This window comes from Anaerocaecibacter muris, assembly GCF_943192945.1.
Taxonomy (GTDB): Bacteria; Bacillota; Clostridia; order Christensenellales; family Pumilibacteraceae; genus Anaerocaecibacter; species Anaerocaecibacter muris.
In genome coordinates, this window is record NZ_CALPCE010000001.1 from 346,028 (window position 1) to 400,106 (window position 54,079).

The 54,079-nt window shown below is 51.0% G+C and carries 53 protein-coding genes (1 of these 53 only partly in view); all 53 read left to right on the forward strand.

Annotation, left to right across the window (positions count from 1 at the left end; all coding sequences use genetic code 11):
- A protein-coding gene (gene smc / locus NFR57_RS01300) for a chromosome segregation protein SMC (RefSeq protein WP_251182022.1) crosses the window boundary here: on the forward strand, positions 1-2,664 show its 3' portion. Its footprint begins 966 nt before the window's first position; the window shows 2,664 of its 3,630 coding nt (coding positions 967-3,630); its start codon lies off the left edge, out of view; it ends in the stop codon at positions 2,662-2,664.
- A gap of 15 nt (positions 2,665-2,679) precedes the next feature.
- Positions 2,680-3,585, forward strand: coding sequence for a signal recognition particle-docking protein FtsY (gene ftsY, locus NFR57_RS01305; protein WP_251182023.1), 906 nt, complete (start codon positions 2,680-2,682; stop codon positions 3,583-3,585).
- A gap of 108 nt (positions 3,586-3,693) precedes the next feature.
- Positions 3,694-4,023, forward strand: a complete 330-nt coding sequence (locus tag NFR57_RS01310) for a DNA-binding protein (protein WP_251182024.1) — start codon at positions 3,694-3,696, stop codon at positions 4,021-4,023.
- A 9-nt stretch (positions 4,024-4,032) separates the two neighbouring features.
- A complete protein-coding gene (gene ffh / locus NFR57_RS01315; protein WP_251182025.1) occupies positions 4,033-5,376 on the forward strand; it encodes a signal recognition particle protein in 1,344 nt (447 codons plus the stop codon).
- An 85-nt stretch (positions 5,377-5,461) separates the two neighbouring features.
- Positions 5,462-5,755, forward strand: coding sequence for a 30S ribosomal protein S16 (gene rpsP / locus NFR57_RS01320; protein ID WP_251182077.1), 294 nt, complete (start codon positions 5,462-5,464; stop codon positions 5,753-5,755).
- 6 nt (positions 5,756-5,761) lie between these two features.
- Positions 5,762-5,980, forward strand: a complete 219-nt coding sequence (locus NFR57_RS01325) for a KH domain-containing protein (RefSeq protein WP_251182026.1) — start codon at positions 5,762-5,764, stop codon at positions 5,978-5,980.
- Between the two features lie 4 nt (positions 5,981-5,984).
- The gene (gene rimM, locus NFR57_RS01330; protein WP_251182027.1) at positions 5,985-6,494 is read left to right on the forward strand and encodes a ribosome maturation factor RimM; all 510 of its coding nucleotides are present in this window, start codon (positions 5,985-5,987) and stop codon (positions 6,492-6,494) included.
- Positions 6,484-7,206: a tRNA (guanosine(37)-N1)-methyltransferase TrmD gene (gene trmD, locus NFR57_RS01335; RefSeq protein WP_251182028.1), complete on the forward strand. Its 723-nt coding sequence runs from the start codon at positions 6,484-6,486 to the stop codon at positions 7,204-7,206. The genes rimM and trmD overlap by 11 nt, the downstream gene beginning before the upstream one ends.
- Complete coding sequence (gene ylqF, locus NFR57_RS01340; protein WP_251182029.1) at positions 7,196-8,035, forward strand: ribosome biogenesis GTPase YlqF; 840 nt, start codon at positions 7,196-7,198, stop codon at positions 8,033-8,035. Before trmD ends, ylqF begins: the two co-directional genes overlap by 11 nt.
- Complete coding sequence (locus NFR57_RS01345) at positions 8,025-8,708, forward strand: ribonuclease HII (RefSeq protein ID WP_251182030.1); 684 nt, start codon at positions 8,025-8,027, stop codon at positions 8,706-8,708. Before ylqF ends, NFR57_RS01345 begins: the two co-directional genes overlap by 11 nt.
- Positions 8,698-9,081, forward strand: a complete 384-nt coding sequence (locus NFR57_RS01350; protein ID WP_251182031.1) for a YraN family protein — start codon at positions 8,698-8,700, stop codon at positions 9,079-9,081. The genes NFR57_RS01345 and NFR57_RS01350 overlap by 11 nt, the downstream gene beginning before the upstream one ends.
- Before the next feature lie 19 nt (positions 9,082-9,100).
- Positions 9,101-9,931: a GIY-YIG nuclease family protein gene (locus NFR57_RS01355; RefSeq protein ID WP_251182032.1), complete on the forward strand. Its 831-nt coding sequence runs from the start codon at positions 9,101-9,103 to the stop codon at positions 9,929-9,931.
- A gap of 111 nt (positions 9,932-10,042) precedes the next feature.
- Positions 10,043-10,711, forward strand: a complete 669-nt coding sequence (locus NFR57_RS01360; protein ID WP_251182033.1) for a F0F1 ATP synthase subunit A — start codon at positions 10,043-10,045, stop codon at positions 10,709-10,711.
- 41 nt (positions 10,712-10,752) lie between these two features.
- Positions 10,753-10,986 carry an ATP synthase F0 subunit C gene (gene atpE / locus NFR57_RS01365; protein WP_251182078.1) on the forward strand — a complete coding sequence of 78 codons (234 nt, stop codon included), beginning with the start codon at positions 10,753-10,755 and terminating at the stop codon, positions 10,984-10,986.
- A gap of 11 nt (positions 10,987-10,997) precedes the next feature.
- On the forward strand, positions 10,998-11,525 hold the full coding sequence (locus tag NFR57_RS01370; protein WP_251182034.1) for an ATP synthase F0 subunit B: 528 nt from the start codon (positions 10,998-11,000) through the stop codon (positions 11,523-11,525).
- Positions 11,525-13,381, forward strand: coding sequence for a F0F1 ATP synthase subunit alpha (gene atpA, locus NFR57_RS01375; RefSeq protein ID WP_251182035.1), 1,857 nt, complete (start codon positions 11,525-11,527; stop codon positions 13,379-13,381). The genes NFR57_RS01370 and atpA overlap by 1 nt, the downstream gene beginning before the upstream one ends.
- The gene (gene atpG / locus NFR57_RS01380; protein ID WP_251182036.1) at positions 13,374-14,240 is read left to right on the forward strand and encodes an ATP synthase F1 subunit gamma; all 867 of its coding nucleotides are present in this window, start codon (positions 13,374-13,376) and stop codon (positions 14,238-14,240) included. Before atpA ends, atpG begins: the two co-directional genes overlap by 8 nt.
- Complete coding sequence (atpD, locus tag NFR57_RS01385) at positions 14,224-15,654, forward strand: F0F1 ATP synthase subunit beta (protein ID WP_251182037.1); 1,431 nt, start codon at positions 14,224-14,226, stop codon at positions 15,652-15,654. The genes atpG and atpD overlap by 17 nt, the downstream gene beginning before the upstream one ends.
- On the forward strand, positions 15,651-16,049 hold the full coding sequence (locus NFR57_RS01390) for a hypothetical protein (RefSeq protein ID WP_251182038.1): 399 nt from the start codon (positions 15,651-15,653) through the stop codon (positions 16,047-16,049). Before atpD ends, NFR57_RS01390 begins: the two co-directional genes overlap by 4 nt.
- 41 nt (positions 16,050-16,090) lie before the next feature.
- Complete coding sequence (locus NFR57_RS01395; RefSeq protein ID WP_251182039.1) at positions 16,091-17,086, forward strand: alanine racemase; 996 nt, start codon at positions 16,091-16,093, stop codon at positions 17,084-17,086.
- Positions 17,064-17,654, forward strand: a complete 591-nt coding sequence (locus tag NFR57_RS01400; protein WP_251182040.1) for a 5-formyltetrahydrofolate cyclo-ligase — start codon at positions 17,064-17,066, stop codon at positions 17,652-17,654. Before NFR57_RS01395 ends, NFR57_RS01400 begins: the two co-directional genes overlap by 23 nt.
- Positions 17,635-18,192, forward strand: coding sequence for a 16S rRNA (guanine(966)-N(2))-methyltransferase RsmD (rsmD, locus tag NFR57_RS01405; RefSeq protein ID WP_251182041.1), 558 nt, complete (start codon positions 17,635-17,637; stop codon positions 18,190-18,192). Before NFR57_RS01400 ends, rsmD begins: the two co-directional genes overlap by 20 nt.
- A complete protein-coding gene (gene coaD / locus NFR57_RS01410; protein ID WP_251182042.1) occupies positions 18,164-18,634 on the forward strand; it encodes a pantetheine-phosphate adenylyltransferase in 471 nt (156 codons plus the stop codon). Before rsmD ends, coaD begins: the two co-directional genes overlap by 29 nt.
- A gap of 19 nt (positions 18,635-18,653) precedes the next feature.
- A complete protein-coding gene (locus NFR57_RS01415) occupies positions 18,654-19,118 on the forward strand; it encodes an ATP synthase subunit B family protein (RefSeq protein ID WP_251182043.1) in 465 nt (154 codons plus the stop codon).
- Between the two features lie 13 nt (positions 19,119-19,131).
- Positions 19,132-20,166 carry a 3-deoxy-7-phosphoheptulonate synthase gene (locus NFR57_RS01420; protein ID WP_251182044.1) on the forward strand — a complete coding sequence of 345 codons (1,035 nt, stop codon included), beginning with the start codon at positions 19,132-19,134 and terminating at the stop codon, positions 20,164-20,166.
- Between the two features lie 134 nt (positions 20,167-20,300).
- Positions 20,301-20,699: a hypothetical protein gene (locus NFR57_RS01425; RefSeq protein WP_251182045.1), complete on the forward strand. Its 399-nt coding sequence runs from the start codon at positions 20,301-20,303 to the stop codon at positions 20,697-20,699.
- A gap of 16 nt (positions 20,700-20,715) precedes the next feature.
- The gene (locus NFR57_RS01430) at positions 20,716-22,980 is read left to right on the forward strand and encodes an ATP-dependent helicase (RefSeq protein WP_251182046.1); all 2,265 of its coding nucleotides are present in this window, start codon (positions 20,716-20,718) and stop codon (positions 22,978-22,980) included.
- Positions 22,981-22,984: 4 nt separating this feature from the next.
- Positions 22,985-24,922: an NAD-dependent DNA ligase LigA gene (ligA, locus tag NFR57_RS01435; RefSeq protein WP_251182047.1), complete on the forward strand. Its 1,938-nt coding sequence runs from the start codon at positions 22,985-22,987 to the stop codon at positions 24,920-24,922.
- A 51-nt stretch (positions 24,923-24,973) separates the two neighbouring features.
- A complete protein-coding gene (locus NFR57_RS01440; RefSeq protein ID WP_251182048.1) occupies positions 24,974-25,849 on the forward strand; it encodes a YicC/YloC family endoribonuclease in 876 nt (291 codons plus the stop codon).
- Positions 25,849-26,454 carry a guanylate kinase gene (gene gmk / locus NFR57_RS01445; protein WP_251182049.1) on the forward strand — a complete coding sequence of 202 codons (606 nt, stop codon included), beginning with the start codon at positions 25,849-25,851 and terminating at the stop codon, positions 26,452-26,454. The genes NFR57_RS01440 and gmk overlap by 1 nt, the downstream gene beginning before the upstream one ends.
- A 46-nt stretch (positions 26,455-26,500) precedes the next feature.
- A complete protein-coding gene (rpoZ, locus tag NFR57_RS01450) occupies positions 26,501-26,698 on the forward strand; it encodes a DNA-directed RNA polymerase subunit omega (protein ID WP_251182050.1) in 198 nt (65 codons plus the stop codon).
- Between the two features lie 7 nt (positions 26,699-26,705).
- Positions 26,706-27,893: a bifunctional phosphopantothenoylcysteine decarboxylase/phosphopantothenate--cysteine ligase CoaBC gene (gene coaBC, locus NFR57_RS01455; protein WP_251182051.1), complete on the forward strand. Its 1,188-nt coding sequence runs from the start codon at positions 26,706-26,708 to the stop codon at positions 27,891-27,893.
- Positions 27,890-30,088 carry a replication restart helicase PriA gene (priA, locus tag NFR57_RS01460; protein ID WP_251182052.1) on the forward strand — a complete coding sequence of 733 codons (2,199 nt, stop codon included), beginning with the start codon at positions 27,890-27,892 and terminating at the stop codon, positions 30,086-30,088. Before coaBC ends, priA begins: the two co-directional genes overlap by 4 nt.
- A gap of 21 nt (positions 30,089-30,109) precedes the next feature.
- A complete protein-coding gene (gene def / locus NFR57_RS01465) occupies positions 30,110-30,559 on the forward strand; it encodes a peptide deformylase (protein WP_251182053.1) in 450 nt (149 codons plus the stop codon).
- A 16-nt stretch (positions 30,560-30,575) separates the two neighbouring features.
- Complete coding sequence (fmt, locus tag NFR57_RS01470; protein ID WP_251182054.1) at positions 30,576-31,487, forward strand: methionyl-tRNA formyltransferase; 912 nt, start codon at positions 30,576-30,578, stop codon at positions 31,485-31,487.
- Positions 31,474-32,745 (forward strand): transcription antitermination factor NusB, encoded by a 1,272-nt coding sequence (locus NFR57_RS01475; protein ID WP_251182055.1) that lies wholly within the window; start codon positions 31,474-31,476, stop codon positions 32,743-32,745. Before fmt ends, NFR57_RS01475 begins: the two co-directional genes overlap by 14 nt.
- Positions 32,742-33,788, forward strand: coding sequence for a dual-specificity RNA methyltransferase RlmN (gene rlmN, locus NFR57_RS01480; protein ID WP_251182056.1), 1,047 nt, complete (start codon positions 32,742-32,744; stop codon positions 33,786-33,788). Before NFR57_RS01475 ends, rlmN begins: the two co-directional genes overlap by 4 nt.
- A 145-nt stretch (positions 33,789-33,933) precedes the next feature.
- A complete protein-coding gene (rplS, locus tag NFR57_RS01485; RefSeq protein WP_251182057.1) occupies positions 33,934-34,275 on the forward strand; it encodes a 50S ribosomal protein L19 in 342 nt (113 codons plus the stop codon).
- 132 nt (positions 34,276-34,407) lie between these two features.
- Positions 34,408-38,184: a hypothetical protein gene (locus NFR57_RS01490; RefSeq protein ID WP_251182058.1), complete on the forward strand. Its 3,777-nt coding sequence runs from the start codon at positions 34,408-34,410 to the stop codon at positions 38,182-38,184.
- Positions 38,185-38,266: 82 nt separating this feature from the next.
- A complete protein-coding gene (locus NFR57_RS01495; RefSeq protein ID WP_251182059.1) occupies positions 38,267-39,571 on the forward strand; it encodes a replication-associated recombination protein A in 1,305 nt (434 codons plus the stop codon).
- 26 nt (positions 39,572-39,597) lie between these two features.
- Entirely contained in the window at positions 39,598-40,329 is a 732-nt protein-coding gene (locus tag NFR57_RS01500) for an ABC transporter ATP-binding protein (RefSeq protein ID WP_251182060.1), read from the forward strand.
- Positions 40,322-41,995: a putative ABC transporter permease subunit gene (locus tag NFR57_RS01505; RefSeq protein ID WP_251182061.1), complete on the forward strand. Its 1,674-nt coding sequence runs from the start codon at positions 40,322-40,324 to the stop codon at positions 41,993-41,995. Before NFR57_RS01500 ends, NFR57_RS01505 begins: the two co-directional genes overlap by 8 nt.
- Before the next feature lie 17 nt (positions 41,996-42,012).
- Entirely contained in the window at positions 42,013-44,718 is a 2,706-nt protein-coding gene (locus NFR57_RS01510) for a calcium-translocating P-type ATPase, PMCA-type (RefSeq protein ID WP_251182062.1), read from the forward strand.
- A 71-nt stretch (positions 44,719-44,789) separates the two neighbouring features.
- The gene (locus NFR57_RS01515) at positions 44,790-45,245 is read left to right on the forward strand and encodes a deoxycytidylate deaminase (protein WP_251182063.1); all 456 of its coding nucleotides are present in this window, start codon (positions 44,790-44,792) and stop codon (positions 45,243-45,245) included.
- Between the two features lie 44 nt (positions 45,246-45,289).
- Positions 45,290-45,880: a zinc ribbon domain-containing protein gene (locus NFR57_RS01520; RefSeq protein WP_251182064.1), complete on the forward strand. Its 591-nt coding sequence runs from the start codon at positions 45,290-45,292 to the stop codon at positions 45,878-45,880.
- A gap of 233 nt (positions 45,881-46,113) precedes the next feature.
- Entirely contained in the window at positions 46,114-46,575 is a 462-nt protein-coding gene (locus NFR57_RS01525) for a CtsR family transcriptional regulator (protein ID WP_251182065.1), read from the forward strand.
- A 34-nt stretch (positions 46,576-46,609) separates the two neighbouring features.
- Positions 46,610-47,125, forward strand: a complete 516-nt coding sequence (locus NFR57_RS01530; protein ID WP_251182066.1) for a hypothetical protein — start codon at positions 46,610-46,612, stop codon at positions 47,123-47,125.
- Positions 47,126-47,127: 2 nt separating this feature from the next.
- Positions 47,128-48,138: a protein arginine kinase gene (locus NFR57_RS01535; RefSeq protein WP_251182067.1), complete on the forward strand. Its 1,011-nt coding sequence runs from the start codon at positions 47,128-47,130 to the stop codon at positions 48,136-48,138.
- A 35-nt stretch (positions 48,139-48,173) separates the two neighbouring features.
- A complete protein-coding gene (locus tag NFR57_RS01540) occupies positions 48,174-50,657 on the forward strand; it encodes an ATP-dependent Clp protease ATP-binding subunit (RefSeq protein ID WP_251182068.1) in 2,484 nt (827 codons plus the stop codon).
- 84 nt (positions 50,658-50,741) lie between these two features.
- Positions 50,742-51,287 carry a ribosome hibernation-promoting factor, HPF/YfiA family gene (gene hpf, locus NFR57_RS01545; RefSeq protein ID WP_251182069.1) on the forward strand — a complete coding sequence of 182 codons (546 nt, stop codon included), beginning with the start codon at positions 50,742-50,744 and terminating at the stop codon, positions 51,285-51,287.
- Between the two features lie 128 nt (positions 51,288-51,415).
- The gene (locus NFR57_RS01550; RefSeq protein ID WP_251182070.1) at positions 51,416-52,810 is read left to right on the forward strand and encodes a glucose-6-phosphate isomerase; all 1,395 of its coding nucleotides are present in this window, start codon (positions 51,416-51,418) and stop codon (positions 52,808-52,810) included.
- Positions 52,811-52,924: 114 nt separating this feature from the next.
- A complete protein-coding gene (locus NFR57_RS01555) occupies positions 52,925-53,155 on the forward strand; it encodes an HPr family phosphocarrier protein (protein WP_251182071.1) in 231 nt (76 codons plus the stop codon).
- Between the two features lie 64 nt (positions 53,156-53,219).
- Positions 53,220-53,981: a hypothetical protein gene (locus NFR57_RS01560; protein ID WP_251182072.1), complete on the forward strand. Its 762-nt coding sequence runs from the start codon at positions 53,220-53,222 to the stop codon at positions 53,979-53,981.
- Positions 53,982-54,079 lie beyond the last annotated feature (98 nt).

The window sequence follows — 54,079 nt, forward strand, 5'->3', positions numbered from 1 at the left end:
CAACAGCTCGACAGCATAAGCAGTCAAAATATGGCGCTCATGGCATCCAATTCCGCGCTCAACGACAACTATAACAATCTTACTAACACGGCGGCGCAAAAGCAGGACGAGCACAACCGCAAGGCGGAGGAGTTAAAATCCTCGCGCGAACAGTACGAAAAACTCAACGCGGAATATACCGTGCTTGTCGATAAAGTTGCGGCGGAGGAAAACCGAATAAACGCCGCGCGCAAAGCGCTTATCGCGGCAATGGAACGCCGCGCCGACGTCAATCGTAGCGTGGGCGAGCTGTCTGCGGAGCGCGTCAGTCTTACCGATCAGATAGAAGAATTGAAAATGCGCATGGAAATAGCGGACGGCAAAATTTCCACCGCCGCAAATGCGCTTGAAAAAAAGACGGCGGAGCTTGAAAAATTACAGGCGGAGTGCGCGGAACTTTCCGAGCAAAAGCAAAACGCAGTTTCGGAAAACTCCGAGTGCGTCAAGCGTTTGAACGAACTGGGCGCAAAGCTCGGACAAGCCCGTCAGGACTATTCCGCATTGATTTCGCGCAAGCGAGTTTTAGAGGACGTGCAAAAGGACGCATACACTCACTCCGTGCGCAAACTGCTCGACGACGCGGAAAGCAATCCGCATATAAAACAGCTTATCGTGGGCGTTATCGGTCAAGCGATAACCGTCAAGGAAGGGTTTGAAGCGGCGGTCGATATGGCGCTCGGCTCGGCTGTCAATAACATTGTCACCAAAAACGAGGATGACGCCAAACAGCTTGTCGAACATTTAAAAGCAAATAAGTACGGCAGAGCGACGTTCCTGCCTATTACGAGTTTTAAACCGCGTTCGATCGACGGCAATCTCATCCCGCTTTTGCGGCGGCAGGGCTGTTTCGGCATAGCGACAAACGCTTTGACTTACGATCCCGTTTTCGATACGGTCATAAAAGGCTTGCTCGGCAGTACGGTAATCGTAGATAACATGGACACGGCAGTTCGGCTCGCGCGCGACAGCAAGTACGGATTTCGTATAGTAACGCTCGACGGCGATATTGTTACGCCGCAAGGCGCGATAACGGGCGGCAGTAAAAAGTCGGACGCGACCAACGTGTTTGCGCACGAGCGCACGCTCAAAGACATTACCGCACAGACGGAAAATTTAAAGTCGAGTATAGAGAGCGCGCAAACGGAGCGCGACGGTCTTGCTGTGCGCAACGAGGAACTTACCAAGCGCGTGCGCGAGTTCACGGAGGACATACACGAATACGAGCTTGCGGCGGCGGCGCTTGCGGCGGAGCAGACCGCTATTCGCGGCGAACTGAATACGCTTACGGAAGCGCGCTCGGCGGACGAGCAAAACGTTAACGCCATGAGCGAACGCTTGGAAATTATTACGGCAGACCTCGACGCCGCGGAAAGATCGCAAGACGAAATAGGTATGGACGAGCGCAACGAGGAAACGGCGCGTATCGGCAAGCAGTTTGACGAATTGCGGCAAAAACGCGACGTAATGCACAATTCGGTCGTCGAGCACAACTTGCGTATCGTCACGCTCGAAAAGGACGTGGAGGCGTTACAAAACGATATTGCTCGGTTAAAGAGCGAGGCAGTAGCCACCGCTCAACGCATAGAAAGCAACAACATGACTATCTTGGGCAACAACCGCACAATGCAAGAGTGCGACGACAAGATAAAACGTCTTACGGAAAGCAGTTCGGACGGCAACGACAAGCGCAGGGAACAAATAAAAGAAAAACTTGACGGACTGTCGCAGTATAAAAACGATCTCAATGTAAAAACTGTGGAAAGCGATAAAGCGCGTTTGGAATATAACGACGCGATCGCGGCGTTGACGGAACGCAAGCACGAGCAGGAAATTCTGCTCACGCAAGTGGACGTCAATATGGATTTGATGCAACAGCGCGTCAACGATGAATACGGGCTCGGTTACGAGGACTGCTTGCAGTTTAAGGACGAGAATTACGACGCGGAAAACGGCGAAGTGGAAATAGTCAAACTTAAACGCCGTATAGCGAGCCTCGGCAGTATTAACGAAAACGCTATCGAGGAAGCGCAGGAACTGTCGCAAAAATGCAATCAGTTGTCCATTCAGCGCGACGACATGATGAAAAGCCTTGCCGACGAGGAACGCATTATCAAAGAGATGTCGGCAAACATGATGCGCGACTTTGACGACTGCTTTGAAAAAATCCGCAAAAACTTCCGCGAGATCTTTTCCGAATTGTTTAACGGCGGCACTGCGGACTTGGAACTTACGGAGAACGAAGACCCGTTGCTCCGCGGTGTTGAAATAAAGGCGCAACCGCCCGCCAAGCATTTGCAGTCTATTACGCTTTTGTCGGGCGGAGAAAAAACGCTCACGGCGATAGCGATACTTTTTGCAATAATGAAACTTCGTCCCATGCCGTTCTGTTTGTTGGACGAAATAGAGGCGGCGTTGGACGACGCAAACGTCGGAAGAGTTGCCGCCGCGCTCAAAAAGTTTTCTACGCACACGCAGCTTATAGCCATTACGCACAGAAAACCCACGATGGAACAGGCGGACTGCTTATACGGCGTTACCATGGAAGAAAAGGGCGTGTCGTCAATAGTGTCCGTGCGCTTGTCCGACGCGTTAAAAAATGCCGAAACAGTTTCGGCTAAACAGTAGTAGTCAAGGTGAATTATGGGCATATTTTCCAAGATAAAGCAGGGGCTTAAACGCACAAAGGAAGCTATCGCTTACAAGCTGAACAAGCTGTTTACGGGCGGCGTGCTTACCGACGATTTTTACGACGAGCTCGAAGAAACGCTTTTGACGTCCGATATAGGCGCGGAAACGACCGAGAATATAATGGACAGGTTAAAAGACGAAATCGACAGACAGCACGTGCGCGACACCGCGACCGTGCGGGATATTTTAAAAAATATTCTTGTCGAGTTGTTGGAGGAAAACGAAAAGCCGGAGTACGGCTATCCTCTCGTAATAATGCTGTCGGGCGTGAACGGCGTGGGCAAAACCACGGCAATAGGCAAGCTCGCCAAAAAGTTCAAGTCGCAGGGTAAATCGGTCACTATAGCCGCCGCGGATACTTTCCGCGCCGCCGCCGCCGATCAGTTGACTGTGTGGGCGGAACGCGCGGGCGTGCGCATAATAAAGCACGCCGAAGGCGCGGACCCCGCCGCCGTTGTTTACGACGCGGCGCAAAGCGTTAAGAGCAAGAACGGTGACGTTTTGCTAATAGATACCGCGGGCAGACTGCACAACAAGAAAAACCTTATGGAGGAGCTGAAAAAGATTGCGCGCGTAGTCGGACGGGAATTGCCCAACGCTACGGTGCTCAATTACATAGTGCTCGATGCGACCACGGGTCAAAACGCCATTTCGCAGGTGGATATATTTAACGAAGCAATCGACATAGACGGCATTATCCTTACCAAACTGGACGGAACGGCAAAAGGCGGCGTCGTGCTTGCGATAGCGGGCGAGTTGTCCGTGCCCGTCGTGTACGTCGGCGTCGGCGAGGGTATAGACGATTTGGAAGACTTTGACGCGGACGATTTTGTAAGCGGAATTATGGGCGACGAATAATTTGTCTTAATTTGCAAGCAGATCGAAAAATCGATTAAAAACGCTTGCAATATAAAAAAATATGATGTATAATGACGGTGTAAAGCAATTCGACTTTACACCGTTTTTATGAGCAAGGACTTGAATGTAAGCAGGCTGTGCGACGTATACGGCGCGTTATTGACCGAACATAGACGGGAGTTAATCCGCGAATATTACGACAACGATTTGTCGCTCGCGGAAATCGCCGAAAATTCGGGCATTACAAGACAAGCGGCGTTGTGCAGTATAAAGCAAGCGGAAAACCAGCTTTACGGTTACGAAGAAAAAATAGGGCTTGCGGCGTTATATCGGGACTTGGAAAAGGATTTGCAATCGTTGATGTCGGACATGGATTCGGACGTTCAAACTGCGAAAGCGCGGTTGCAAAACATAATAGACGGTTTACAACGGCAATGAGGTAACAGCATGGGTTTATTCTCGTCGCTTGCCGATAAGCTCGGCAACGTGTTTGCAAAAATAACTTCGCGCGGAAAACTTACCGAGGGCGATATAAAGCAGGCAATGCGCGAAATTCGCATTGCGCTGTTGGAGGCGGACGTCAACTATGCCGTCGTTAAGGATTTTGTCGCGCGCGTTTCCGAAAAAGCCGTGGGCGAGCAGGTGTTAAAATCGCTTACCCCCGGGCAACAGGTTGTAAAAATAGTCAACGACGAACTTATCGAGCTTATGGGTGCGACAAATTCCAAACTCGAAGTTTCGTCCAAACCGCCCACCGTAATAATGATGTGCGGTTTGCAGGGCGCGGGCAAGACAACGTTTTGCGGCAAGCTCGGCAGTTATCTTACCAAACAGGGCAAAAAGCCCATGTTTGCGGCGTGCGACGTGTATCGCCCCGCGGCTGTCAATCAGTTGCAGGTAGTCGGCAAAAAAGTTAATATTCCCGTGTTTGAGCAGGGCGCGGGCAATCCCGTTAAAATAGCGGCGCGCGCCGTTGACGAAGCGATCAAGCTCGGATACGACACCGTCATCATTGACACGGCAGGCAGACTGCACATCAACGAAGAGTTGATGAACGAGCTTAAAGAGATCAAGCAGAAAACCGCGCCGACGGAAATACTTTTGACGGTTGACGCAATGACAGGTCAAGACGCAGTCAACGTCGCCAAAACGTTCAACGACGAGCTCGATATAACGGGCGTTATCCTTACCAAGCTCGACGGCGACACTCGCGGCGGCGCGGCGCTTTCCATACGCGCGGTTACGGGCAAGCCCATCAAGTTTTGCGGTACGGGAGAAAAGTCGGGCGATATAGAGCCGTTCTATCCCGACAGAATGGCGTCGAGAATACTCGGCATGGGCGACGTGCTTACGCTTATAGAAAAAGCGCAAGAAGCCGTGTCCGAGGAAGAACTTAAAAAAATGGAAAAGCGCATGCGTGAAAACAAGTTCACTTTAGAGGACTTTTTAACGCAGTTTAAGTCGCTTGCCAAAATGGGCGATATAAACGACGTTGTGGCAATGATCCCCGGCATGAGTAAAGCCAACGTCGATTCCAAGCAGATAGACGAGCGTATCGGCAAATACAAATCGATTATTCTGTCAATGACGCCTTACGAACGCTCTCACCCCGAAATAATTAAATCCTCGCGCAGAAAACGCATTGCCGCGGGTAGCGGCACGAGCGTACAGGAAGTAAACGCACTGTTAAAACAGTACGACCAAACGCGCGAAATGATGAAGGCGGCAAGCTCGGGCAAAATGCCGCAAATGCAACAAAAAGTCATACGTCAAAAACGTAGGTTCAGATAACCGATAGCGGACGACCTAAACACGACTGCTCGGCGCGCACCGCGCCGCGTACATAAACAAAATACAAACTTTCTTTAAGGAGAAAATCATGGTAAAAATCAGACTTACTCGCATGGGCGACCACAAATCCCCGTTCTACCGCATAATCGTTGCGGACTCCCGCTCGCCGCGCGACGGCAGATTTATCGAAGTGTTGGGCACTTACGATCCGCACCTCGACGACGGGCTTAAACTCGACGTGGACAAATCCAAACAGTGGATCAAAAACGGCGCTCAACCCACCGACACCGTTCGCGCGCTTCTCGTAAAAGCGGGTGCATTGGAAACCAAAAAATCCACGCAAAAGACCAAGGTCGATAAAAAGAAGAAAGCGGAGTAATTAACAATGACTGAACTTGTTAAGTACATTGTTACCGCGCTTGTGGATAATAAGGAGCAAGTGTCCGTTACCGAAGACGGCGACGTTATTGTCGTCAAGGTAGCCAAAGAGGACATGGGCAAGGTTATCGGCAAACAAGGCAGAATAATAAAATCCGTTCGTTCGGTCGTCAAAGCGGCTTCCGTCAAGCAAGGCAGAAACTGCACCGTCGAAATCGACGAGTAACGCTTTGATTACCGTAGGACAGATTACAAAACCGCAAGGCGTGCGCGGCGAAGTCAAGGTCAGACCGTTGACCGACGACCCGTCGCGCTTTTGTATGCTCAAAACCGTTACGGTCGGAGGCAAGCCGTTCAAAATTGACGGCGTGCGCGTCAGCAACGGCGACGTTTTTATACGTTTTGCGGGGATTGCCGACAGAAACGGCGCGGAAGCGTTGCGCGGCGAGTACATACAAATCGATCGCGCGGCGGCGGTCGCTCTGGACGACGGCGAGTTTTTTGTCGCCGATTTGGTGGGCGCGCCGCTGTTCCAGACCGACGGCGAAGTCAATACCCGCGTCGGCGTTATACGATCGGTTCAGTCGTTCGGCGCGGCGGACGTTTTTACCGTAAAACTCGAAAACGGCAAAGAAATGACGTTTGCTTTTGTAAAAAGTCTTAACGCCGTTTATGCGGAAGGCGCGCTTACGGTAGACGCGCGCAAGCTCCGAGAAGTGGCGGTGTACGATGAAGATTAGAGTGCTTACGTTGTTCCCGCGCATGTTCGACTGTCTTAACGAGAGTATTATAGGCAGGGCGATAAAAAACGGTATACTCGATTTCGCGGCGATCGACATACGCGAATATTCCAAGGACAAGCACCAAAAATGCGACGACACGCCTTACGGCGGCGGCGCGGGCATGGTAATGACGGCGCAACCTATATACGACTGTATAAACGCCGTCGATCCCAATCACGAATATTTGCGCGTGTACATGGCGCCGCAAGGCGAAACTTTGTCTGACGGGTTGTGTCGCGATCTTGCGCGTAGCGGGGATTTGCTCATACTCTGCGGGCATTACGAGGGTGTTGACAGGCGCGTGCTCGACCTTTGCATCGATAAAGAAATTTCTATCGGCGATTACGTGTTGTCGGGCGGCGAGCTTGCGGCTATGGTCGTGACGGACGGTGTTGCGCGGTTTATCGACGGCGTGCTCGGAAGCAGTGCGTCGCACGAGGACGAAAGTTTTTCGGACGGCTTGCTCGAATATCCGCAGTACACGCGTCCGCCCGAATTTATGGGGCTTAAAGTACCCGAAGTATTGCTCAACGGCAATCATAAGGAAATAGAGAAGTTTCGCCGAGCGGAAAGCGAACGGCTTACCGCGCTTCGCCGCCCCGATCTTTTGGTCGGCAAACGCGCGGCGACTGCGGACGAAATGCGGGGAGGCGGCAAAAATGGAGATTAACTGGTTCCCCGGACACATGGCAAAGTCCACGCGCGAAATTGAAAGCAGTCTTAAAGTCGCGGACTGCGCCGTGTACGTGCTGGACAGTCGCGCAGTAAAATCTTGCTTTAATCCTGCGTTTGATAAAATGATAGACGTGCCGACGGTGTACGTTTTGAACAAAACCGATCTCGCGCCCAAGGACGTTATAGACGGCTGGGTTAAGGCTTTGTCGGCGAGCGGCAATATTGCCGTCGCGGTGGAAGGTACCGGCTCGGCGTGCCGCAAAAAACTGCTTGCGGCTATAAAAGCCGCATGTTCTACGACGCTTGAAAAACAGCGCAAGCGCGGAATAAACGAGCACGTGCGCGCCGTGGTTTTGGGTGTGCCCAACACGGGCAAGTCCACGGTCATTAACAGCTTGTGCGGCAAAGCTCGGCTTATAACGGGCGACAAAGCGGGCGTTACGCGCGCCGCAAGGTGGGCGAGAGTGGACGAAACGCTTGACGTGCTTGACACTGCGGGCACGCTATACCCCAAAATAACCGACCGCACTGTCGGCGAAAATCTTGCCATAATCGGCAGTATAAAAGACGAAGTGCTCGACGTTACGGAACTCGCTACGGCATTGATCGGTCGGTTGAACGGTATCGACGAAAATATCTTGACGGCGCGGTACGGCAAACAAATTTTGCCGCAGAACGGACTTTGCGAAATCGCGGCGGCGCGCGGGTATAAAATACGCGGCGGCGAGTTCGATACGGACCGCGCGGCGGCGGCGATTATAGACGATTTCAGAAAATGCAGGCTCGGAAAAATCGCATTGGAGAGGGTTGACGGTGGCAGGTAGCGCAACAAGAGAAACGGCTTTGCAAAAAGCGGAGCGTATGATGGAGTTTGACAAGCGGTTGGGCGCGAGACTGTTGTGCGGCGTGGACGAAGCGGGCAGAGGTCCTTTGGCGGGTCCCGTGTCCGTGTGCGCGTGCGTCATGCCGTATGATATACCCGTGCTCGGCATAGACGACAGCAAAAAATTGAGCGAAGCAAAGCGCGAACTTTTGTACGAAAAAATTATCGAAGTAGCCGATTATTGCGTCGTTCTAATCGATCGCGAAACTATCGACGGAATTAACATATTGGAAGCGACAAAGGCGGGCATGGCTCGCGCCATTGCGGGACTTAAAGTCAAACCCGATCTCGCCGTTGTGGACGCGGTAAAAGGCATAGACACGGACGTTGCGTGCGAGCCGATTATTAAAGCGGATGCAAAGAGTTATTGCACGGCGGCGGCGTCTATAATAGCAAAGGTTACGCGTGACAGGCTTATGCGCGAACTGGATATTAAATATCCGCAGTACGGTTTTGCCACGAATAAAGGTTACGGAACAAAAGCGCACATCGACGCTATCAAGGCATACGGCGCGTGTCCCGAGCACAGGCTTACTTTTATCAAGAATTTTATCGACGTGACAAAAGTTAATTTCGACGAAGTTGCGGCGACGGGTAAAGCAGATGTTCGGTAAAAATCGAAAAAAGCGAATAAACAAGCGCGGCTCTGGCGGCGAGGATTTGGCTGTAAAATACTTGGAAACACACGGCTATCGCGTACTCGATCGCAATTACACGACGAGTGTGGGCGAAGTGGATATATTCGTTACCGACGAAAAAACGCTGATCGCAGTGGAAGTAAAATCGCGGTTGTCGCTTGAATACGGCACGCCCGCGGAGGCGGTCGGGCACGAAAAAATCAAAAAGATTTCGCAGGTTACTTCGCAATACATTAAGCAGTTTCGTTTGTTCGGCGTACCTGTTCGGTTCGACGTCGTGGAAGTTTATTTGCAGGATCGCACCGTAAACCATATTGTAAACGCGTTCGACAGTTATCTTAATTATTGAATGCATAGAGGAAAAGCAAATGAATAAAAGCAAAAAACTGGAAATATATTATCCGAGTGGCGAGCTTGACGGAATACGTTGCATAAAACGTCATTTTTCGCCATTGACCACGTATGTTATTCCGCGCATGTTGCGCAAGGATGCAAAGCAGTTGGAAGGAACTACGCGTCGCGGCATATACTTTTTGATTAACGACAACGACGATAACAAAATAACGCAAATTTACGTCGGGCAGACTACCGACGGCATAAATCGATTGGACGATCACGAGCGGCATAAAATATTCTGGAACAAAGCAATTATGTTTTTGGCGGATAACGACACGTTTACTTTAAACATATTGAGCGGCGTGGAAGCGCACGCTATAAGACAAGCGCGCGAATCCAAAAATTACAGCGTGGAAAACACTGTTCAGCCTCGGTTTAAAGTCGATGAATTCGACGTGCAGACCATTTTGGACATTTACGACGAAATAAAGTTTATTATGGGCACGCAGGGTTACGGCATGGATAACGGCAAATCTACCGTGTCCGACGACAATCTTTTGCACACGACGCGCAACGGCGTAAACGCGTTCGGCGCGTACAGCGGCGAAAAGTTTCACGTGTTCGAGGGATCGCAAATTTCGGTCGATAAAAGAGCGAACCTCGAAAAGTACAACGATATGCGGTCGGAACTCATATCGAAAGGCGACATTGAATTGCGCGACGGCGTGTATATACTCAAAGTCAATCTTGAATTTAAGTCGCCGAGCGGCGCGAGCGATTTCGTGCTCGGCGGATCGACCAACGGTTGGGTAGAGTGGAAAAACAAACACGGCAAAACGTTGGACGAAATATTCAGAAAGTAACCGTTTATTCTGTTTTACGGTTAAAAACACGCCGAAAAACACAACATTTATTGTGTATAAATCTTCACAAAACACTTGCGTTTTGAATTTCATAGTGCTATATTTAATGCGATGACTTTTGAACATCTGCCTACAATCGCACCGAAGGTGCTGTATACTTGGAACGGGTTTGATTTTACTATAACCATGCTTTCCACCTGTATCGTGACCGCCGCGCTTATTGTTTTTGCTGCGGTTGTGCGTATTTTCTTTATTCCGCGTTGGAATAAGGATTTTCGCCGCACTTCGGCGTTAAGACTGTTTATCGAGTGGGCGGTCGGCATGTTCGACGTAAACTCCGAGGATTTGACGGAGGAATATTCGGGCGTTGTCGGCGCGGCGTATTTCGGGTGTTCGGCGTTTATCATGTTCGGAATACTGATAGAACTGCTGGGCTTGCGGTCGCCGCTGTCCGATCTTAACTGTAATATAGTTTTGGGTATGGTGACATTCTTTGCCGTGCTTATAATAGGGTTTATGAAAAAGCGGGCGAAGCGGTTGGCGCATTATGCCGCGGTTATCCCGTTAGTCACCGATTGCGTCGTGCCTTTTTCCATGGCGCTTCGACTGTTCGGCAGTGTGTTTTCGGGCTTTTTGATTATGGACATAGTGTATATGACGCCTTTGCGCAACGTCTTGCCCGTATTCCTCGCGCCCATTTTTACGCTTTTCCACGCGCTTATGCAAGCGTATATATTCATGTTCTTATCGATGAACTTCATTAACGAAGCTATCGAATAAATATTGGAGGCAATCTTATGCAAGCACTTATCGGAACCGTTATGGCATTTTTGGGTATAGAAGGCATGACCGCGCTGGGCGCGGGGCTTGCCGCTCTTGCGTGCGTCGGCGCGGCTATCGGCATGGGCATGACGACAAGCAAAGCCGTGGAGAGCATGGCGCGTCAACCCGAAGCGACAAAACAAATCAGGTCGTCTATGTTTATCGGCTTGGCGTTCTGCGAAACCACCGCGATTTACGGATTGCTCATTGCAATTATGCTTATGGTCATGTAAGGCGGTAGCGAGTGATTACGTTCATTTCCGAAGCGAGCGACATACTCACGAAATTGGGACTTGACTGGAAGTCCATTCTTTTTTATGTCGTTAATTTCATAATCCTGCTGGGCGCATTGATAGCGTTGCTGTACAAGCCCGTCAAAAAGATGCTTAAAAACAAACGGCAAAGCATTGACGGCGTATATGCGGAAAACGAACAGCTTAAAGCCGAGAGCGAAAAGTTGAAAGCCGATTACGACAAAATGGTTGCGGATATGAAGCTCGAAAACGCGCGCGTTGCGGCAAAGGTGGCGGACGCGGCGCAGGAGCTCGCCATCGCGGTGCTTGCCGAAGCGCAGGAGCAGGCGCAGTCCATAGTCAATTCCGCCAAAAAGGAAGCGGCGACGCAAATGGAACAGCTAAAAGGCGAATATCGCAACAGCGTAAACGGCTTGGCGGTTCAGATAGCGGAAAAACTGTTGGAGCGCGAAATAAGCGACAGCGATAACGACGCGCTTATCGAGCAGGTGTTGTCCGATTGGGAGGACGCCGATTGATGGTTCGAGAAATCGATGTAACTTCCGCGACGGAGCTGTCCTCCGCGCAGATTAAAAAAATAGAAAAAGTTTTTCTGTCCAAGCACAAGGGCGAAAACGTCGAATTCGTTTATAAGATCGATAAAGAGCTTATAGGCGGTATTTTGGTCGTGGACGGCGACAAGTATTATGACGGAACGGTGCGTTCGCAAATCGATAAAATTAACACCGATTTCAAGATGAGCGAAGTGTACGTTCAGGCGGCGACCGTACCAAAGCGGCGCAAGTCAAAACCGTCCGCGGACAGCGCAAGCGTCAAAAAAACTCCCGCCGCTGCGCCCGAACAGCTTAACGCCGAAAACATCAAGGCACAGACCGAAAAAGAACTGTCGGACATTGTGTCGCGCTACAACAAGTCGTTTGACGTGCGCCATGCGGGAAGCGTCGAGTTTTGCGGCGACGGCGTTATCATGTGCAACGGTTTGTCCGCCGCGGAATACGGCGAAATGTTGCAGATAGAAAACGGCGCGCAAGCGATAGTGTTGAGCCTGTCGGACGGCAACGTCGGCGCGATAGTACTGGACGACGAAGACAGCGTGTCCGCGCACATGCTCGTCAAAACCACGGGCATGATTGTTTCCGTGCCTGTCGGCGATAAATTGTTGGGGCGCGTCGTAAATCCATTGGGCAAACCTGTTGACGGCTTGGGCGAGTTTACTTCCGATAAATATCGACCCATAGAAGCGCCCGCGCCCGCTATTAAAGACAGAGACAAAGTCAATACGCCTATGCTTACGGGCTTGCTTGCCGTGGATTCCATGATACCTATCGGCAAGGGTCAGCGCGAGCTAATTATAGGCGACAGGCAGACGGGCAAGACGTCGATCGCCGTCGATACTATACTTAACCAAAAAGGCAAGGGCGTTATTTGCATTTACGTCGCTATCGGGCAAAAATCGTCTACGGTGTCGAGCATAGTAAACACGCTTACCGAACGCGGCGCAATGGAGTACACGGTGATTGTGAGCGCGACCGCTCGCGACAGCGCGCCGCTTCAATATATAGCGCCGTATGCCGGTTGCGCCATTGCCGAGGAGTTTATGTATGCGGGCAAAGACGTGCTTATAGTGTACGACGACTTGTCCAAGCACGCCGTCGCGTACCGCGCCATGAGTTTGCTGTTAAAACGTCCGCCGGGACGAGAAGCGTACCCCGGAGATATATTCTACTTGCACTCGCGGTTGCTCGAACGCGCGGCAAAACTCTCGCCCGAACTCGGCGGCGGGTCGATTACCGCTTTACCCATAGTGGAAACGCTGGCGGGCGATATCTCGGCGTATATTCCGACAAACATTATATCGATTACCGACGGGCAGATTTACCTCGAAAGCGAGTTGTTTAACGCGGGTATTCGCCCTGCGATTAATGTCGGGTTATCTGTTTCGCGCGTGGGCGGAAGCGCGCAAACGAAAGCCATGCGCAAAGTGTCGGGCAAACTGCGGCTCGATTTATCGCAATACCGTGAACTTGCCGTGTTCGCGCAGTTCGGCGCGGATCTCGACGACGCGACGGCGCGACTTTTGGAACAGGGCAAGCGCACGACCGAAATAATCAAGCAGGACGTGCACAGCCCCATGAGCGTGGAACAGCAGATAATCTTGCTGTACGTAACGACCAAGCAGTTGTTAAAAGATATTCCGGTTGCGCGCATTGCGGAATTCAAAGACAAGTTTATAAAGTTTTTCGATATAGATTATGCCGATGTGGTAAAGGAACTGCGCGAGTGCGGCGAAATTACCATGGATATGGGCATAAGAATAGAGGACGCAGTAAACGAATTTGCGCTGTACTTTTTAAAGGACGAGGCGCATGAGTAATCTTTCGGACATAAAGCGGCGTATAGCCTCGGTCAAGCAGACAAGGCAAATCACGGGAGCAATGGAAACGGTGTCCGTTGCGAAAATGCGCAAGGCGATAGATAAACTCGAATTCAACAGGGTTTATTTTAAAACTCTGTGCGATATTATGCGTTCCGTCGAGCAAAGCGCGACCGATGACGGCGACGATTGTCGCGCCAAATCGGGCAACGGCAAAAATATGCTGATTGTTTTTTCGTCGGACAGAGGGTTGTGCGGCGGATTCGATCACGATATTTTTCGATTTGCCGAAAAGCTATGCGACGAGCATACCATTATTGCGCCGATAGGACAAACCGCGGGCGGATATTATAAAACCCGCGCTAACGCGGATATGCGGTTGGTTGACTTTTACAAGCCCGAATATTCGGTTGCCGAGCGCATTGCCGAGCAGTTGATCGAAATGTACGAAAACGGCGCGCAGTCTGTAACTTTGGTTTATTCGGAATTGCTGTCGCGATCGACTTACGGTCCGACCGCGTTACAGCTTTTGCCCGTTATTACGGAAACGGATAAGTCGAATCGGGCGTGTTCAATCGATTTGTTCGAGCCGAGCAAGAGCGACATAAAAAAGATAATCACGCCTATGTACGTTGCGGGCGCGGTTTACGGCGCATTGCTTAACCATGTTGCCGCGGAGCATTGCGCGCGACATGCCGCCATGTCAGCGGCGACGGAGAGCGCGGACGAGGTTATTTCGCGCCTGTCTGTCGAGTACAACCGTGCGCGTCAATCCGCCGTTACGGAACAGATTGTCGAAATAATCGGTTCGACGGCGGCGCTCAAAAAACAAGGAGCTGTCAATGAAAAAAGACCTTAACATTGGTAAAATTTCGGTTGTTTTGGGTCCCGTTGTTGACGTTAAGTTTGAAACGAAACTGCCCAAAATTTACGAAAAGGTCGTTGTGGATACGCGCGACATGATAGCGAGCAACGGCTTGAACGGCGGCGCGGCGGACGGATTTATCGCGCTCGAAGTAATGAGCCACATACCGCCGTCAACTGCGCGGTGCATAGCGCTCGAACCGACGGAAGGACTTGCGCGCGGCATGACCGTTTACGGAACGGGGCATCCCATATCGGTGCCTGTGGGCGAGAGCGTGCTCGGCAGGGTTATGAACGTACTCGGCGAGCCGATTGACGGGCGCGGTGAAATCAAGGCGGAAACGCACCGCTCTATTCACCGCAAAGCGCCCGAATTTTACGAGCAAAAGACGAGCGCGGAAATTATGGAAACGGGTATTAAGGTAATCGACCTTGTCGCGCCTTATCTCCGCGGCGGAAAAATAGGCTTGTTCGGCGGCGCGGGCGTCGGTAAAACGGTGCTCATAATGGAACTTATAAACAACGTCGCAACCGAGCACGGCGGGTATTCCATATTCACGGGCGTAGGCGAGCGCAGTCGCGAGGGTTACGAAATGATACAGGACATGACCGAAAGCGGCGTTCTGGACAAGACCGCGCTTGTATTCGGGCAAATGAACGAGCCGCCCGGATCGCGCATGCGCACGGCGTTGACGGGACTTACCGTCGCCGAATATTTTCGCGACGAAATGAACAAAGACGTGTTGCTGTTTATCGACAACATTTACCGCTATATACAGGCGGGCTCGGAAGTGTCGGCGTTGCTCGGCAGGCTGTCGTCGGCGGTCGGGTATCAGCCTACGCTCGCAACCGAGCTCGGCGCGCTGGAAGAACGCATAGCAACGACCAAAAACGGGTCGATTACGTCCATACAGGCGGTGTATGTGCCTGCCGACGACCTTACCGATCCCGCGCCTGCGGCGATTTTTACGCACCTTGACGCTACCACCGTTTTAAGCCGTAAAATAGTCGAACAGGGCATATATCCCGCAGTCGATCCGCTCCAATCGACAAGCCGTATACTCGAAAAATCGGTTGTCGGCGAAAAGCATTACGAAACTGCGCGCGGCGTGCAGGCTACTTTACAGCGTTACGCCGATCTCAACGATATAATTTCCATACTCGGCATGGACGAACTGTCCGAGGAAGATAAAGCGCTTGTTTACCGTGCGCGCAAAATTCAGCGGTTCTTTTCGCAACCGCTCACGGTCGCAAAGCACTTTACGGGTATGGAGGGGCGGTTCGTGCCGCTTAAAACAACCTTGGAGTGTTTTTCGGCGATACTCAAAGGCGAAGCCGACAAATATCCCGAATCGGCGTTTTTCATGGTGGGCGATCTCGACGAGGTTAAGGAGAAAGCCGAAAGTTGAGCGCGTTTAAGTTGACCGTATCCACACCCGACGAAATTTTTTACACGGGCGACGTGGAATATTTGTCTGTGGACACGCCGAGCGGCAGAGCGGGATTTATGCGCGGCGCGCTCGCGCGGATCTGCGCCGTAAAAGCGGGAAGAATAGACGTAAAGTCCGCCGCCGTTGCGGAAAGTTATTATTGCGGCGACGGTATTATGCGGGTGGGCGCAGACGGTGTGGAAATTATTTTGTCGGCGTGCGCGCGGCAACCGCTATCGGCGGCAAAAGGCGAAGCGGACGGCGTAACCGACAACGCGCGCAAAGCGGACGACGGGCGCGAGTTCAAATACGCCAAGGCAAAAATCGCTTCGTCCATACTCAAAATGAAAGATAAAGCGCAATCCGACGATTAACGGTAACGGTTTCCGTATATGCGGCATAAGTAAATTATGTTATGCAGACGGTTATCGACGTGTCGCGCTTGCGACAGAATATCAGACGTATCAGAGCGCGCACGCGCAACGAGTATTGCGCGGTTGTCAAGTCCGACGCATACGGTCACGGCATAGCTTCGGCGTGTTATATAGAACCGCTTGTCGATTGTTTTATGGTCGCGACCGCACAAGAGGCGGTCGAGCTGTTGTCAATCGTGAGAAAGCCTGTGCTCACGTTAGGCGGCGATATTGCGCCGTACACGCGCATGTACGAGCCTCAAATCATACCTACCGTGTACGACGGCGCGCAACTCGACGCGATTGTCGGCGCGGGATATAAGCGGTTTTCGGTGGAAATCGATTCGGGCATGAATAGATTGGGCGCGGACGAAAACAAGCTGTGCGGCATAGTCGAAAAGTGCAAAGAGCTTAACGTCAAGCCGTGGTCGGTATATTCGCACCTGTACGGCGGGATTTCGTCGGCGGGCGCGCAGGCGGCGGAATTCGAGCGGTTGACGGCAAACCCGCTGTTGCAGTCGAAACGGCATTTATACTGTTCGTGCGCGCTCGATCTCAACGGCTACAATCTTTTCGACATGACGCGCGGCGGGATTGCCATGTACGGGTATCACAGCGGCACGAGCGTTTGCATGAAAACGCGAGCGAAGATAGTCGCGCTTAATTACGTCGCAAAGGGCGAGCATGTCGGCTACGGCGATTACGTGCTTGCGCGCGACTCGCTTATAGCTACGGTGCGGTGCGGATACGCCGACGGACTGCGGCGGTGCGACAAACAACTGTATTTAAAAGTTCGCGGCGTGAAGTGCCCGATTATCGGAGTTCCGTGCATGGATTTGTGCATGATCGACGTAACGGGTTTGCCCTGTCGCGTGGGCGAATACGCTTATCTTATTGCGGATAAGGACGACGCGGAGTATTTGGCTAAATGCTACGGAACAATAGTTTACGAAGTGCTTACGGGGTTTAACGGACGTGCTCAACGAATTTACGTATAAAAGCAAAGAAAAATGGCGGAGCGAGCTTATAGCGCGCCGCCGTGAAATTACGGACAAGCCGGAGCGCGCGGCGTGCGCTACGCGGTTGATTTTGCCAATGCTCAAAGGCAACGTCATGGTTTATGCGTCTATCGGCACGGAGATAAGCACGGAACGTCTTATAACCGAGTTGCGTGAACGCCCCGACGTTACAGTGTTCGCGCCGTACACGGTAGCGGGCGAAATAATGCCGCGGCGCGTCGTCAAGTGGAGCGCGCCCGATAATTGCGGCAACCTGCCGAATGATTGTTACGCTTCGGTGCGTGACGAAAAAGCGCGGGTGCAGTCGATTAAGATCGATTACTGTGTAACTCCGCTGCTCGGTTTTAACGGCGACGGCTACCGCATAGGATACGGTAAGGGCTGTTACGATAAGTTTTTCGCGCGGTGTAAAACGGTTAAAAAGATAGGCTTTGCGTTCGATGCGCAGTCCGCCGAATTTACTCCGACAGAGAACGACGTGCCGCTCGATTGTTGCGTTACCGAAAAAAAAGTGATATACTTTCGGCATGAGAGTTATTGCGGGTAAGTACAAAGGCGCAAAGTTAATATCTCCGCGCGGCGAGGTTCGCCCGACGACCGACCTTGTCAAAGGCAGTTTGTTTTCCATGCTCGAAGCGAAAGGATTGTTGCGCGGCGCGGCGTGTTTGGATTTGTTTTGCGGAAGCGGCGCGCTCGGTATAGAGGCTTTGTCGCGCGGCGCGGAAAGTTGCGTGTTTGCGGACATGGATACGCGCAACGCGGCGGTCAATCTGGACAAGCTGAAAATCCCGTGTCGGACAATAAGAGCGGATTTTCGCAAAGCGCTTCGCATGTTGCGCGACGAACGGTTTGACTTGGTGTTTTGCGATCCGCCATACAAAAGCGGGTTTGCGGAAGAAGCGTTCGGGCTGATAGTCAAGTACGGCATGCTCGGCGCGACGGGTATAGCCGTGCTCGAACACGACAGCAAAAATGACTTGATAAACGTGCCCGAAAGTTGTATAATAGACAAAAGAGTTTTCGGCGTTTCGGCGTTTGATTTTGTGCGAGGTGACAGTGAAAGCGATATTTGCGGGAACATTTGACCCGTTCACGGCGGGACACCGCGACATAGCGCAACGCGCGGCGGGCGTGTTCGGCAATGTGACGGTCGCGGTCGCGAGCGATACGGGCAAGACGGCGCAACCGCTCGACGTGCGGTTAAAGATAGCGACGGAATCGATTGCGGATATAAGCGGCGCGACTGCGGAAGCGTTTTCGGGATTGCTGTCCGACTATCTGTCGGCAAAAGGCGATTGCGTGATAGTGCGCGGCGTGCGCAATGCCCGCGACGCGGATTACGAACGCGACCTTGTGCGCGTTTACAAATCGTTATGCGGCAAGGACGCGGTGCTGTTCATAACGTCGGCGGATTTCGAGCATGTTTCGTCCACAGTCGTAAGGCAGTTGGCGGCGCTCGGCGGGTCGCTCGACGGGTACGTTGCGTCGAGCGCGGCAAGCACGGTCGCGCTGTATTACGGCAAATAGTCAGGGTAACGGAGGCGGTATGAAAGAACAAGCGGACGCTTTGGATATTTTGGAGCAGTTGCGCGGCGAACTGGAAAACGGTCACGGCTTTTTCGCGAAAAAGCCCGATATACCTTTGTGCATAGATTTGTGCAACAAGCTCGCGCGAGTGTTGCCCGACAGCATGAGCGAAGCCGATTACGTCAAGCAAAAGCGCAAGGAAATTTTGGCTAACGCCGACGTTGTTGCTAAAAACACGATACGCGCGGCGGAAGAACAAGCCAACAAGCTCGTATCGGAATCGGAAGTTGTCAAAAGCGCGCAAACCGCATCCAAACAGATTATAGAAAACGCGTATGCGCAGTGCGACAATCTTATACTGCGCACAAAGGCGCACTTGGACAACCTTTTCAAGGAAACGGAAAACTTTTTGTGTTCCACGCTGTCCGTGGTGCGAACAAACAGAGAGGAATTGCGCGCCGCGCTCACCGACGGAAAAAAATAATAACGGAGCGATAATGATCGTAAAGATAAAACCCGTGCCTACCGCGGAGGAGCTTAAAACGCTTTTGCCGCTGTCGGACGGGCTGAAAAAACAACGATTGGACTTTGTCGAAAGTATAGAAAACATCTTATCGGGTCGCGACAAACGAAAACTGTTTATAGTCGGTCCGTGTTCGGCGGACAATGTGTCCGCGGTGTGCGAATATGCCGAACGCCTTGCGCGCGTCGCAAGGCAAATAAAATCGGTCGCGCACGTCGTAATGCGCGCATACACCGGCAAGCCGAGGACGCGCGGCGACGTATATGCGGGCATGATACATACGCCCGATCTCGAAACGGGCATTACGGACATAAGCGCGGGGCTTTTCGCGGCGCGCTCGTTGCATTTAAAGATAGCCCAAGCGTGCGGACTTTTTACCGCCGACGAAATATTTTATCCGAGCGCGACAGCTTTTACCGACGATATAACGGCATACTTGACCGTGGGCGCGCGGTCGGCGCAAGACCCGTTGCACAGATACGTTGCGAGCGGCGCGGACGTGCCCGTCGGTGTTAAAAACCCGTTGCACGGCGACGTTTACGACTTGGCGGACAGCGTGTATTCGGTGGGCATATCCAACGAATTTATGCTCGACGGATTTCAGGTGCGTACAGGCGGAAACAAGTATGCGCACGCAGTACTCCGCGGCGCAGTGGATCGGCGCGGCAACAACATAGCAAATTACGGTTACGATTGCGTTATGAAGTATTGCGAGGCGTGCGCCGCGCGCAACGTCGATAACGGGTGCGCGATAATCGACGCGGGGCATGCCAACAGCGGCAAGAACATATCGAAAGTAAGCGGCATTGTGACGGACGTGCTCGACCGCTGTCGGGCTTCCGCCGATTACAATAGCGTTGTAAAAGGCTTTATGATAGAAAGCTATATAGAGGACGGCTGTCAGCCGCCGCGCGGCGGCGTTTACGGCAAGTCCGTAACAGACCCGTGCTTGGGCTGGAAGGCTGCCGAAAAACTGTTGCTGTCCGCGGCGGACAAAATCGTAATTTAGCGCGGTATGCGAACGCGCGGGCGCGCAGATTGCGGAATTTGGTCGTAAACGGTCGTGATAGGTCGATATTGATAAAAGGCGTTTTCGCTCGCTTGTGAGTGTGCTATACTGCTTGTACATCAAGGAGGCACATTATGGCAAGAAACACGGGCGAACTGAAAAAACGGTGCTGGCTGGCGAAACAGCGGCTCAAAATGGGTTATTGGGAATCGCTCAAACGCGAAAAGCAACAGGTCGAGGAAAGCGGAACGGTTACGGGCAGTGCGCTTGCCGCAGAGTTTGCAAGGGTAAGAATGCGCCGCGACGCGGAGGTCGCCTCGGTAGTGCCGTCGGCGGCGGACGAGCGTATGTACCGCAAAGTGTGCGATATACTGGACAGCAACGAAGTCGCGTTAAATCCCATAGGTCAGCTTATCGATCGCGATCTGTACGACGGCTTGGACGCGGCGGCAAAACAAAGATACGTGCTCGAACTGTCGGATAAATTCCGCGAACTTAAAGAACGTTACTACAACGAACGAACCGGAGCTTAAGAGGAAACTTATAAACATGTACAATCCCGAAGAACTTAACGATACGCAAAAGCACGCCGTGCTCGACACGGAAGGCGCGGTTTTGGTGACTGCGGGCGCGGGTAGCGGCAAAACGCGCCTGCTCACGCACAGAATAGCGCACTTGATAAAAGATTTGAACGTGCCGCCTTACAATATTCTTGCCATTACGTTTACCAATAAAGCGGCTAACGAAATGCGCACGCGGTTGGAAGGCATGCTCGAATCGATAGACGGTATATGGATATTTACGTTCCATGCCGCGTGCGTTCGCATACTTCGGCGGTTTATCGACAGAATAGGATTCGATAAAAACTTCACCATTTACGGCGAAGCGGAAACAAAAGCAGTCGTCAAGCGCATTTGCAAAGAACGCGAGCTAAACGACGATATGGTCAAACGCATACTGTCCGAAATATCCAACGCAAAAAACAGGGATATTTCGCCCGATAATTACGAATCGGTTTATAAGTTTGCGCAGGACTCGGAAGAAATTGCAAAGGCGTATTCTATGTATCAAGCCGCGCTCAAAGCAAATAACGCGCTCGATTACGACGACTTGCTGTTGCAAACTTTGCATTTGTTAAAAAATTGCGCCGAGGCGCGCGAATTTTATCAGGACAAGTTCCGATACATACATATCGACGAGTTTCAGGATACTAACGTCGTTCAGTACGATATTGCAAAAATTCTTGCGGGCAAGCACGGAAATATCTTTGCAGTCGGCGACGAGGATCAGTGCATTTACACATGGCGCGGCGCGGACATTAAAAACATTTTCGCGTTTCAGAACGACTTTAAATGCCGACTGTACAAGCTGGAACAAAACTACCGTTCCACGTCCAATATTTTGGAAGTCGCCAATAAAATTATCAAAGGCAATATTCAGCGGCTCGACAAAAAACTGTACACCGAAAACGGCAACGGCGACAAGGTCGTATGTTTCGGCGCGGCAACGGAAGGTTTTGAAGCGGACTATGTCGTCAAAACCATTTACGAACTGATTTACGAGGGCGAATATAATTATTCGGACTGCGCCGTGCTGTTGCGGCTTAACGCGTTGACCCGACCGTTTGAAGAACGGTTTTTGCAGTACGGCATACCGCATAAGGTTTACGGCGGGTTTAAGTTTTACGACCGCAAGGAAGTTAAGGACGTTTTGGCTTACGCTCGGCTTGCGGCGAACCCCGCCGACGACGAAGCGTTGTATCGCATTATAAACTTTCCGCGCCGCGGGATAGGCGAATCGTCGATAGAAAAAATGCGCGCGTATTCGGCGGAAAAAGGAATAAGCGCGTTTGAAGTAGCGACGCACGCGCAGGATACGCCGTTCCCGTCCGCGCTCAAAACCAAGCTCGACGAGTTCGGCAAAACGCTTATCGGTTTGCGCAACGCGGCAAGCGGCGAAGTGACCGAGTTTTTTAAATATTTGCTGTTCGGCGTTTTGAACGTCGTAAACCTGTTTTCGGACAACGACGACGACAGGGCGCGTTTGGAAAACATAAACGAGCTTGTCAACTCTGTGCGCGAGTTTGACAAAAACAACGCGGGCGCGTCGGTTGCCGATTACTTGCAAACGGTGTCGTTGTACAGCGACACTGACGACATAAACGGCGACAACGCCGTAACGCTCGCCACAGTGCACAGCGCAAAGGGTTTGGAGTTTCCAGTCGTGTTCGTCGTCGGTTTGGAGGACGGTATTTTCCCGTCCATGCGCATGAACGAAAATTCTTCCAATCATATCGAGGAGGAGCGCAGACTGATGTACGTTGCGGTCACGCGCGCGCGCAAGCGGCTGTTCCTCACGTACTCGAAGGCGCGGTTTTTGTACGGCGAAACGCAGTATAAAATACCGTCGCGGTTTTTGTCGGAATGCGGTTTGGTCGAACGGCAGTATAATCCCGCCGGCGCATATACGAGCAGTCCGTCGTATCGCGGCGTATCCGGTTTTGCGCGGAGTTCGGACAACTTGCAATCGGCAAAGCCGATTAAACAGTTTGACGGCGGGGAAAAATTTGCGGGTACGTACAAAAGCGGATTTTCTAAACCCGCGGAAAAGCCTGCGGCGGCATCCGTCGGCGCAACGTCCGACAAGTCCGATTTTACGGTCGGCGCGGCGGTCATGCACAAGCGTTTGGGCAAGGGCAAAATAATAGGACTGGAAAACATGGGCGACAGCCTTTATGCAAAAATAGATTTCGAGCGCGGCGGCGTAATGCTGTTGGCGGTCGATTTTGCGCCGTTGACGGTAATCAAGGGGTGAAAATATGAGCGGTAACGATAGAATGACGGAGCTTGTAAAAAAGCTCAACGAACTTGCGTACAGATATTACGTGCTCGACGAGCCGACCGTGTCCGATAAGGAATACGACGCGCTGTACGACGAGCTTGTGCGGTTGGAAGCGCAATCGGGCGTTGTGCTTGCCGATTCGCCGACAAAGCGCGTCGGCGGCGAGCCGTTAAAGCAATTTACGCCGCACACGCATATACGCAGGCTGTACAGCCTTGATAAATGCAACAGTTTCGACGAACTGCGCGCATGGTTTGATAAGCTGAAAACCGCGCTCGGCTATGCGCCCGCTTGCACTCTGGAATACAAGCTGGACGGGCTTACTATATGTTTGACGTACCGCGACGGCGAGCTTGTAACGGGCGCGACGCGCGGCAACGGCGAAGTCGGCGAAACCGTTACCGAGCAGGTCAAAACCATTAAGTCCGTGCCGCTCGGCATTTCGTTCAAAGGCGAAGCGGAAATTCAGGGCGAGGGCATAATGCGCATTAGCGCGCTGGAAAAATATAACGCGACGGCGGCTGTGCCGCTTAAAAATCCGCGCAACGCCGTTGCGGGCGCGATACGCAATCTCGACGCAAAGGAAACGGCAAAGCGCAATCTCGACGTGTTTTTCTATAACGTCAACTATATGGACGGCGACGTAAAGCTGTCGCAAACGGAGCAGATAGAATTCCTTAAAGACAACCGCTTTAAAACGGGCATTTGCTTTGTGTCGGACGATATAGAGGCAATTATCGCAAAGATACAAGAAGTGGACAGAGCGTCGCTCGACTTTGCGATTGACGGCATGGTCATTAAGGTGAACGATCCCGCGGCGCGCGTCGCTATCGGGTATACCGACAAATTTCCAAAGTGGGCGATTGCCTACAAGTTCGAGGCGGAGGAAACCACCACGCTGTTAAAGGACGTTGCATGGCAGGTCGGACGGACGGGCAAGCTGACCCCGCTTGCATTGCTCGAACCTGTCGAGCTGTGCGGCGCGACGGTAAAACGCGCCACGCTCAATAATTACGGCGATATATGCCGCAAAGACGTTACAATAGGATCGCGCGTATTCGTGAGGCGAAGCAACGACGTTATTCCCGAAATTTTGGGCGTTGCCGAAACGGGCGACAATGCGCAAAAAATAGAAAAACCTACGACTTGCCCTTGTTGCGGTTACGAACTCACCGAGGACGGCGCAAACCTGTTCTGTCAAAACTTTTACGGCTGCCGCTCGCAGGTCGTGGCGCGCGTCGTGCATTTTTGCGCCAAGGATTGCATGGACATAGATGGCGTGAGCATAAAGACGGCGGAACAGCTTTACGATATTTTGGGCGTGCGTTCGGCGGCGAGTTTGTACGATTTGACTGCGGACGACCTAAAAAAAATTGACGGGTTTAAGGATAAAAAAATAGCCAATTTTCTTGCCGCCGTACAAAAATCCAAGAGCGCAAGCCTTGCGCAGTTGATTAACGCGCTGTGTATCGACAACGTCGGCAGAGTTATAGCGCGCACGCTTGCCGAGCACTTCGGGTCGATTGACGGGCTGATTGCGGCTACGGAAGAAGAACTTATCGCAATCCCCGACGTCGGTGGGATCGTCGCTCAATCGATAATAGATTATTTTGCACGGCACGCCGACGTAGTGGAGCGGTATAAGCAGTTGGGGATAAACCCCGTGCACAAAAAACAAACGGGCGGAAAATTCGACGGCGTTAAGTTTGTGTTGACGGGCACGCTGTCCGAATTTTCGCGCGACGAGGCGCGACGGCTTATCGAAGCGGAGGGCGGTATCGTGCAATCCGCCGTGTCCAAGCAGACCGATATAGTGGTTGCGGGCGAAAGCGCGGGATCGAAGCTGAAAAAAGCGGAAGCGCTCGGAAAAAAAATTATCGACGAAACACAGTTTAAAAACATGCTAAACACTTGAAAACCGCGGCGAATTGTGTTACAATATTACAAGCCAAGGTTCGAGGTGAGCATGAAAAGCATGACGGGCTACGGCAAGGGCGTCGCTGTCAAAGATAAGCGCACCGTGTCCGTTGAAATCAAATCTGTTAATAATAGGTTTTTGGAGGTTTCCTGTAAACTTCCCAAATCCTTGATGTATATCGACGACGTTATACAAAAAGCAATAAAGTCGTCGGTTTCGCGCGGCAGTTTCGACGTATATTTTTCTTACGAAAATTTGTCCGACTCCGCCAAAAAAGTGACGGTAGATTGCGCGCTCGCCAAGGAGTATGTAGCGGCGGCAAAAGCGTTGCGCGCCGAATTCCGCTTGGAGGACGACTATAACGTCACGGCGTTATTGCGCACACCCGAAGTGGTGTCTGTATCCGTGCCCGAAGACGATCGCGATTTGGTGTGCGAGCTTGCTCGCGTTGCTACTGCGGACGCGCTCGAAAAACTTAACGTTATGCGCAAGACCGAGGGCGACGGGGTGCGCAAGGATTTGACGACATTGATAGGCAATCTTCAAAGCTATCTCGACAAAGCCAAGGCGCGCGCGCCGCAAGTGGTTGCCGATTACAAAAAGGGGTTGTGCGCGCGAGTAAAAGAATTGATGGACGGGTACGAACCGGACGAAGCGAAGTTATTAAACGAAGTCGCGTTTTTTGCGGACAAGGCGGATATAAACGAGGAAATTTCTCGACTGTATTCGCATATCGATCAGTTTAAAGCGATTTGCGACGAGAGCGTACCGCAAGGGCGCAGGCTCGATTTTCTGTCGCAGGAAATGGTGCGCGAGGTCAACACCATGGGCAGTAAGTCCAACGACATTACGCTTACGGGTTATGTCGTCGCAATGAAAAACGAAGTAGAAAAAATCAAAGAACAAATAAGGAACGTGGAATAATGGACAAAGGATTACTTGTGGTTATTTCGGGTCCGTCGGGAGCGGGCAAGGGCACAATCTATCAACGCGTTATCGAACGCACGGGCATGAAACGATCGGTGTCCGTAACGACGCGCAAGCCGCGCGAGGGCGAAGTCGAGGGCGTTAATTACTATTTCCGCACGGAAGAAGAGTATCAACAAATGATTGCGGCGGGCGAGTTTTTGGAAACCGCGGCGGTCTATAACAATTTTTACGGCACGCCCAAAGCGCCCGTGTTTGAAAACCTCGACAACGGATACGACGTTCTGTTTGAAGTTGACGTGCACGGCGCAAAGTCGATAAAAAAGAAATATCCCGAAGCGATTGCGATATTCGTAATGACACCCGATTTTGAAACTCTGGAACAGCGTTTGCGCGGCAGAGGTACGGAAAGCGAGGACAGTCTTAAAACGCGTTTGGGCGCGGCAAAGCGCGAGCTCGGCAAGTACGAAATGTTCGATTACATAGTGTTCAACGACGACGCGGAACAAGCGATTGGCGACGTTCTCGACATAATCAACGCCGAAAAACGCAAAGTAAAAAACAACGTGTCGGTTATAAAACAACTGTTGGGGCAAAATTAAATTATCCCGAACAAAACGAAATTACATCTTAAAGAGGTATTAAAATATGTTAGTAGATCCGCCTATCGATAAACTTGTGGAAACTGTGGGTAACAAATACGCGCTCGTCGGAATTTTGGGCAAGCGCGCTCGCACGCTCATGGACAAACGTCACGATTATTTGGAGCAGGAAGGCATCAATCCCGTTTCTCTCGCCGCAAAGGAAGTGTGCGAGGGCAAGATAGAGGGCGTTGAGGAAGGCTGATAGGTTTTTGAACGCATTACGCGACAAGACGGTTATCGTCGGAGTAAGCGGCGGAATAGCGGCGTACAAAACGTGCGAGCTTGTATCGAGGCTTGTGCAAAACGGCGCCGAAGTTCACGTCGTAATGACGCGGAACGCGACTGAATTTGTCGCGCCGCTTTCGTTTGAAACTTTATCGCGCAATAGAGTAGTAATCGATACGTTCGATCGCAATTTTACTTGGGAAGTCGAACACGTCGCGCTCGCCAAAAAAGCGAACGCAGTAATAATCGCGCCCGCAACCGCCAACGTGATAGCAAAGATTGCGTGCGGCATAGCGGACGACTTTTTGACGACTACCGTACTTGCGTGCAAATGTCCCGTAATTATCGCGCCCGCGATGAATACGGCAATGATAGAAAATCCGATAACGGTTAAAAATATCGCCGAGCTGGAAAAGCGCGGCTTTATTTGCGTTTACGGCGGCGCGGGATATTTGGCTTGCGGTGACAGCGGAAACGGTAGAATGGCGGAGCCGAGCGAACTTTTTGCGGAGGTCGAAAAACTGTTTGCTGTAAAAAACGATTACAGCGGCAAGCGCGTGCTTGTCACAGCCGGCGCGACGCGTGCTGAAATCGATCCCGTGCGCTACATTACCAACCGTTCGAGCGGAAAAATGGGTTACTGTATTGCTCGCGCGGCGTATGAGCGCGGCGCGGAAATAGTCTTTGTAAAAGGCTTTACGGACGGGTTTCGTTTGCCAAACGATTGGACTGTGGAAAACGCGTCGACAACGGCGGACATGTTTGCCGCGGTCAAAAAACACGTTAAAAATATCGACACGTTTATTATGGCGGCGGCGCCGTGCGATTACGAGCTTGCGCCGTCCAAACAGAAAATCAAAACGCGGGAATTGTCGCTGTCGCTTAAAAAGGCGCAGGATATTGCGGCGTGGGTGGGCGAGCATAAGCCCGAAAAGTCGCGGCTTGTAGTGTTTGCCGCGGAAACAGAGAACGCGGAGCAAAACGCCAAGCAAAAACTTACGGATAAGCGCGCGGACATGGCTGTGCTTAACGACGTCACGCAAAAAGGCGCGGGGTTTGACATAGATACAAATATAGTTACGGTAATCACGGCAGAGTGCGCGACGCGCTTGCCGCTCATGAAAAAGAGCGATGTGGCAAACGCGTTGCTCGATATGTTATCGGGCAAATGATAGCGCGTGTTATAGTCGATATTTCGGCGAGCGACGTCGATCGCGTTTTCGATTACCGTGCAATCGAGGGCGCGGTACGCGGTTCGCGCGTGAGCGTGCCGTTCGGCGCGCGCAGTATAGAGGGCTATGTTATAGACCTTGCGGAAACGACGGACGTGCCGAGCGACAAACTCAAAAGCATAACGGCGTTGCTCGACGATCGCCCGATAGTGTCCGAGGAATTTTTGCGGCTTTGCGACTACATGACGGCGCGTTTTCATTTGCGCAAGATAGACGTGTTTCGACTGTTCTTGCCCGCAAAAATGCGCGGCGGCAGAATTAAAGCTCTCGAAAAAACGTTTGTATACGTAAATCCCGATTATAAAGAAGTCGATCCCGCGTTGTTCATAAAAAAATCGGCGCGAGCGCAGGCGGAAGTTTTTGAATACCTTGCGGACAACGACAGCGCGGAACAAAGCTATCTAAACGCCAATTTTTCCGCCGCCGCGGTGCGCAACCTTATAGCGCGCGGAGTGTTCCTCACTCGCACGGAAAACGTAATGCGCACGCCGTATCGCAACATAGTGCAAAAAGACGATCGCGTTACACTTACCGAAGCGCAGACCGCCGCCGCGCATACTATTTTGTCGAGCGACAAGCCGACGTTGCTGTTCGGCGTTACGGGTAGCGGCAAAACGGAAGTGTACCTTAACTGCATAGAAAAAACGTTGCAAGACGGCAAGACTGCGATAATGCTTGTTCCGGAAATTTCGTTGACGCCGCAGGTCATGCGCATATTCCGCGCACGGTTCGGCGACGACGTTGCGCTTTTGCACTCGGGTTTGAGCGACGGCGAACGTTTTGACGAATGGCGCAGGCTGTTGACGGGTTGCGCGCGCGTCGCGGTGGGCGCGAGGTCGGCTATATTCGCGCCGCTATCAAACGTCGGGCTTATAGTTATCGACGAGGAACACGATTCGTCTTACATATCGGAATCCAATCCGCGCTACATTACGCGCGAGGTCGCGTTTTTCAGAGCGAATTACAACGGCGCGCGCGTGGTTATGGGTTCGGCGACACCGTCGGTGGAAAGTTACTATTCGGCGCAGAACGGCAAATATACGCTCGCGCGCTTGCCCGACAGGGTGAACAAGCGAAAAATGCCCGATATAGAAATAGTCAATATGTGCAACGAGGTGGCGTTCGGCAATTCGGGCATGTTTTCCGCGCCGCTTGTCACCGCGCTTGACGAGTGTTTAAAAGCGGGCAATCAGGCAATACTGTTTCTTAACCGTCGCGGTTACAGTTCGTATGTGATGTGCCGCAAGTGCGGGTATGTGGCAAAGTGCGAGGATTGCGACGTTTCGCTTGTGTATCACAAGGAAGAGGGCGTGTTAAAGTGTCACTACTGTCAACGCCGTTACGCCATGCTTGACCTTTGTCCCAACTGCAAAAGCCCGCATATAAAACAGGGCTTTATGGGCACGGAACGCGTCGTCGAGCAGGTGAACAAAATGTTTCCTTCGGCGCGGATTATCCGCATGGACAACGACACCACGCGCACGAAAGACGCGCATTTAAAACTGCTCGGCGATTTTGCGGGCGGCAATGCCGATATACTTGTAGGCACTCAAATGGTCGCAAAGGGACACGACTTCGCAAACGTTACTTTGGTCGGGATTATCGACGCGGATATGAGCTTGCATTTTTCCGACTTCCGCGCCGTAGAACGCACGTTTCAGTTGATTACGCAGGTTGCGGGGCGCGCCGGCAGAGAGCGCAAGGCGGGCAGAGTTATTTTGCAAACGTACACGCCCAACCATTACGTATACAGATACGCGACGGCATACGACTACGAAAGTTTTTACGCAAAGGAAATTAACCTGTTGCAAGCGACGGGATTTCCGCCGTTTACGGACATAATTCGCGTGCTTGTATCGTGCGAAAACGAGCAAGCCGCATTGGACGCGACCAAACGCGCAATGGACGAAATTCGCATGATTTCGGCGCAAAATCCCGACGCGTTTATATATCTTAACGCCATGCGCGCGCCCAAAAAGCGAATACAGACCAAACACCGCATGCAAATACTAATGCGTATAAAGCCCGACGCGGACGACGTTCGCGCGGCTGTGTACAAAGCGGCGGATAATGCTGCGGCGGAATATCCGCAAGCCACATGCTTTACCGAAATCAATCCCAACGATTTGAGTTAGACATAGAGGAGAAAAGAAACTATGGCAATACGCAAAATTTATCAAGTGGGCGACGACACGCTTCGGCAGGTCAGCAAGCCCGTAACGGAGTTCGACGACAAGCTGTCCGCGCTGATGGACGACATGATTGACACGCTCATTTATGCGGACGGCGCAGGGCTTGCCGCACCGCAAGTCGGCGTGTTAAAACGCATATTCGTCGCAACGTTCGACGGAGGCAGTACTATTGTGGAAGCGGTCAACCCCGTAATAGTCAAAGCAAAAGGCAAAAGAGTCGCGGCGGAGGGCTGTTTGTCCGTACCGAATATCCACGACAAGGTGGAACGCCCGCGGCACGTGGTCGTGCATGCTTACGACCGTCACGGCAACCCCATAGAGCTTAAGGGCGACGGGTTCGCCGCGGCGTGTTTCTGTCATGAGATCGACCATTTGGACGGCGTTTTGTTCACGGACAAAACAGTTAAAAAGTAAGGCGGACGCTGTCGGTATGAAAGTATTGTTTCTCGGAACGCCCGAATTTGCTGTCGGCACGCTTAACGCGCTTATGCGATCGGCGCATACCGTGGTCGGGGTTGTAACTCAACCCGACAGAGCGGTCAAGCACGGTAAGACCGAAATGGGTGCAGTAAAGAAAGTTGCGCTCGAAGCGGGTCTGCCCGTATTCCAGCCGCGACGCATACGCGACGAAGTCGAACGTCTTAAAGAGTTCGGCGCGGACATAGCCGTAACCGCGGCTTACGGTCAAATTTTGACAGACGCGGTGCTTAACGCATTTGAGCGCGGCGTTATCAACGTGCACGCGTCACTGTTGCCCAAGTATCGCGGCGCGTCGCCCATACAGGCGGCGATAGCGAACGGCGAAACAAAAACGGGCGTTACAATCATGCGCACGGAATTGGGTATAGACACGGGCGATATTCTCGCCGTTGCCGAAACCGAAATCGGTGCGCGCGAAACGGCGGGCGAACTGACGGCGAGGTTGTCGCAAATCGGAGCAAAACTTTTGGTCGAAACGTTGGACGGGTTCTATAAAATCACGCCCGTTAAGCAAGACGACAGTATCGCCACGCACTGCAAAATGATTTCCAAGTCGGAGCAGTACATAGACTTTACCGCGGACAGCAATTCCGTTGTAAATAAGATACGCGCGCTGTCGCCGTCGCCGTGTGCTAAAACGGTTATAGGCGGCGAAACATACAAGATTTACGAAGCTGTCGAGGTTGACGGTAGCGGCACGGCGGGAACGGTAATATGCTCGGACGGTAAGTTGGTTGTAGCGTGCGGCAAAGGCGCGATACAGGTATTGACGATACAAGCCCCGTCCAAGCGCGCTCTCGGCGCGGCGGAATTTTTACGCGGGAGAAAACTCGAAGTGGGAGTAGTTTGTGCAAAACCGTAATTACAAAAACGACAAAGCGCGTATAGGCGCGGCGCATGCCGCGGAACAGGTGGATTTGGCGTTGTATAACGCGCTTCGCGCCGTGTTTATAGATGGTGCGTTCTGCGCGCAAGCGATAACAAAAGCGCTTAAAGGTCTTAATAATTTGCGACAGCACCCGTTTGTGACGAGCGCGTTTTACGGCGTGCTCGACAACAACGTGCGGCTCGAAAAAACAATAAAAGGTTTGTGCGACAAAGCGCCCGACAAAAATTCGACGGTGGTGCTTAAAATCGGACTGTACTATTGTAAGTACGCCGATATGCCGTCATACGCCGCGGTAAACCGCATTGTGGAGCTTGCGAAGCGCGTCGGCGCGTTCAGCGGCTTTGTAAACGCGGTGCTTAAAAAATCGTTGACATACCAACCGAAATTCGACAGCGAACTCGAACGTTTTTCTTACGAGTACAATACGCCCGAATGGTTGTGCCGCGAAATTATTTCAGATTACGGCGAAACGCGCGCCGCGTCAATACTGGGCGCGGTACTTCCGCAAAAAACGCATATTCGCCCAATGAAACGCCGCATTACAGAGGAGCAGTTTAAATCTGCGGCAAAAGGCGGAACGTTCACCGAATACGGCTGTTACGTCGATCGCGCGACGCTCGATAATTTTGCAGCAGGGACGGTCGCCGTTCAGTCCGTGTCGTCCATACGCGCCGTAAACGCTTACGTAAAGGGTTTGAGCGGCGGGCGCGTTATCGATCTTTGCGCCGCCCCCGGCGGGAAGTCGGTGTATTTGAGCGAAATAGGCGACTATAAAATAACCGCGTGCGATATATATCCGCACAAGCTCGATTTAATGCGCGGCTACGCAAAAAAGCTCGGCGCAAAAATCGACGTTGCGTTTAACGACGCGACTGTTTTCAATGAGCAATACGAAAACGCTTTCGACTTGGTTATTGCGGATTGTCCGTGTAGCGGCACGGGCACGCTTAAAACAAAACCCGATATTATGATTAAACGCAAGCCGAGCGACGTTGCGGAGCTTTGCGAATTGCAAATAAAAATTTTGGACGCGGCGGCAAAATACTGCAAGGTCGGCGGCGTATTGTGCTATTCGACATGTTCCATATTGCGCAGTGAAAACGAAAATACCGTCGAAAAGTTTTTGAAATCGCACCCCGAATATACGGAAATAGACCAAACGAAATTATTGCCCGACAGCGATAATTGCGACGGGTTTTATATTGCGCGGTTTAAGCGAGGCGAACGGTGAAAATTCCGCTGTCCGATTTTACGCTCGACGAACTTACAGAGCTTATCGAAGGTTACGGCGAGCCGAAGTACCGCGCCAAGCAGATTATGCGGCATATAGCGGCGTTCGACAGCTACGCCGAATATACGGACGTGCCCAAGTCGCTCATTAAAAAGGTGGAAGAGAATTATGCGGATCGTGCCGTTGCCGAAAAAACTCGCGTTACGGCAAGCGACGGGGCGATACGGTACTTGTTTGAAACGCTGTGCGGCGATTTGGTGGAAGCCGTGTTCTTGCCGCACGATTACGGCAACAGCGTGTGCGTGTCCTGTCAAGTCGGGTGCGGCATGGGTTGCGTTTTTTGCGCTTCGGGCAAATACGGCATGAAACGCAATCTCTCGGCGGGCGAAATTCTTGCGCAGGCTCTGTATGTCGCGCGCGACAGAAAAGACGTCGGCGGGGTCAATAAACTTGTTATGATGGGTAGCGGCGAACCGCTTGCCAATTACGAAAACACGATTAAATTTATAAGGCTTTTGAACGCGCCTTACGGTTTGAATATCGGCATGCGGTCGATTTCCGTATCGACGTGCGGATTGCCCGACGTTATCGAGCGGCTGGCTGACGACGGTATAAGTTGCACGCTTTCGCTGTCGTTGCACGCCGCTACCGACGAAAAGCGCAAAAAGATAATGCGCGTCGCGGAACGGTATTCGGTCGAGCGTTTGATTTCCGCAATGCGCGGGTACTTTGACAAAACGGGTAGGCGCGTGATTATAGAGTATATTCTTATAGACGGTTTTAACGACACGGACGGCGACGTACTCGCGCTGAAAAATATTTTAAAAGGACTGTGCTGTCACGTCAATCTTATTCCGCTCAATCCGACCGACGGCAATCGAATGCGCCCGCCGTCCAAAAAGAAAGCGTATGCGTTTTGCGAAAAACTTAAATCGGAAGGAATATCTGCGTCAGTGCGGCGGTCAATGGGTTCGGACGTCGCGGGCGCGTGCGGACAGCTTAAAAATCGTACAGCGGAACGCGGCTTAAATAAAACAAATTAGTTTTTATAAAAAAAATACCTTAAAACGGGTTAAAATTACTTGCTTAAATCTTAAAGGTATGTTATAATTTATCAGCAATTATGTGATGTCACTTCGCAGGCGCGGTTATCCGAGTGCGGAGTTTTTTAACGACATAGGAGGTATCATGAGCAACATCATTGCCGAAATCGAAAAAGAATATATGAAAGCGGATGTTCCGCAGTTTAACGTGGGCGACACCGTCAAAGTATCGGTTAAAGTCAAAGAGGGAAACCGCGAGCGTATTCAGGCGTTTGAGGGTATCGTTATCGCCAAAAAGAACGGTTCCGTTCGCGAATCGTTTACCGTTCGCCGCGTTTCGTTCGGCGTAGGTATCGAGCGCACGTTCCCGCTTCACTCGCCGCGTATTACCGCTATAGACGTAATCAAGCACGGCAGAGTACGTCGTGCCAAACTTTACTATTTGCGCAATCTTTCGGGCAAAGCGGCAAAAATCAAAGAGAAGTAATTTTATTACTATCTAATTACTTAAAATTACTATCGACGGTAACCCCGTCGATTTTATTTTGCTTTGTTATGCGCGACATAGTGCGGTGCGGCGCGGTATTTAAAAGCGGGCAAACGTCAACAATTAAAGGCGATGACAGCCTTTTTGATAGTCACCGCAATTTCCGCGGCGGTTGTACTTGTGTTTAAATATGCGGTTCCTCGGCGTAAACCCGATTTTTCGACGGGCGAACGTTTGACGAAGCGCGCGCTATTGCGCGTAATAGTCGAGCTGTCCAAGCGTTGCGCGGTTACGCATAGCGGGTTCGGCATCAGCGGCATGAGCGTAAAACCGCGCCGCATATTTAGCGCGATGGAAAAGGAATTAAAAGCGGGTGCGACGCTCGACGATTGGGCTGCGGAATCGTATTGCGCGCGGGATCTGATATTGCGCGCGCACGTTCGAGCTAAAAACGCAGTGCGAAAAAGCTATTCCGTCGGGCATGTAAACGGCATGCCCCGACTTTTTTTGTTGTGCAACGAATTGGTAAGCGGCACGCAAGCCGATATAACCGCAGAAAAGTTTAACGCCGCTGTTATCGCGTTCGAACAAATCGCGCCGCTTTCGCGCGCGGAACGCGACTTGCTTACGGACATGTTGAGGTTTTGCCTGTGCGGATATTTTTACGCGGTTTCGGTATCGGCTAACAGTCGCGCCGACATTTATACAAAAGGTTTGACCGACGGCGCGACGGGCAAAGTCGATCTCGATCGCATTACGCACGGCGACTATGTTTGCGGGCTGATTTGTTCGACCAAAGTCAAAGACAAAGCGACGGTTGACCGACTGTTGGAAATTAACGGAATAGACGCGGACGGCGCGGCTATGGCGAGGCGAGAACATCTTGCAACGACTTGCGCCGCCGTCGAGAACGTTATTTCGTCGTTAATGATGTTGGACGAAATAGATAAAGGCAGACGCGGTATGTCGGGAGTATTGCCGTTAAAGTTGCCCGATAAAGCGGTCTTGCATACTTACGGCATTGCGCCTGTCGTGCTTATAGCGATAGCGGCGGCTCTTACATGTTTATATGCGCCGAGCGCGTACTGCGCGGTGTTTGTAGTGTCGGCAATCGTCGTATATGTGCGGTTCAGACTGCCGATTATGATTGATTATCCGCAGTATGTAAGCTCGCGACGGTTTTTTCGGTTGCGGCTTTCGTGCTTGTTTAAACGCCGCAAAAAGTCATTGCCTGCGGTTGTACGCAAGCCTGTCGAGGCTGTGCATGTAGGCGACGGCAAGTATTACAATCACACGGTTTCGAGCGAAAAGTACAGGATAGATTTCGATAACTTCGGGAGAATTGCGGTTAGCAAAAGATCGGATTGCGGCAAGCCGTATAAAACGGGGTTTCTCGATTTGCTTTTTAAAACGCCGAGCGGAACGTTATCGCTGTCGGCGTTCGATCTTACCGTAGAGCCGCACAAAAGCGTTTACAGGTATGCCGCGAAAAACGTGGAGATAGCCGCGGAGTTTATTGCGCCCGTTGATTGTGCTTGCTGTTGTTGTAAACTGACAGTAATAAACCGCGCGGACAAAGATATTAAGGTCGATATTTCCGCCGTGTACTCGTCGCGCGACGTTACTGCTTTGGAACCGGGAAACGCCGATAAAGCGGCAGTTGCGAATATAAACGGCGGAGTTTGCGCGCTTACTTTCGACGGCGCGGCGAAGTACGACTATCCGATAAGCGAAATTGCGAACGAACACGACTTACATCTTGCGGCGGACAGCGAACATAGTTTAATAGGCGTTCGATCGCTCTATGCGCGCGGGTTTGAAAAGCGCTGTGCGATTTTGTCCGTTGCAAACGGCTCGAGCGCGCGCGAAGTTGCGCGCATAGCGGCATATGCGAACGACGACGGATATTTCGATTATGAGAGTAAACGCGCCGCAGTGTTTTGCGGTTTGCGACTAAAAACACGCGCTTGCGACTACACTGAAAACTCAAACGAAAAACATAAACATGCGCCGCGCATCGAGTGCGAGCGCAACGGCGCGGCTTTGTCTAACGTCGAATATGTTTGCGACCATGCGTTAGGCGGATATTTAAACGTCGGCGCGTGCGTATACGACATGCGCGATAAAAAATCATGTCGATCGTTTCGTCATGATTTGTACGACGGGTGTATGGGCGCGACGTTTTCGCAAAACGGAATAAACGGGCTGTATACAAAAATCACACCCGACGGAATAACTTACACGGACGAACGGATTGCCGAAAACGTGCCTGTATGCGTTGTTATAAGCGAGGACGGATTGTTGTGGTCGCCGACGGCGTTGCCGCTCGGAAAAGGCGAACTGCGCGCGACGCACGGCTTTTCGCACGTTATGTATGAAAACGCTTATAACGGGTGCGTTAGCGCGTTAAAATGCTATCTTGCGCGAGGAAAGACGGCGATTGTTTTCGATTTGACGGTGGAGAACACGGCGAACGCGGCGCGCAATATCGAGGTCATGTTTGCCGTCCGTCCGTCGCTCGGCGCAAAAGCGACTAATGACGGCAAGACCGTAAAAGTAAACGACGGAGCAAAATCGTTTAATGTGGTATCGTCCGAACACCCGCGCCGTTGCGCTTTGTACTTGGAGCAGTATTGCTCGCACGGCGTTATAAACGGAATAGGCGATGTTACGCGCGCGGGAAGTATAGTTGCACCGGCTGTTACGGTGGGCGTGAGCCTTTGTTCGCGCGGGCGATCGCGCTTGATATTTTGCATAGCCGCGACGGGCGAAAACGGAATATCGCTGACGGAAATGAACGAAGCCGCCGCCGACGGGTATTTGCGAGAACAAGAGCAATGCGTCGGCAAAATGCTTCGCGTCAAATTAAAATCGGATGACGCGCGTTTGAACGTAATGCACGCGCGCGCGCTTTATCAAGCGCATGTCTACGGGTTTCTCAAACGCGACGGGCTTAATCCGTTTGACATTTGCGCGTTGCTGTCCGCTGAAAAATATGTCGATAAACAAGCCGTAAAAAACGCGATTATATCGTTGCTTGCCGAACAGTCCGAGCGCGGGGAGTACAAAAACGACGCACGCGGCGCGCTGTATATCGCGTTTGCCGCGGTGGATTATGCGACCTTTGCGGGCGATTACGGATTTTTCGACGAGTTTGCGGAATATATGCCGCGGCGCGTAGGCGGAAGAAAGATCACTGTCAAGTCCACCGTTGCGGAACACTGTATGCGCGCTTTGGACGCAAACGCCGCTCAACGCGAATTTGTGTACGACAAAAACGTGCGCGGCATTTTCGACTGTAAAGTGTATTCGGAGCTGTTGCGGTTTTTTGCCGATCTTTCAAATGTTTCGCCCGAACGTAAAGATCGTTACGTCGCGTTACTCGGCAAGGTCGCCGCGACGTATGCGGACGAAATCGATAAGTTGAAGCGACGCTCGCTCTACGCGTTGAATTCGTTTCGAGCGACGTTTACTTGCGCGCGGTTGCTGTTTGACGCGGGCGAATACGACAAGGCGTATAATCTGTTGCGGTTTAACAATCCTGTTTGCGATCGCGGCACGGGTAAATATCGGCAATGTTCGTTCTTTGCCGAAAACGGTCAAACAAGCGACGGCGCAGTTGCGGCGGCGTTGTATTATACGACGGTTACGGAGTGTTTGGCGGGGCTTAAACTACGCGACGGCAAGATAGGCTTGAATCCGCGGATCGGGGTAGACGCGCCGCATATTAGGTTGGAATTGAACACGGACGACGGGCGCGCCAATATAGACGTCGACAACACGGAACGGTACGGCGAGTGGCGGATTAGGTTGAACCGCATAAGTTATTCTGCGGCAAACGTCGAGCTGAACGGTCGCGGCGACGCGGATATATTACTGTACAGAACAGGCGGCGACGGCGAGCAATAGATTAAAAGATTATTAAAAATAGGGTGCGCGTCGTTAAAACTATTGTGCATGGTTAAGGAATATGCTATAATACGAATATCGTATGGATTTATTCGACTTAAACGCCAATAGCGCAAGAGCAATGCCGCTTGCCGAACGCATGCGACCGCGTAAACTTTCGGAGTTCATAGGGCAAAAGCACTTGTTGCATAAAGGGTCGTTGCTTATGCGCGCGATACAAGCGGACAAACTGGGCAGTTGCATATTTTTCGGTCCGCCCGGGACGGGAAAAACGACGCTCGCCGGCATTATCGCCAATTCCACAAGCAGTGAATTTGTTAAACTCAACGCCGTGTCGTCGGGCGTGGCGGAAGCTAAAAAGGTTATAGAGGAAGCGACGGAGCGGTTGCGCGTTTTTAACAAGCGTACTTTTTTACTGTTGGACGAGTGTCACCGTTGGAGTAAGGCGCAGTCCGATTGCGTGTTGTCCGCGATAGAAACGGGCAGTATTATTTTTATAGGCTCCACTACCGAAAACCCGTTTGTGTCCATGACGCGCGCCATAGTGTCGCGTTGTAGAGTGTTCGAGCTTAAACCGCTCGAAACGTCGGACATTGTGGACGGATTGAAGCGCGCCGTCGCGAGCGAAAACGGTTTAGCCGAATACAGTTTGCGCGTGGACGACGAGGCGTATACTCATATAGCTTGGTCGGCGAACGGGGATTTGCGCAATGCGTTTAACGCGCTCGAACTCGCAGTGCTCACAACTCCGCCCGACAGAGACGGGGTAATCGTAATAGACAAAGCGGTCGCGCAGGAATCCACACAGCGGCGCGTGCTGTCCATTGACGACAGTATGTATTACGATATGCTGTCGGCGTTTTGCAAGTCGCTTCGCGGTTGCGATCCGGACGCGGCGTTGTATTGGGCGTTTAGAATGATAGAAGCGGGTTGCGATCCGTTGTCGATATTTAGGCGATTGCTCGCGCATGCGAGCGAGGACGTGGGCGTTGCCGATTCTTCCGCACTGTCGGTTGTGGCGTCCGCGCTCACTGCATACGAGCATATAGGTCCGCCGGAGGGGTATTTGTCGCTTGCGCACGCGATTATCAAAGTCGCGACGGCGGCGAAGTCCAATTCCGTGTACTTGGCAATGCACGCCGCGCAAAAGACGGTTAAAGAGCATGCGGACGACAAAGTGCCCGATTATCTGCGCGACAGGACGTACAAAACGCCCAACGACAGCGGCGCGTCGTACATCTATCCGCACGACTCGCAGCAGTATATAACGCAACGGTACTTGCCCGACGGCTTGCGCGACGAAAAGTTTTACTTGCCGCAGGACAACCCCAACGAACAAAAGATTAAGTCGTTTTTAGACGCTATTCGCAGGAATAAACGCAACTAAATATTTAGCATTGTCGGGAGGTAGAAATGCTTGAAATAAGTCATGTGTCTATGGCGTATGCCAACGGCAAAATTAAAGCCGTGGACGATTTGTCGCTTACTTTGAAAGCGGGCGAAATCTTTGGGTTTCTCGGTGCGAACGGCGCGGGAAAAACCACTACGATAAAAATGGTGACGGGTATACTTCCGATAAAATCGGGGTCTATTTCGATTTGCGGTCACGACATAACCAAAGACCCGATAGGCGCAAAACAAAACTTCGGGTTTGTGCCCGATTCGCCGATAATTTTCGATAAGTATACGGGACGCGAATACGTTGATTTTCTCGGCGATATTTACGGCGTTAGCATGGACGACCGCAAGCGCATAAGCGCCGATTTGTTAAAACGGTTTTCGCTCGAAGAAGCGTTTGACAAGCGAATTAGCGGATATTCGCACGGCATGAAACAGAAAATAGCGATAATCGGCGCGCTTATCCACAGCCCGTCGCTGTGGATATTGGACGAACCTATGATGGGGTTGGATCCGCCGTCGGCGTTTGCGCTTAAAGAGTTGATGAAAGAGCACAAGGCGCAGGGCAAAACCGTGTTTTTCTCTACGCACGTTTTGGACGTTGCCGAAAAAATATGCGACCGCGTTGCGATAATCAGCAAGGGAAAACTTGTGCTTTGCGGCGATATGGACGAATTGAAACGCGCGCAGGGCGACGAGAGTTTGGAAGAAATATTCATGTCTGTGGCGGGCGGTAGCGATGAGTAATTATTTGAGTGTTCTCAAAGCAATGTTCAAAAACAAATTGCGCTTTTCCGAGGGTAAATCCAAGCGAAGCGTAATAGGGTTTTTGTGCCTTATAGGCGCGTCATACGCTTTGGTTATGGCGATATTGCTTTCGGTTGTCGTAGAATTCGGGAGAATGTTCAACAATCCCCAAACACAAATAGAAATCCCTACAATGAACGTGTCGTTCTACTTTTTTATTCTGTTGACCGCGGCGGGCATTGTGCTGTTTTTCGGGATAATAAGTCTTATTACGACGCTGTATCTGTCTAAAGATACCGATTTCTATTCGGTTTTACCGATTAAGCAATCGAAGGTGTTCGCGGCTAAACTGTCGTTTGTGTATATTTCGGAAACGGTTATCGTCGCGGCAATCGTTTTACCGATTATGATTGCGTTCGGCGCGGTGATAAAAGCATGGGCATGGTATTACGTTATATCTTTGCTTATGCTTGCGATAATTCCCGCCATGCCGCTCGTTTTGGCGGCGATAGTTGCTATCCCGGTAATGTTTATAGCGTCCAAAGTAAAACATCGCAGTGCGGTTGCGCTCGCGTTCTATACGCTGTTGTTTGGCGGATTTTTCGGCGCGTATTTGTATTTTGTATTTGCTTCCACCGATTCGAGCGTATCGCCGGAGGAAATCGAAAAAGCAATGAGCGGCGCGCTCGGCATAATGTATGCTTTCTATCCGTACACCGCGCTGTCTATGTCTGTGTTTGGCGTGTCGTCTTACGGTTTGGGCGTAGGCGCGTCTACTGCGGTCAATTTGCTCATATTTATCGGAAGTTCCGCGGCGTTACTTGTTATTCTGATGCTTGCCGCGAAGTTTATGTACACGCAATCCGTTAAAGCAAATAATCAGACGAATAACGCCACCGCGAAGAAGGGCGAGTTTAAATCGTCGAGTGCGATAAAAGCGTTGATGAAGCGCGAATATATAAGTTCGTTCCGTACCGTTCAGGTTGCGTATCAATGCTATGCCGTAATGATTTTGCCTATAATAATATCTGTAGCGTTTAGCATCGTGTTCGGTAATATGATAAAAGATATTAACAGCGTCGGAGTCGGGTTTGATACTCGGTTTTTTACGATGTGCATAATGTGCGCGCTTATGGCAATGATAGCCACTACCGGCAATGCGGCTTCAACCACGTTCTCGCGCGAGGGCAAGGCTATATCGTCGCTTAAAATATTGCCTGTAGATATTCGCGGGATATTAAAATCAAAGCTGTTGGCGTGGATGGCGATAGGCGTGCCTGTTTCCGCGATTGCGGTGGTTATAGTTAACGTCATGAACTTCGATTTGCAGTTGACTTTATTGTCGGTGTTTTCTCTTATTCCTCTGTCGGCTGTATTTATAGTGTTCGGCGCGCTTTGGGATTTGTCAGCGCCAAAGCTGAAATGGACGGATCCGTCGCAGGCGATAAAGCACAACGGACATGTGACTATCGGTCAGTTGATTTGTATAGGGAGCGGCATGGCGGTCATGACAGTAATGTTTATTCTTTTCTTTAACGACGTGCCGATGAATATAATTTTGCCCGTATGTTGGACGTTAATTTATGCGATTCTTGTTATTTTCGGCGTTGTTGACATATTATTATATAGGAGAGTTGACGAATACTACAAAAGAATAGAAATTTAACCAGATAGGAGCGACGATTGGAATACTTTAACAAAACGTCCGCCGAGGTTCTTGCGGATCTGTCCGTCACCGAACGCGGTTTGACGGACGGCGATGCGGCAATGCGCCTTATTTCAAGCGGCGAGAACAAGCTCGCGAAAGCTAAAAAGCAAAGCGTTGCGGTTAAATTTTTTAAGCAGTTTACCGACGTAATGGTAATAGTTCTTATAGCGGCGGCCATAGTTTCCGCCGTTATCGGCGTTGTCGAAAGGCAATACGAGGACTTTATCGACGTCGGTATTATATTGTTTATAGTTTTGCTCAACGCCGTTATCGGCACTGTGCAGGAGTGTAAAGCGGAAAAAGCAATGGCGGCGCTCAAAGACATGAGCACGCCGTTTTGCAAAGTCAGGCGCGACGGCGAAATAAAAAGAATAGCAACGTCGTCGCTTGTAAAGGGCGATATTGTTTTGCTCGAAGCGGGCGACGTCGTCCCCGCCGATATGCGGCTTATTAAGTGCATGTCGCTCAAAGCCGAAACTTCGGCATTGACGGGCGAGTCCGTTGCGGAGGAAAAACACGTTCGCCCCATTTCGGACGAGCATGCTCAACTTGCGGACAGGCATAACATGCTGTACGGATCGAGTACTGTAACATACGGCAGGGGCGAGGGCGTTGTGACTGCTACGGGCATGAACGCGGAAATAGGTAAGATAGCGTCCATGCTCGAAAACGGTGAAAAGACAATTACGCCGTTACAAAAAAAGCTGAACGCCGTCGGGCGGTTTATTTCCATTGCGGTGCTTGCTATCGCGGCGGCGGTGTTTGTTATGGGCATATTGAGCGCGGCGGGCACAGGTTCTGTCACTGCGGACAGCGTTATAGATTCGTTTATGACAGCCGTTGCGCTCGCGGTCGCGGCAATTCCCGAAAGTCTTACTGCGGTTATCACGATTATACTTGCGCTCGGCGTTCAACGCTTATCCAAAAAGAATGCCATTATTAAAAAGTTGCCCGCGGTCGAAACTTTGGGCAGTACGGATGTTATTTGCTCTGACAAGACGGGCACGCTCACGTTAAACAAAATGACCGTAACGCAAGCGTATGCGGACGGCGGCTTTTCGCCAAAGCCAGACGGTGCGGCGACGGTTCGCTTGTTAAAGTGCATGTGCCTTTGCAACGACAGCGCGGTGCGGACGGATAACGGGCGCGCCTCTATAATGGGCGACCCGACCGAAACGGCGCTCGTCAGGTATGCGGCGGACTCGGGCGTTAAAAAAACGGAACTCGATCGCGCGTGCCCGCGTATCGACGAGATCCCGTTCGATTCCGATCGCAAGCTGATGACCACCGTGCACCGCGAGCGCGACGGCGACACCGTATATACGAAAGGCGCGGCGGACGAACTTATCAAGCGTTGCTCGTACATTTTGGACGGCGGCGCGCCGCGCCGAATAACCGAGCGCGACAAGGCGAACATCGCCGCGGCTAACAAAAAAATGGCGGACGGGGCGTTGCGCGTTCTTGCTTACGCGTACAAAAAGCGAGATAATACAGATTCGCGCACTTACGAAAGCGAATTGATTTTTATAGGGCTTACGGGCATGATAGACCCGCCGCGCGAGGAAGTAAAAGAATCGGTGCGTCAGTGCGAAAAGGCGGGTATTCGAGTGGTCATGATAACGGGCGACAATCCCGATACGGCGTTTGCAATAGCTTCCGCGCTCGGAATTTGCAATAACAAGCGACAGACGATAACGGGTGCGGAGCTTCAAAAAATGTCGGACGACGAGCTTTTTAAGCGCGTTAAGTCGTTGCGCGTATACGCGCGCGTTTCGCCCGAACACAAGGTGCGCATAGTCAAGGCGTGGAAGTCAAACGGCATGATAGTCGCAATGACGGGCGACGGAGTGAACGACGCGCCGAGTATAAAAGCCGCGGACATAGGCGTCGGCATGGGTATAACGGGCACGGAAGTGACCAAAGGCGCGGCGGATATGGTGCTTGCCGACGATAACTTTGCAACCATCGTTACGGCTGTCAAAGAGGGGCGCACCATATTTTCCAACATGCAAAAGACAATCCAGTATCTTTTGGCGGCGAACCTGTCCGAAGTGCTGTCGCTGTTTTTTGCGACTATTATCTTTGCGTTCACTAAAAACGCTTACGTGTTTTTACTGCCCATACAAATACTATGGGTAAATCTTGTGACGGACAGTTTGCCCGCGCTCGCGCTCGGCGTGGAACCGCCGGAAACGGACGTCATGTCAAGTCCGCCGCGCTCTGCGGGCGACAGCCTGTTTTCGGGTGCAGTCGGCGCGAATATAATTTATCAAGGAATATTCCAAACGATAATAGTTCTCGGCGTGTTTTTGGGCTGCGCGTTCACCGGTTGGGGACACGAGGTCGGCACGACCATGGCGTTTATGACGTTGTGTCTTGTTCAGTTGTTCCACAGCTTTAACGCGCGGAGTATACTCGGCAGTGCGTTCGGCAAAAATTTCTTTAAAAACAAGCTGTTGTTTGTTTCGTTCCTTGTCGGCGGCGCGCTAACCGTCGGGCTTGCGTGCCTGCCCGCAACGCACGACATATTCGCTTTGCAATGGTTAAACGGCATGCAGTGGTTGACCGTGATATTGTGTTCCGCCGCGATTGTTCCCGCCGTGGAAGTCGTAAAACTGTTTATGCGCATGTATTTTCGCAAAAAACAAAGCGTTGTCGTAAATCTGTCCAAAGAAAAATAGCAAAACATATTGCATTAAGTCGAATTATGTGATATAATACTTTCGATATTTTTCGGAAGTGGTGTAAACTTATGAATAAGTGGGATTCAAGATTTATGGGCATTGCGCATACCGTCGCAACGTGGTCGAGTTGTTTTCAGGATAACCGTCAAATCGGCGCGGTTATAGCAAAAAACAAACGCATTATGACGACGGGTTATAACGGCGCGAGCTCGGGCATAAAAAGCTGTAAAGAAAAGGGCGTGTGCTTGCGTAGGGAACTGAATATTCCGTCGGGTACACGGCACGAACTCTGTTACGCGACACACGCGGAGCAAAACGCGATAATTCAAGCGGCGCGCATGGGTATTTGTATCGACGGCGCGACGTTGTATTGCACGCATCAGCCTTGTGCGATTTGCACTAAAATGATTATTAACAGCGGCATTGTGCGCGTTGTGTACGAAAACGGTTATCCCGACGATTTTTCGTTGGAGTTGTTTAAAGAAGCGGGCGTGCAAATAGAAAAGTTTTCACCCGAAATTTAAACAAGTTTAATGCGTTTTTATTCGGTATCGAAAAGGAGTTAACCATGGCATATTGCAAACAGTGCGGGGCGAATATCCCCGAATACGCAAAGTTCTGCCCGAAGTGCGGCATGGCTAATCCCGTCGAGGCGGTACAGTTGGCGAGCGACGAACCGACGGTAAAACCCGTTGTGCCGCAAAGCGAGGCGACACCGCCCGTACAGCAACCCGTGCCCGCGCCGCAGTATAGCGATAACAGCGTGCCGCCGCAACAACAGCCCGTAATTCAACAGCAAGCGCCGCAACAGCCGCCCAAGCCGTTGGATTTTACATGGTTTAACAGTCATTTCATGTTGCTGTTTGTAATCGTAGGCGTGGCGGCGTATGCTCTGTCGCAGCTCGCCGCAGTATATATAAGTATTTCGACGGGCTTTGGCATAGTTCTCGGCGTGTTTGCTATTTTATTCGCCGCGGCGACTCTTTCCGTCGCAATAGTTCGGTATGTAGCGGCAATGCGCGAAACGGCGGAACTTCGCAAAAAGTACGGTATGCGCGACAATATTTGTCTTGCCGTCGGAATTATCGTTTTTGTATTTGTATTACTTACTTCCATAGCTTTGTTCGTCATGGGCGACATGCTTTCGAGTTTTCTTTAAACCTTTCTTTAAACCGATTCGTACTATAGATTTAATCGATTATAAGGACGTTTTTATAACGTCCTTTTGCTTTATGTTAAACGCCGGTGTAGTAGATATTTTTAAAAATTTTTCAAAAATTTAATAAAAAAGACTTGACAAGCCGATAATATAGTTATATACTGCTGTTAAGAAGTTTGACTATCTTTGACCATTGACTTAAAGTCGGACTTCGGAACAAAAGGAGGTTAGGCATGACTGTAAGCGATATTATAGAGCGGTTTTTGCTCGATACGTTAGGCGACGAGTTGTCGGTTAATTTCAACCGCAACGAGCTTGCGGCGTATTTTTCGGTTGCGCCGAGCCAGATAAACTACGTGTTGTCCACTCGGTTCACGCCCGAACGCGGGTATATAACCGAAAGCCGCAGGGGCGGTGGTGGTTCGATTACTTTGATACGCGTTAGCGAGAATGTCGACGACGTGCTTTTGCGGTATATCGACGAAACGCTGTCGGACGGTATAGAATACGGCAAGGCGTGTCAAATATTGGAGCGGTTGACGGTTGACGGGGTTTATACCAAATCGGAAGCGCAGTTGATAAAAGCGGCTATATCGGACAAAGCGTTAATTGCGCCGACGGTTGCTAAAAGCAGGTTGCGCGGGGCGATTTTAAAAAACGTTTTGCTCGAAACTCTTAAAACACATGACGACTGATTAAAGATTTAATTACTTATCGGGAGGCGAATTTATGAAATGTACCAAATGCGGTATACGCGAAGCGAAAATGGAAATTCACGTAAGAAACAACAATCACGTGGAAAAAATGTATTTGTGCGCTGATTGCGCCAAGGATTACAAGCCCGAGGTCAATTTGGAAAGTTTTGACATGCTTAACAAGTTGATTAACGGCTCGCCGATGGGCTTGCTGTCCAATCTTAACAATATGTTTGCCGAGCCTTCGACGCGCGCTTTGATTTGCCCGACGTGCAAAACCACGAGCGAGGAATTTATGAAAACGGGTTTTGTCGGCTGTCCGCGTTGCTATGAAGTGTTTGAGCCGCTTATTGTGCAGACTGTCAAAAAACTTCAACAGTCCGATCGTCACGTCGGCAAAACGCCGTTAGGCGTGCTCGACACCGCGTCGGAAGAAGCGCGGTTAAAATCGGAACTTCAAGCCGCGATTGACAACGGCGATTATTCCAAGATCGGCGAACTCGGCGAGCGACTTAAAAAACTTGTAGGCAACAAACGGGAGGGTAACTGATTATGGACGGCGTAAATTCTACTATAATATCGACAAGACTGCGCCTTGCGCGCAATATCGACGGATTGCCTTTTCCGCACAAACTCGCCGAAATTCCCGCGCGGCAAATAACCGACCAAGTGGAACGCGCGTTATCCCCGGTGGATAAGTTTACGCGTTACGACGTGAGCGATATATCGCGTTTGGACGGAACGATTTTGCAGGAAAAACATCTTATCAGTCCCGATTTGTTACAAGACAGCCCGTTCGGCGCCGCGCTTATTTCCGCAGACGAAAACGTTTCGATCATGGTGAACGAAGAAGATCACATACGCGAGCAGGTTATATTATCGGGCTTGTCTTTGGATCAGGCTTATGACAGAGTAAACCGTATCGACGACGTTTTGAGCAAAAATCTTAATTTCGCTTACGATCGACGGTTCGGTTATCTCACGTCCTGCACAACCAATCTCGGCACCGGCATGCGCGCATCTGTCATGATGTTTTTGCCCGCATTGACCATCGAGAACATGATAGACGCATGTATTACGGACGTAGGGCGGCTTAATATGACCGTGCGCGGCGTGTACGGCGAGGGGAGCAAGGCGGACGGATATTTGTATCAGGTGAGCAATCAACGCACGCTCGGCTTAAAGGAAAGCGACATACTCGATTCGGTCAAGAGCGCGATTAACCATATAGTCGATGCGGAATTGCGCGCAAGACAACTTTTAAAGCGCGACGAGGCGGAGCTCAAAGACAAGATTTACCGCGCTTGGGGCATTGTAACCAACGCCTATAAGCTGTCAACCGGCGAAGCCATGCAATACCTTGCAATGATAAGGTTAGGCGGATACTACGGGTATTTCGATATATCGGATTTGGACAAACTTCAACGGCTTTTATCGGAGTGTCAGCCCGCAAGCATGCAAAAGTTAGGCGGCAACAGTATGAGCGTGGACGAGCGCGACGTGTTGCGCGCAAAGTATGTTGCGGCGACGCTCGGCGCAATCTGCGCAAAAAAGGATAAATAATTTCGCTAATAATTATAATTTCGGAGGAGCACATTATGAAATTTCCTATGGACAGCAACGCACAAAACGCGTTTAATATTGCAAGACAAACAGCTAAATTTTATTCCAACGAGTTTACGGGCACCGAGCATTTGCTGTACGGTATACTCAAAACAGATTGCGCGGCAACCAAGATATTCGCCGCAAACGGGTTTTCTCCCGAAGACCTCGCGCAACTTTTTCGCGACGACGCGGAACGCGCCGCCGTATCCGAGCCTACCGATTCGCCGCGCATACAAGAGGCGATACCGTTTACCGCGTACAACATAGCGACGCAGTTCGGCGCGCCGCTTATTACGCCCGACTTCCTCATGCTCGCTATTTTGGAGGATAGAAACTGCGTTGCGGTTGACGCGCTCTATCATATTTATAACGTAAATACCGCGGCTTACCGTCGGTCGATAATCGCAATGTTGCAGGGCGGCGCGTTCAAAAACAGTCAATACGACACAAGCGGGTACGGCGGCTATCAAAGCGGCAATCGCATGTACGACGGCGCGAGCGTGGGCGACGGCGGCGTAAAAAGCCCCGCGCACCAACTGCCCGCACAGCTTGCCGAGCTGGGCGTGGACGTCACGCAAAAGGCGCGCGCAAACAAACTCGATCCCGTTATAGGCAGGGAACGCGAGGTGGAGCGGCTTATAGAAATTCTTTGCCGTAAGACAAAAAACAACCCCGTACTTATAGGCGAACCGGGGGTGGGCAAAAGCGCGATTATAGACGGGCTTGCGCGTTCCATAGTGGACGGCAAAGTGCCGCGGCAGTTGCAAAACAACATTATATTTTCGCTTAATATAGGCTCTCTCATGGCGGGTACGAAGTATCGCGGTCAGCTCGAGGAAAAACTTAAATCGGCAATCGATTTAATAATTAACAGCGGAAATATTATTGTGTTTATCGACGAGCTGCATACGCTTATGCAGGCGGGATCCAAGGACGGCGAAGTCACGCCCGCGGACATTTTAAAACCCTATCTTGCTCGCGGCGAAATGCAGACCATAGGCGCGACCACGACGGACGAATACCGCAAATATATCGAGGCGGACAAAGCCATGGAGCGGCGTTTTCAGCCGATAACAGTCGAGCCTCCGACCGTCGAGCAGACCGTGGAAATTCTTAAAGGCTTGCGCCAAAATTATGAAAACTATCACAAAGTCAAGCTGTCGGACGAGGCTATTGTCGCCGCGGCAAAACTGTCCGACAAATATATTGCCGACAGGTTTTTGCCAGACAAGGCTATCGACCTTATCGACGAGGCTATGAGTTGCGCCAAAGTGAGCGTGTCGAGCGAACCCGCGGACATTGCGGAATTGACCGAACAGCTTGCGGAGTACACCAAAAAAATGAACGAGTGCGTCGCTCGCACCGAGTACGCGCAAGCGGAAAAATATAAGCAGAAATGTACGGAAACGGAACGCGCCATAAAGTCGCGCACGCTTCAAAACGCCGCGGCGCAGGAAAAAACCACAATGACGATTACGCCCGACAACATTGCCGACGTAGTGTCGCGCTGGACAAAAATCCCCGTAAGCAAACTTACCGAAACCGAAAGCGAGCGGCTTAAAAACATGGAAGAACTGTTGCACAAACGGGTTATCGGACAGCATAAAGCCGTTGAAGCCGTGTCCAAAGCTATCCGCCGCGCGCGTGCCGGGCTAAAAAGCGACAGCCGCCCGATCGGATCGTTTATATTCCTCGGACCTACCGGCGTCGGTAAAACGGAGTTGACCAAGGCTCTTGCCGAGGCTATGTTCGACAACGAAAATTCCATAATACGACTGGACATGAGCGAGTTTATGGAAGCTCATTCCGTGTCCAAACTGATAGGCGCGCCTCCCGGGTATGTCGGGTTTGACGACGGCGGGCAACTGACCGAAAAAGTGCGCCGTCACCCGTATTCGGTCGTACTGTTCGACGAAATAGAAAAAGCGCACCCCGACGTGTTTAATACGCTGTTGCAAATGCTCGACGACGGGCGGCTGACCGATTCGCAAGGTCGAACGGTGTCGTTTAAAAACACTATTATAATTATGACGAGCAACGTCGGCGCGACCGCTGCGGCGGCAAAACGCGAAATAGGTTTTAACGCGACGGGCAAAAAGGAGTCCGAAGCGCGTGACGAAGCGTATATGAACGCATTGCGATCGACGTTTAAGCCCGAGTTTTTGAACCGTATCGACGTGATTTGCGTGTTTGATAAACTTACTAAAGACGACGTTGCAAAGATTGCGGAAATAATGTTACAGCGCGTCGAAAACTCGCTTAAAGACAAAAATATCACGTTGACCGTTACGAAATCCGCGCTCGACTGGCTTATCGACAAGGGTTACGATGCGGAGTACGGCGCGCGTCCGTTGCGCAGAGTTATCGAGCAAAACGTCGAGGATGAAATTGCCGAAGCTATTATCGACGGCAAAATCAAGGACAACGACAACGTAAGAGTGGATTGCGCCGACGGCAAAATAATCGTCGGAAAATAGTAAGATAATTTTTAAAAACCCATTTACAAAGCCTTATAATTTTGATATAATATAAGCGAAAATAAAACCCACAGGGAGGCTATTATGACAATCGAATATCTTTGCAAAAACTATGACGCGAGTGAAAAGCTCAAAACCGTTATCGACAAAAAGGTTCAAAAACTCGATAAGTTTTTCGACGACGATACGCGCATAAAAATAGGACTTAAAAAGGGCAACACTCGCAGCGCAAAAGATCAATTCGTTTTGGAGTTGACGGTACTTCTCGACAACACCGTTTTGCGCGCGGAAGTTACGAGCGAAAACATGTACAGCAATATCGACCTTGCTATACCCAAGCTCGAAAAACAGATAATCCGTCACCATAAAAAGATAGAGTCCAAGTCCAAGAAGTTCCGCGCCAAGGGTTTGACTGTCGAGGACGAAATCGTAGAGGAAGCCGAGCAGGAGAAATCGGTCGTTCGTTCCAAGTGCTACACTCTTGTGCCCATGTCCATAGACGACGCAATAGCGGAGTTGGAACTCGTCGGGCACAACTTCTATGTATTTCTCAATAAGTCTACAAATTCGATCAACGTTTTGTACGTTCGTAACGACGGAAATTACGGACTTATCGAAACTGTCGTTTAATAACGGGAACAAACGTCCGACTGAAATATGTCGGCGTTTTTCTGTGTAAAAAAATGCTTTTCAACGCTTGCTTTTGCGGCGCGATAGCGTTATAATGTATGCGTAAATATTTTAAGGAGATTTGAAAAATGAAACTCAAATTCGACTACAACAATATGATGGAATCGTCCATCGGCTCGCACGGCGTTAAGCAGTCCGAAATAGATAAGGCAAACAAAGCGCACGATGCGGCATATAAGGAAGTTATCGAAAACAGCGGAAAGGGTTGGCAGGAGTGGACAGATACGCCGCTTATCGGCAAATCCGAAATCGACGAGCTCAACGCGTTCGGTAAGTCTATACGCGACAAGGCGTCGAGTTTTGTTGTGCTCGGCATAGGCGGTTCTGCGCTCGGACCTATTTGCGTGTTTAACGCGTTGTTGCATTTGCATCACAACGAGTTGCCCAAAGAAATGCGCAAAGCCCCCAAACTTTACGTCGAGGACAATATCGACCCCGAACGCATGGCGGCGCTTCTCGACGTTATAGACGTCAAAACGACGTATTTCAACGTCATAACAAAATCGGGCGAAACGAGCGAAACTCTTTCGCAGTTCATAATACTTTACAATATACTTAAAAAAGCAATCGGCGAAAAAGCGGCAAAAGAGCATATTTTCGTCACCACCACGGTGGGCAAAGGCGCGCTGTATGCAGTTGCGCAAAAAGAAGGATTTAAAGTGTTCGGCATACCTGCGGGCGTGGGCGGCAGATTTTCCGTTCTGTCCAACGTCGGACTTGTTCCGTTCGCAGTTATGGGCGTCGATATAGAAAGCATGCTTTACGGCGCGCGCGCTATGCGCACGGCTTGCGAGCGTCCCGACATCAAATCCAACCCCGCGCTTATGACAGCATTCTTGCAGGTTAAATCCATGCAGGCGGGCAAAAACATTTCCGTTATGATGCCTTATGCCGACGGACTCAAAACTATGGCGGACTTCTATTGCCAAATCTGGGCGGAATCGCTGGGCAAAGCGGTAAACAAGGCGGGCAAAACCGTCAACTGCGGTCAAACCCCCGCAAAGTCCTTGGGCGTTACAGATCAGCACAGCCAAGTGCAGTTGTACACGGAAGGACCTTACGACAAAGTCGTCACGTTTATCGGAGTTGAGAGTTTTGGCGACAGCGTCGATATTCCCGCGGACGAAACGGCGGACATAGGCGATTTCCTTAAAGGTCATACGCTCAACGAACTTATCACGGCGGAACGCAAGTCTACCGAGTTTGCGCTCACCAAGGCGGAACGTTCCAACTTCACCATACTCATGCCGGAAGTAAACGCCGAAACGATAGGCGAATTGCTTATGTACTTTATGTACGAAACCGCTTTTGCGGGCGCATACCTCGACATCGATACGTTCAACCAACCCGGAGTGGAAGAGGGCAAAAAAGCTACGTTCGCAATGATAGGTCGCGCGGGTTACGAACAGAAATTGCAAGAACTCGAATCCGTCAAGAAGAACGATGCGTATATAATTAAATAATTTACCGTTCAAATTGCGGTTTTTGCTAATTTGCCGCGAAATTTATAAAAACTATTGCAAAATTTATATTTATATGTTAAAGTATAAACAACGATAAACCACATGGAGGTTACTATGAAATCCGTTAAAGTTTTTTTCCCGTCTACCGAATGCGTTAAAGATTTTGTGAACGCCGTTTCCGCATATCCTTACGAAGTGGATTTGCACAGCGGCAGATACGTTGTCGACGCAAAGTCCTTGCTTGGGATTTTTTCGCTCGACCTTGCAAAACCCATTGTTTGCGAAATCTACAACGATAACTGCGACGATCTTCTTAAAGATATCGGCAAATATATTGCAAAATAATTTCGATACGACAGCGGCGGGCTTACGGCTTGCCGCTTAAATCGTGCCGAATACGGAGTTATAAATGCGCCGCGATTATATCGATACAATGAAAGCCGACGGGTTCGGTGAGTTTTTGACTGCTTGCGAAGCTATCAGGAATTGCAAGTTTGTTATTGCCGAGCACAAAATTTCGGGTTTGCTTAAAGCCATTGCCGACAACAAGCGGTTATATTCCATGTTCGGCGTGGCGTTGTACGGGTTCGATTATAAGCTCGCGTTTACAGAAGCGATAGGCAACGGCGTGTTCCTGTTGCCGTCCGAGCCGAAAAAGGCGATTGCGCTTGTTTTTCGAATTTTGCTCGACATCGACGAAGGAAAAATGTCGTTGCAAAACTTTTTGGAAGCGTATTTTTACAGCGTGTCAGTCAACGAATCGTATGCTCGGTTTTGTTTGGAAGTAATCGCGCCGTTTGAAACATATTGCAGAACTATGTTTTCGCAGTCGGACGGCATGCCTGAACTTGCTGAAATCGTCGCGGATTCGGCAAAGGCGTATGATAATGTCAACGGCAAGTTTCGCGCCAATCTAAAATCCGACGCGCTTAATTGCGTTGCGACGCTTGTGGAAATAGCCGATTCGGTTATAACGGGCGCAATAGATCGTGCGGAGTTTAAAGCGTGCCTTAACGGACTGACCCGCGCCATAGGCTCGGACGATTACGACGGTATAATATCCGCGTTTCTCGGCGTTAAATATGCCGTAGCGTATTTTTTCAGGTCGTCGCGGTCGGTATTGGAAATTTACAAAAAACTCGAATACGATATAAAACATTTAGCCGATTGACGGCATAAAAATCAAACATACAATGAAACTCCCCCGGCGAAGCCGGGGGTTTCTCATATGCGGGCAAAAGCCCTAAATTGTTACTAGCCGCGCCTAAA

What these genes read in the sequence shown, in the direction of transcription:
- ftsY (WP_251182023.1), top strand. Translation starts at nt 2,680, where the DNA reads ATGGGCATATTTTCCAAGATAAAGCAGGGGCTTAAACGCACAAAGGAA.
- NFR57_RS01310 (WP_251182024.1), top strand. Translation starts at nt 3,694, where the DNA reads ATGAGCAAGGACTTGAATGTAAGCAGGCTGTGCGACGTATACGGCGCG.
- ffh (WP_251182025.1), top strand. Translation starts at nt 4,033, where the DNA reads ATGGGTTTATTCTCGTCGCTTGCCGATAAGCTCGGCAACGTGTTTGCA.
- NFR57_RS01325 (WP_251182026.1), top strand. Translation starts at nt 5,762, where the DNA reads ATGACTGAACTTGTTAAGTACATTGTTACCGCGCTTGTGGATAATAAG.
- trmD (WP_251182028.1), top strand. Translation starts at nt 6,484, where the DNA reads ATGAAGATTAGAGTGCTTACGTTGTTCCCGCGCATGTTCGACTGTCTT.
- ylqF (WP_251182029.1), top strand. Translation starts at nt 7,196, where the DNA reads ATGGAGATTAACTGGTTCCCCGGACACATGGCAAAGTCCACGCGCGAA.
- NFR57_RS01350 (WP_251182031.1), top strand. Translation starts at nt 8,698, where the DNA reads ATGTTCGGTAAAAATCGAAAAAAGCGAATAAACAAGCGCGGCTCTGGC.
- NFR57_RS01355 (WP_251182032.1), top strand. Translation starts at nt 9,101, where the DNA reads ATGAATAAAAGCAAAAAACTGGAAATATATTATCCGAGTGGCGAGCTT.
- NFR57_RS01360 (WP_251182033.1), top strand. Translation starts at nt 10,043, where the DNA reads ATGACTTTTGAACATCTGCCTACAATCGCACCGAAGGTGCTGTATACT.
- atpE (WP_251182078.1), top strand. Translation starts at nt 10,753, where the DNA reads ATGGCATTTTTGGGTATAGAAGGCATGACCGCGCTGGGCGCGGGGCTT.
- atpA (WP_251182035.1), top strand. Translation starts at nt 11,525, where the DNA reads ATGGTTCGAGAAATCGATGTAACTTCCGCGACGGAGCTGTCCTCCGCG.
- atpG (WP_251182036.1), top strand. Translation starts at nt 13,374, where the DNA reads ATGAGTAATCTTTCGGACATAAAGCGGCGTATAGCCTCGGTCAAGCAG.
- atpD (WP_251182037.1), top strand. Translation starts at nt 14,224, where the DNA reads ATGAAAAAAGACCTTAACATTGGTAAAATTTCGGTTGTTTTGGGTCCC.
- NFR57_RS01395 (WP_251182039.1), top strand. Translation starts at nt 16,091, where the DNA reads ATGCAGACGGTTATCGACGTGTCGCGCTTGCGACAGAATATCAGACGT.
- rsmD (WP_251182041.1), top strand. Translation starts at nt 17,635, where the DNA reads ATGAGAGTTATTGCGGGTAAGTACAAAGGCGCAAAGTTAATATCTCCG.
- NFR57_RS01415 (WP_251182043.1), top strand. Translation starts at nt 18,654, where the DNA reads ATGAAAGAACAAGCGGACGCTTTGGATATTTTGGAGCAGTTGCGCGGC.
- NFR57_RS01420 (WP_251182044.1), top strand. Translation starts at nt 19,132, where the DNA reads ATGATCGTAAAGATAAAACCCGTGCCTACCGCGGAGGAGCTTAAAACG.
- NFR57_RS01425 (WP_251182045.1), top strand. Translation starts at nt 20,301, where the DNA reads ATGGCAAGAAACACGGGCGAACTGAAAAAACGGTGCTGGCTGGCGAAA.
- NFR57_RS01430 (WP_251182046.1), top strand. Translation starts at nt 20,716, where the DNA reads ATGTACAATCCCGAAGAACTTAACGATACGCAAAAGCACGCCGTGCTC.
- ligA (WP_251182047.1), top strand. Translation starts at nt 22,985, where the DNA reads ATGAGCGGTAACGATAGAATGACGGAGCTTGTAAAAAAGCTCAACGAA.
- NFR57_RS01440 (WP_251182048.1), top strand. Translation starts at nt 24,974, where the DNA reads ATGAAAAGCATGACGGGCTACGGCAAGGGCGTCGCTGTCAAAGATAAG.
- gmk (WP_251182049.1), top strand. Translation starts at nt 25,849, where the DNA reads ATGGACAAAGGATTACTTGTGGTTATTTCGGGTCCGTCGGGAGCGGGC.
- rpoZ (WP_251182050.1), top strand. Translation starts at nt 26,501, where the DNA reads ATGTTAGTAGATCCGCCTATCGATAAACTTGTGGAAACTGTGGGTAAC.
- priA (WP_251182052.1), top strand. Translation starts at nt 27,890, where the DNA reads ATGATAGCGCGTGTTATAGTCGATATTTCGGCGAGCGACGTCGATCGC.
- def (WP_251182053.1), top strand. Translation starts at nt 30,110, where the DNA reads ATGGCAATACGCAAAATTTATCAAGTGGGCGACGACACGCTTCGGCAG.
- fmt (WP_251182054.1), top strand. Translation starts at nt 30,576, where the DNA reads ATGAAAGTATTGTTTCTCGGAACGCCCGAATTTGCTGTCGGCACGCTT.
- rplS (WP_251182057.1), top strand. Translation starts at nt 33,934, where the DNA reads ATGAGCAACATCATTGCCGAAATCGAAAAAGAATATATGAAAGCGGAT.
- NFR57_RS01490 (WP_251182058.1), top strand. Translation starts at nt 34,408, where the DNA reads ATGACAGCCTTTTTGATAGTCACCGCAATTTCCGCGGCGGTTGTACTT.
- NFR57_RS01495 (WP_251182059.1), top strand. Translation starts at nt 38,267, where the DNA reads ATGGATTTATTCGACTTAAACGCCAATAGCGCAAGAGCAATGCCGCTT.
- NFR57_RS01500 (WP_251182060.1), top strand. Translation starts at nt 39,598, where the DNA reads ATGCTTGAAATAAGTCATGTGTCTATGGCGTATGCCAACGGCAAAATT.
- NFR57_RS01505 (WP_251182061.1), top strand. Translation starts at nt 40,322, where the DNA reads ATGAGTAATTATTTGAGTGTTCTCAAAGCAATGTTCAAAAACAAATTG.
- NFR57_RS01515 (WP_251182063.1), top strand. Translation starts at nt 44,790, where the DNA reads ATGAATAAGTGGGATTCAAGATTTATGGGCATTGCGCATACCGTCGCA.
- NFR57_RS01520 (WP_251182064.1), top strand. Translation starts at nt 45,290, where the DNA reads ATGGCATATTGCAAACAGTGCGGGGCGAATATCCCCGAATACGCAAAG.
- NFR57_RS01525 (WP_251182065.1), top strand. Translation starts at nt 46,114, where the DNA reads ATGACTGTAAGCGATATTATAGAGCGGTTTTTGCTCGATACGTTAGGC.
- NFR57_RS01530 (WP_251182066.1), top strand. Translation starts at nt 46,610, where the DNA reads ATGAAATGTACCAAATGCGGTATACGCGAAGCGAAAATGGAAATTCAC.
- NFR57_RS01535 (WP_251182067.1), top strand. Translation starts at nt 47,128, where the DNA reads ATGGACGGCGTAAATTCTACTATAATATCGACAAGACTGCGCCTTGCG.
- NFR57_RS01540 (WP_251182068.1), top strand. Translation starts at nt 48,174, where the DNA reads ATGAAATTTCCTATGGACAGCAACGCACAAAACGCGTTTAATATTGCA.
- hpf (WP_251182069.1), top strand. Translation starts at nt 50,742, where the DNA reads ATGACAATCGAATATCTTTGCAAAAACTATGACGCGAGTGAAAAGCTC.
- NFR57_RS01550 (WP_251182070.1), top strand. Translation starts at nt 51,416, where the DNA reads ATGAAACTCAAATTCGACTACAACAATATGATGGAATCGTCCATCGGC.
- NFR57_RS01555 (WP_251182071.1), top strand. Translation starts at nt 52,925, where the DNA reads ATGAAATCCGTTAAAGTTTTTTTCCCGTCTACCGAATGCGTTAAAGAT.
- NFR57_RS01560 (WP_251182072.1), top strand. Translation starts at nt 53,220, where the DNA reads ATGCGCCGCGATTATATCGATACAATGAAAGCCGACGGGTTCGGTGAG.